48 protein-coding genes and 1 riboswitch (1 of these 49 only partly in view) are annotated in these 57,330 nt (G+C 71.9%); of the genes, 29 read left to right on the top strand and 19 right to left on the bottom strand.

Translation table 11 applies throughout. From position 1 onward, the window contains the following. Positions 1–184 precede the first annotated feature (184 nt). The 5 genes from ACIRPK_RS03865 (at position 185) to ACIRPK_RS03845 (ending at position 8,321) form a co-directional block, all read left to right on the top strand. On the top strand, positions 185–967 hold the full coding sequence (locus ACIRPK_RS03865; protein WP_403032470.1) for an IclR family transcriptional regulator: 783 nt from the start codon (positions 185–187) through the stop codon (positions 965–967). A 618-nt stretch (positions 968–1,585) separates the two neighbouring features. Continuing rightward, positions 1,586–3,721: an MMPL family transporter gene (locus ACIRPK_RS03860; RefSeq protein WP_403032467.1), complete on the top strand. Its 2,136-nt coding sequence runs from the start codon at positions 1,586–1,588 to the stop codon at positions 3,719–3,721. A 275-nt stretch (positions 3,722–3,996) separates the two neighbouring features. Continuing rightward, positions 3,997–5,697 (top strand): aspartate-alanine antiporter, encoded by a 1,701-nt coding sequence (gene aspT / locus ACIRPK_RS03855; protein ID WP_403032464.1) that lies wholly within the window; start codon positions 3,997–3,999, stop codon positions 5,695–5,697. A 21-nt stretch (positions 5,698–5,718) separates the two neighbouring features. Continuing rightward, on the top strand, positions 5,719–7,368 hold the full coding sequence (locus tag ACIRPK_RS03850; protein ID WP_403032461.1) for a bifunctional aspartate transaminase/aspartate 4-decarboxylase: 1,650 nt from the start codon (positions 5,719–5,721) through the stop codon (positions 7,366–7,368). Positions 7,369–7,457: 89 nt separating this feature from the next. Continuing rightward, positions 7,458–8,321 carry a universal stress protein gene (locus ACIRPK_RS03845; RefSeq protein ID WP_403032458.1) on the top strand — a complete coding sequence of 288 codons (864 nt, stop codon included), beginning with the start codon at positions 7,458–7,460 and terminating at the stop codon, positions 8,319–8,321. Positions 8,322–8,339: 18 nt separating this feature from the next. Here the strand turns inward: ACIRPK_RS03845 and ACIRPK_RS03840 are convergent, their stop codons facing one another. Continuing rightward, positions 8,340–8,957: a TetR family transcriptional regulator gene (locus tag ACIRPK_RS03840; RefSeq protein ID WP_403032455.1), complete on the bottom strand. Its 618-nt coding sequence runs from the start codon at positions 8,955–8,957 to the stop codon at positions 8,340–8,342. A gap of 105 nt (positions 8,958–9,062) precedes the next feature. Here ACIRPK_RS03840 and ACIRPK_RS03835 point away from each other — a divergent pair, with 105 nt between their 5' ends. From ACIRPK_RS03835 to ACIRPK_RS03795, 9 genes are all read left to right on the top strand, one after another. Further along, positions 9,063–9,866, top strand: a complete 804-nt coding sequence (locus ACIRPK_RS03835) for an SDR family NAD(P)-dependent oxidoreductase (RefSeq protein WP_403032757.1) — start codon at positions 9,063–9,065, stop codon at positions 9,864–9,866. Positions 9,867–9,958: 92 nt separating this feature from the next. Next, positions 9,959–10,582, top strand: coding sequence for a Pr6Pr family membrane protein (locus ACIRPK_RS03830; RefSeq protein ID WP_403032452.1), 624 nt, complete (start codon positions 9,959–9,961; stop codon positions 10,580–10,582). 58 nt (positions 10,583–10,640) lie between these two features. Then, complete coding sequence (nhaC, locus tag ACIRPK_RS03825; RefSeq protein ID WP_403032449.1) at positions 10,641–12,128, top strand: Na+/H+ antiporter NhaC; 1,488 nt, start codon at positions 10,641–10,643, stop codon at positions 12,126–12,128. A 14-nt stretch (positions 12,129–12,142) separates the two neighbouring features. Beyond that, positions 12,143–13,612: a basic amino acid/polyamine antiporter gene (locus tag ACIRPK_RS03820; RefSeq protein WP_403032446.1), complete on the top strand. Its 1,470-nt coding sequence runs from the start codon at positions 12,143–12,145 to the stop codon at positions 13,610–13,612. 38 nt (positions 13,613–13,650) lie between these two features. Beyond that, positions 13,651–14,913, top strand: a complete 1,263-nt coding sequence (locus ACIRPK_RS03815; RefSeq protein WP_403032444.1) for an arginine deiminase — start codon at positions 13,651–13,653, stop codon at positions 14,911–14,913. Positions 14,914–14,938: 25 nt separating this feature from the next. Then, a complete protein-coding gene (locus ACIRPK_RS03810) occupies positions 14,939–16,564 on the top strand; it encodes an alpha/beta hydrolase (protein WP_403032441.1) in 1,626 nt (541 codons plus the stop codon). 118 nt (positions 16,565–16,682) lie between these two features. After that, a complete protein-coding gene (locus tag ACIRPK_RS03805; protein ID WP_403032439.1) occupies positions 16,683–17,291 on the top strand; it encodes a hypothetical protein in 609 nt (202 codons plus the stop codon). 211 nt (positions 17,292–17,502) lie between these two features. After that, entirely contained in the window at positions 17,503–18,627 is a 1,125-nt protein-coding gene (locus tag ACIRPK_RS03800) for a chemotaxis protein (protein WP_403032437.1), read from the top strand. Positions 18,628–18,759: 132 nt separating this feature from the next. Beyond that, on the top strand, positions 18,760–19,938 hold the full coding sequence (locus tag ACIRPK_RS03795; protein ID WP_403032434.1) for an alpha/beta hydrolase: 1,179 nt from the start codon (positions 18,760–18,762) through the stop codon (positions 19,936–19,938). A gap of 57 nt (positions 19,939–19,995) precedes the next feature. Here ACIRPK_RS03795 and ACIRPK_RS03790 read toward each other — a convergent pair whose 3' ends face one another. From ACIRPK_RS03790 to ACIRPK_RS03775, 4 genes are read right to left on the bottom strand one after another with little or no spacing between them, the layout of a single operon-like run. Continuing rightward, positions 19,996–22,104 (bottom strand): right-handed parallel beta-helix repeat-containing protein, encoded by a 2,109-nt coding sequence (locus tag ACIRPK_RS03790; protein WP_403032431.1) that lies wholly within the window; start codon positions 22,102–22,104, stop codon positions 19,996–19,998. Between the two features lie 48 nt (positions 22,105–22,152). Further along, positions 22,153–22,905: an SDR family NAD(P)-dependent oxidoreductase gene (locus ACIRPK_RS03785; RefSeq protein WP_403032429.1), complete on the bottom strand. Its 753-nt coding sequence runs from the start codon at positions 22,903–22,905 to the stop codon at positions 22,153–22,155. Then, the gene (locus ACIRPK_RS03780; protein WP_403032426.1) at positions 22,902–24,005 is read right to left on the bottom strand and encodes an enolase C-terminal domain-like protein; all 1,104 of its coding nucleotides are present in this window, start codon (positions 24,003–24,005) and stop codon (positions 22,902–22,904) included. The genes ACIRPK_RS03785 and ACIRPK_RS03780 overlap by 4 nt, the downstream gene beginning before the upstream one ends. Beyond that, a complete protein-coding gene (locus ACIRPK_RS03775; RefSeq protein ID WP_403032423.1) occupies positions 24,002–25,204 on the bottom strand; it encodes an ROK family protein in 1,203 nt (400 codons plus the stop codon). Before ACIRPK_RS03775 ends, ACIRPK_RS03780 begins: the two co-directional genes overlap by 4 nt. A gap of 416 nt (positions 25,205–25,620) precedes the next feature. Between ACIRPK_RS03775 and ACIRPK_RS03770 the strand changes: the two genes are divergently transcribed. From ACIRPK_RS03770 to ACIRPK_RS03750, 5 genes are read left to right on the top strand one after another with little or no spacing between them, the layout of a single operon-like run. After that, positions 25,621–27,180, top strand: a complete 1,560-nt coding sequence (locus ACIRPK_RS03770; RefSeq protein WP_403032421.1) for an ABC transporter substrate-binding protein — start codon at positions 25,621–25,623, stop codon at positions 27,178–27,180. A 3-nt stretch (positions 27,181–27,183) separates the two neighbouring features. Beyond that, positions 27,184–28,128 (top strand): ABC transporter permease, encoded by a 945-nt coding sequence (locus ACIRPK_RS03765; RefSeq protein WP_403032418.1) that lies wholly within the window; start codon positions 27,184–27,186, stop codon positions 28,126–28,128. Positions 28,129–28,133: 5 nt separating this feature from the next. Beyond that, positions 28,134–28,973: an ABC transporter permease gene (locus ACIRPK_RS03760; RefSeq protein WP_403032416.1), complete on the top strand. Its 840-nt coding sequence runs from the start codon at positions 28,134–28,136 to the stop codon at positions 28,971–28,973. After that, on the top strand, positions 28,970–30,547 hold the full coding sequence (locus ACIRPK_RS03755; RefSeq protein WP_403032413.1) for a dipeptide ABC transporter ATP-binding protein: 1,578 nt from the start codon (positions 28,970–28,972) through the stop codon (positions 30,545–30,547). Before ACIRPK_RS03760 ends, ACIRPK_RS03755 begins: the two co-directional genes overlap by 4 nt. Continuing rightward, the gene (locus ACIRPK_RS03750; protein ID WP_403032411.1) at positions 30,544–32,865 is read left to right on the top strand and encodes an arylsulfatase; all 2,322 of its coding nucleotides are present in this window, start codon (positions 30,544–30,546) and stop codon (positions 32,863–32,865) included. Before ACIRPK_RS03755 ends, ACIRPK_RS03750 begins: the two co-directional genes overlap by 4 nt. A gap of 25 nt (positions 32,866–32,890) precedes the next feature. Here the strand turns inward: ACIRPK_RS03750 and ACIRPK_RS03745 are convergent, their stop codons facing one another. The 3 genes from ACIRPK_RS03745 to ACIRPK_RS03735 all read right to left on the bottom strand — a co-directional run bounded on the left by ACIRPK_RS03745 (position 32,891) and on the right by ACIRPK_RS03735 (position 34,740). Continuing rightward, positions 32,891–33,220 carry a MoaF-related domain-containing protein gene (locus tag ACIRPK_RS03745; RefSeq protein WP_403032408.1) on the bottom strand — a complete coding sequence of 110 codons (330 nt, stop codon included), beginning with the start codon at positions 33,218–33,220 and terminating at the stop codon, positions 32,891–32,893. Positions 33,221–33,772: 552 nt separating this feature from the next. Then, positions 33,773–33,973, bottom strand: a complete 201-nt coding sequence (locus ACIRPK_RS03740) for a DUF397 domain-containing protein (RefSeq protein WP_403032406.1) — start codon at positions 33,971–33,973, stop codon at positions 33,773–33,775. After that, complete coding sequence (locus ACIRPK_RS03735; RefSeq protein WP_403032403.1) at positions 33,970–34,740, bottom strand: helix-turn-helix domain-containing protein; 771 nt, start codon at positions 34,738–34,740, stop codon at positions 33,970–33,972. The genes ACIRPK_RS03740 and ACIRPK_RS03735 overlap by 4 nt, the downstream gene beginning before the upstream one ends. 358 nt (positions 34,741–35,098) lie before the next feature. On the opposite strand from ACIRPK_RS03735, the gene ACIRPK_RS03730 reads away from it, so the two are divergent. From ACIRPK_RS03730 to ACIRPK_RS03720, 3 genes are all read left to right on the top strand, one after another. Then, positions 35,099–35,254: a hypothetical protein gene (locus ACIRPK_RS03730; RefSeq protein WP_403032400.1), complete on the top strand. Its 156-nt coding sequence runs from the start codon at positions 35,099–35,101 to the stop codon at positions 35,252–35,254. After that, positions 35,251–35,415, top strand: coding sequence for a hypothetical protein (locus ACIRPK_RS03725; RefSeq protein ID WP_403032397.1), 165 nt, complete (start codon positions 35,251–35,253; stop codon positions 35,413–35,415). The genes ACIRPK_RS03730 and ACIRPK_RS03725 overlap by 4 nt, the downstream gene beginning before the upstream one ends. Before the next feature lie 351 nt (positions 35,416–35,766). After that, the gene (locus ACIRPK_RS03720) at positions 35,767–36,960 is read left to right on the top strand and encodes a methyltransferase domain-containing protein (RefSeq protein WP_403032395.1); all 1,194 of its coding nucleotides are present in this window, start codon (positions 35,767–35,769) and stop codon (positions 36,958–36,960) included. A gap of 169 nt (positions 36,961–37,129) precedes the next feature. Here the strand turns inward: ACIRPK_RS03720 and ACIRPK_RS03715 are convergent, their stop codons facing one another. Further along, on the bottom strand, positions 37,130–37,477 hold the full coding sequence (locus tag ACIRPK_RS03715; protein WP_403032754.1) for a ribonuclease domain-containing protein: 348 nt from the start codon (positions 37,475–37,477) through the stop codon (positions 37,130–37,132). A gap of 380 nt (positions 37,478–37,857) precedes the next feature. After that, positions 37,858–38,025: riboswitch (cyclic di-AMP (ydaO/yuaA leader) on the top strand. A gap of 2 nt (positions 38,026–38,027) precedes the next feature. On the opposite strand from ACIRPK_RS03715, the gene ACIRPK_RS03710 reads away from it, so the two are divergent. Further along, the gene (locus tag ACIRPK_RS03710) at positions 38,028–39,215 is read left to right on the top strand and encodes a hypothetical protein (protein WP_403032392.1); all 1,188 of its coding nucleotides are present in this window, start codon (positions 38,028–38,030) and stop codon (positions 39,213–39,215) included. An 18-nt stretch (positions 39,216–39,233) separates the two neighbouring features. On the opposite strand, the gene ACIRPK_RS03705 is transcribed toward ACIRPK_RS03710, so the two are convergent. Beyond that, the gene (locus ACIRPK_RS03705; protein WP_403032390.1) at positions 39,234–39,692 is read right to left on the bottom strand and encodes a hypothetical protein; all 459 of its coding nucleotides are present in this window, start codon (positions 39,690–39,692) and stop codon (positions 39,234–39,236) included. Between the two features lie 138 nt (positions 39,693–39,830). Then, a complete protein-coding gene (locus ACIRPK_RS03700; RefSeq protein WP_403032387.1) occupies positions 39,831–40,625 on the bottom strand; it encodes an IclR family transcriptional regulator in 795 nt (264 codons plus the stop codon). Positions 40,626–40,813: 188 nt separating this feature from the next. On the opposite strand from ACIRPK_RS03700, the gene aceB reads away from it, so the two are divergent. From aceB to ACIRPK_RS03685, 3 genes are all read left to right on the top strand, one after another. Then, positions 40,814–42,466 (top strand): malate synthase A, encoded by a 1,653-nt coding sequence (gene aceB / locus ACIRPK_RS03695; RefSeq protein ID WP_403032385.1) that lies wholly within the window; start codon positions 40,814–40,816, stop codon positions 42,464–42,466. A gap of 124 nt (positions 42,467–42,590) precedes the next feature. After that, positions 42,591–42,977, top strand: a complete 387-nt coding sequence (locus ACIRPK_RS03690) for a gamma-glutamylcyclotransferase (protein ID WP_403032383.1) — start codon at positions 42,591–42,593, stop codon at positions 42,975–42,977. A 246-nt stretch (positions 42,978–43,223) separates the two neighbouring features. Beyond that, complete coding sequence (locus ACIRPK_RS03685) at positions 43,224–47,150, top strand: hypothetical protein (RefSeq protein WP_403032380.1); 3,927 nt, start codon at positions 43,224–43,226, stop codon at positions 47,148–47,150. Here the strand turns inward: ACIRPK_RS03685 and ACIRPK_RS03680 are convergent. From ACIRPK_RS03680 to ACIRPK_RS03645, 8 genes are all read right to left on the bottom strand, one after another. Next, a complete protein-coding gene (locus ACIRPK_RS03680; RefSeq protein WP_403032378.1) occupies positions 47,135–47,674 on the bottom strand; it encodes a PE-PPE domain-containing protein in 540 nt (179 codons plus the stop codon). The genes ACIRPK_RS03685 and ACIRPK_RS03680 overlap by 16 nt on opposite strands. Positions 47,675–48,318: 644 nt before the next feature. Next, a complete protein-coding gene (locus ACIRPK_RS03675) occupies positions 48,319–49,701 on the bottom strand; it encodes an 8-oxoguanine deaminase (protein WP_403032375.1) in 1,383 nt (460 codons plus the stop codon). A 62-nt stretch (positions 49,702–49,763) separates the two neighbouring features. Continuing rightward, complete coding sequence (locus ACIRPK_RS03670; protein ID WP_403032372.1) at positions 49,764–51,227, bottom strand: nucleobase:cation symporter-2 family protein; 1,464 nt, start codon at positions 51,225–51,227, stop codon at positions 49,764–49,766. Positions 51,228–51,478: 251 nt separating this feature from the next. Then, a complete protein-coding gene (gene pucL / locus ACIRPK_RS03665) occupies positions 51,479–52,393 on the bottom strand; it encodes a factor-independent urate hydroxylase (protein WP_403032370.1) in 915 nt (304 codons plus the stop codon). Positions 52,394–52,423: 30 nt separating this feature from the next. Then, entirely contained in the window at positions 52,424–52,759 is a 336-nt protein-coding gene (gene uraH / locus ACIRPK_RS03660) for a hydroxyisourate hydrolase (RefSeq protein WP_403032366.1), read from the bottom strand. Positions 52,760–52,807: 48 nt separating this feature from the next. Further along, positions 52,808–53,311 carry a 2-oxo-4-hydroxy-4-carboxy-5-ureidoimidazoline decarboxylase gene (uraD, locus tag ACIRPK_RS03655; protein ID WP_403032364.1) on the bottom strand — a complete coding sequence of 168 codons (504 nt, stop codon included), beginning with the start codon at positions 53,309–53,311 and terminating at the stop codon, positions 52,808–52,810. Between the two features lie 216 nt (positions 53,312–53,527). Further along, positions 53,528–53,908 (bottom strand): helix-turn-helix domain-containing protein, encoded by a 381-nt coding sequence (locus ACIRPK_RS03650; protein WP_403032361.1) that lies wholly within the window; start codon positions 53,906–53,908, stop codon positions 53,528–53,530. After that, the gene (locus ACIRPK_RS03645) at positions 53,905–54,186 is read right to left on the bottom strand and encodes a thiamine-binding protein (RefSeq protein ID WP_403032358.1); all 282 of its coding nucleotides are present in this window, start codon (positions 54,184–54,186) and stop codon (positions 53,905–53,907) included. Before ACIRPK_RS03645 ends, ACIRPK_RS03650 begins: the two co-directional genes overlap by 4 nt. A gap of 159 nt (positions 54,187–54,345) precedes the next feature. Here ACIRPK_RS03645 and ACIRPK_RS03640 point away from each other — a divergent pair, with 159 nt between their 5' ends. The 3 genes from ACIRPK_RS03640 to ACIRPK_RS03630 all read left to right on the top strand — a co-directional run. Continuing rightward, positions 54,346–55,200 carry a TIM barrel protein gene (locus ACIRPK_RS03640; RefSeq protein ID WP_403032355.1) on the top strand — a complete coding sequence of 285 codons (855 nt, stop codon included), beginning with the start codon at positions 54,346–54,348 and terminating at the stop codon, positions 55,198–55,200. Positions 55,201–55,262: 62 nt separating this feature from the next. Next, positions 55,263–56,156 carry a 2-hydroxy-3-oxopropionate reductase gene (locus tag ACIRPK_RS03635; protein ID WP_403032352.1) on the top strand — a complete coding sequence of 298 codons (894 nt, stop codon included), beginning with the start codon at positions 55,263–55,265 and terminating at the stop codon, positions 56,154–56,156. 593 nt (positions 56,157–56,749) lie between these two features. Next, positions 56,750–57,330: the 5' portion of a glycerate kinase gene (locus ACIRPK_RS03630; protein ID WP_403032349.1), read on the top strand. It continues 544 nt past the right edge of the window; 581 of the gene's 1,125 nt are visible here — the first part of the coding sequence; the start codon lies at positions 56,750–56,752; its stop codon lies beyond the right edge, outside the window.

Below are 57,330 nucleotides of genomic sequence, written 5' to 3'. Positions count from 1 at the left end.
TCATCGTGCTGCTCCCTTCCGGTTCCGGTGGCCTGGTGACTGGAGGTTTCCACGGTCCTGGGCGTCACGGCAAGGCTTTCCACATGGTGGGAGCCATCTGTTGGCCGAGCCGTCAGACGGTGTAACGGAGGTTCACATTCCGGCAATACTTGCCAGATTGTGGCACTGTTCGCATGCTTGGGACATGACGACGACGGACGCCCCCGCCGGGGCCCAGGCAGTCACCCGGGCCCTCGGACTGCTGCACTGTTTCCGCGACAACGCGGGCGAGCTGAGCGCCTCCGACCTGGCCCGTCGGATGGAGCTGTCCGTCTCCACCTCGCACCGGCTGGCCCGCACCCTGGTCGCCGCCGGCTTCCTCGAACAGGACCGTCGCACCGCCCGCTACCGGCTCGGCCCGTCGGTCGCCGAACTCGGCCAACTCTCGCTGCACCAACGCGGGTTGCACCGGGCCGCACCCGAGCTGGCCGCCCTCTCGGCCGCCACCGCCGCCACCGCCGACCTGGCCATCCGCAGCGGCGGCCACGCGGTCATCCTGGTCGGAGGCTCCGTCCAGCCGAGCACCGGCCTGGGCCTGCGCCGCCCCCTGCACTCCACCGCCCTCGGCAAGGTCCTGCTGGCCTGGGCCCGCCCCGGCGAGGACGACCTCACCGCCCTGCCGCCCCTGCACGCCCAGACCGACCGCACCATCGTCGACCCGGTCGCCCTGGCCGCCGAACTCACCCTGGTCCGGGCGGCCGGCTACGCCCTGAACGACGGCGAATCCGCCTACGGCGTACGGACCTTGGGTGTGCCGGTACTGGACGCGGCGGGCCACGCACACTCCGCCCTCGCGGTCCGCTCCACCCCCGACGTCCTCACCGACGCGCGGCTGCCCTGGTTCCTGTCCCGGGCCAGAGCCTGCGCCGAAGCCCTCGAAGTCCTCCTCCTCGCCCCGAACGAACGCCGACCCCGCACCCTGGACTGACCCACCCCGACTGTCAACGCCCGATGAACACCTCGTGGCACACGCTGCGGGAGTCCGGGGGCTCGGGGCTGTGCTGTTGTGCGGCTCCCCCGCGCGGGCGACGCCGACCTTTCAGCAGGCCGCTCAGGGCTACGGCCCAGGGGCTCGGGGAACTGCGACGCCATCCTCCGGAGCGTGATCACCACGTGAAAGGTCAGGCACTTTCGCCCGAACCCACACCTGAAGCAGACCTCAGCCCCGCCCGGGGTCGACCACACCCGCACCTTCAACCCGCCCCGGGCCCGGCGTCGCAGTTCCCCGAGCCCCTGGCTGCCGCAGCATGTGCCATCGGCGTCGCCCACGCGGCGGAGCCGCACAACAGCACAGCCCCGAGCCCCTGACTCCGTAGCGGGCTGACCACCTGCCAAGAAGATCGGCGTCGCCCACGCGGCGGAGCCGCACACCAGCAGAGCCCCGAGCCCCTGACCGTAGATGCCGAGGCACCTGCCCAAAGGTCCGCGTCGCCCACCCGGCGGAGCCGCACAACAGCAGAGCCCCTGGTGCACTTGCAAGTGGGTTCCAAGTGGCGGTGTGCAGGGTGGAGGAGTCTCAACGGATTCCGCCGGAAGGCCTCTGCACATGTCCTCGTTCCTCGGTCGTCTGGGTGGCGCTGCCGCTGCCAGGCCGTGGCGTACCCTGCTCGTCTGGCTCCTGATCCTGGTCGCGGCCTTCGGCCTGGCCGCCGCTGTCGGTGGTGAGCCGCGTGACAACTACCGTGTCCCGGGCACCCGTTCGACCGCCGGGGGTGACCTGCTGGCCGAGCGGTTCCCGGAGATGTCCGGCGCCGGTGCCCGGGTGGTGGTGCACGACCGGGCGGGCGCCCGGCTGCCGGTGGCGGCGCTGGCCGAGCTGCGGCAGCGGCTGACCGAGCTGCCGAAGGTGGCCACCGTGGGGGAGCCGGTGCTCTCCGGGCGGGGTGACACCGCGCTGTACCAGGTCGGCTACCGGGTGCCGGTCACCGAGTTCAAGGGCTCGGAGGGGCTGGACGCGCTCCGGGCGGCCGGGAAGCCGGCCGAGGCGGCCGGGCTGCAGGTGGAGTTCGGCGGTCAGCTGCCGGAGAACTTCTCCGCCCCGGACGGCACCGCCGAGCTGGTCGGTGTGGTGGCCGCGCTGGTGATCCTGGTGCTCGCGCTCGGCACGCTGGTCTCGGCCGGGCTGCCGCTGCTGGTGGCGCTGGCCGGGCTCGGGCTGGGGACGGCGCTGACCACGCTGCTGGCCGCCGTCACCGAGATCAGTGCCACCGCCCCGACCGTGGCCACCATGGTGGGCCTGGGGGTGGGCATCGACTACGCGCTGCTGCTGGTGAGCCGTCATGTCGAGGGGCTGCGCAAGGGGCTGACCAAGCAGCAGGCCGCCGTCGGGGCGACCGCGACGGCCGGGTCCTCGGTGGTGGTCGCGGGGGCCACGGTGCTGGTCTCGCTGCTCGGGCTGCGGCTGGCCGGGCTCTCCACCTACTCCTCGTTCGGCTACGCGACCTTCGCGGTGGTCGGCGCCGTGATGCTGGCCTCGCTGACCCTGGTGCCCGCACTGTGCTCGCTGGCCGGGCCGCGCCTGCTGCGCCGCGCCGAGCGGGCCGAGCGGGCCGATCCGGCCGCACCGGTGGCGGCGGGGCCGACCAGGACCGAGCGGTGGGCCCGGCTGATCGGGCGGCGTCCGGTGGCCGCCGGGCTGGCCTCGCTGGTGGTGCTGCTCGCGCTGGCCGCACCGATGCTTGGGATGCGGACCTGGCCGCAGGACGCGGGCAGCCAGGCGGCGGGCAACACCACCCGCAAGGCGTACGACCTGGTGGCCGAGGCCTACGGCCCGGGGGCGAACGGCCCGCTGCTGATAGCGGTCGACCTGCGCACCCTGCCCGCCGGCGAACTCCCCTCCCTGGAGGCCCGATTGAAGGCCGACCCGGGTGTCGCGGCGGTGACCCCCGCGGTGCAGAACCGGGCCGGTGACGCGGCGGTGGTCTCGGTCACCCCGAGCACCGGACCGCAGGACGAGCTGACCACCGAGCTGCTGGACCGGCTGCGCGGCGGGGTGCTGCCGGCCGGTGCGGAGGCGACCGGGGTGGTCGCGGTGTTCGCCGACATCTCCCAGCGGCTGAGCGAGCGGCTCTGGATCGTGGTCCCGTTCGTGGTGGCGCTCTCGCTGATCCTGCTGACCGTGCTGTTCCGGGCGCCGGTGCTGGCGGTCAAGGCGGCCGCGATGAACCTGCTCTCGGTGGCCGCCGCGTACGGGGTGACCACGGCGGTGTTCCAGTCCGAGGCCGGGGCGAAGCTGCTCGGGCTGCCGCACGCGGTGCCGGTCTCCAGCTGGGTGCCGATCCTGATGTTCACCGTGCTGTTCGGGCTGTCGATGGACTACGAGGTCTTCCTGCTGGCCCGGGTCCGGGAGGACTGGCTGGCCACCGGGGACGCCAGGGGCAGCGTGGTGCGCGGCCTGTCGGCGACCGGACGGGTGATCAGCAGTGCGGCGGCCATCATGGTCGCGGTCTTCGTCGGCTTCGCGCTGGACCCGGACATCACGGTGAAGATGATGGGCGTCGGAATGGCGGCCGCCGTCCTGGTGGACGCCACCGTGGTCCGGCTGCTGCTGGTGCCCGCCACCATGACGCTGCTCGGCCGGGCCAACTGGTGGCTGCCGGCCTGGCTGGACCGGCTGCTGCCCGAGCTGCGGATCGAGCCGGGGGAGCCCACCGCGCCGGCCAGGGAGCTCGTCCCGGCCTGACGGCGGATCAAGGTCCGGAAGCCCAGTCGGGCTTCCGGACCTTTCGCATGGGGTGAGAGATGTGGCCGCCACGGAGTGTCTGAAAAGGACATAAGCCTATATATGCGATGTAATCGCAGGCATGATCAGCCCTCGGCCCGCTGCCGATCACAGCCCTGGAGCCCCGCCGGCCCGGTGGGGCGACGACCGGCTGACCATGTCCGGCTCCCCGCTCCCCTGACCGGCCCTGCGCTGGTCGGCACCACCGGCCTATGACCCCCAGCTGAAGGACCACGATGGACTGGATCACCGATCACGTCTTCAAGCCCTATCCGGAACTACTGATCTTCCTCACCATCGCGATCGGCTTCCTGGTCGGGAAGATCCGCTACAAGGCCATCGGGCTCGGCGCGGTGACGGGCTGCCTGGTCGCCGGGCTGTTCACCGGCTGGGTGACCGACGTGAGCGTCAACGGCACGGTGAAGTCGGTGTTCTTCATCATGTTCCTGTTCGCCCTCGGCTACAAGGTCGGCCCGCAGTTCTTCCGCGGCCTGAAGAAGGACGGCCTGCCGCAGGTCACGGTCGCGGTGGTGGTCTGTGTCACCGGCCTGCTGGTCTGCTGGGGCTTCGCCGAGATGCTCGGCTACGGCCCCGGGCTCGGGGCCGGCCTGCTGGGCGGCGCGCTCACCCAGTCCGCCGTGATCGGTGTCGCGCAGGACGCGATCGGCAACATCCAGGGCCTGAGCCCGGATCAGATCACCGCCCAGCAGAACCTGGTGCCGGTCGCGTACGCGGTCACCTACCCGCTCGGCACCATCCTCTGCGCGGTGCTGCTGGCCAACATCGCGCCCCGGCTGCTGAGGAGCAACCTGGCGGAGGACTCGAAGGTGCTGGCCGTCGAGCTGGACGCGCCGGAGGCCGACCCGGACCTCGCCGAGGGCTACTACGAGGTGGTGCTGCGCGCCTTCACGGTCGCGGGCAACGGCCTGGTCGGCCGGACCATCGAGGACATCGAGGCCCAGCAGTACGAGCAGGGCCGCCGGATCTACCTCACCCGGGTCCGCCGGGACGGCGAGATCCTGGACCACACCCAGCAGACCGTGATCCAGCAGGGCGACGTGGTCGCGGTCAGTGCGCTCCGGCACGACCTGGTGGACTTCGACGCGGTCCGGCAGATCGGCCCCGAGTCGGATGACGCCGGTCTGCTCAGCTACCAGACCGAGCACCTGCACGTGGTGGTCTCCAACAAGGAGCACCTGGGCAAGACGGTGGCCCAGGTCCGCCGGGAGCCGTTCATGGTCGGTGTCTTCATCGACAAGGTCTACCGCTCCGGCGCGGAGTTCCCCTACCGGCTCTCCACCGAGCTGGAGCGCGGCGACACCCTGGTGCTGACCGGCCCCAAGCGGCTGGTCGACCCGGCCACCGCGGCGCTCGGCAAGCCGGTGCCGACCAGCTTCGCCACCGACATGATCTGGGTCGGCCTGGGCATCTTCCTCGGCGGCTGCATCGGCATCCCGGCGCTGACCGCCGGCGGTGTGCCGATCTCGCTCTCCACCTCCGGCGGCGCGCTGATCATGGGTCTGGTCTTCGGCTGGATCCGCGGCAGGTACCCGACCTACGGCAACGTGCCGCCCGGTGCGCAGTGGTTCATGGACACCTTCGGGCTGTGCGCCTTCGTCGGCATCGTCGGCATCAACGCCGGCCCGAGCTTCAGCAGCGGTCTCTCCCAGGCGGGTTGGGGCCTGCTGGTGTGGGGCGCGGTGGCCACCGTGATCCCGCTGATCGTCGGCATCCTGGTCGGCCACTTCGTCTTCAGGATCCGGACACCGATCCTGATGGGCGTGGTGGCCGGTTCGCAGACCACCACCGCCGCGATCGGTGCGATCAACGAAGAGGCCAAGAGCCAGATCCCGACGCTCGGTTACACCATCCCGTACGCGGCAGGCAACGTCCTGCTGACCATCTGGGGCGCCATCATCGTCGCCCTGCTCGGTTAGCCCCCAAGGAGAGACACCGTCATGAGCAAGCCTTCGATCAGCCGCGAAGAGATCCGTCGCCTGGCCCAGCTCAGCCCGTTCGAACTCAAGGGCAGGTTCATCGAGTTGGCCCAGGCGTACCAGGCCGACGAGCCCGGGCAGAAGGGCAAGTCGAACACGCACATGCTGAACGCCGGGCGCGGCAACCCGAACTGGATCGCCACCGGCCCGCGCGAGGCGTTCCTGGCGCTCGGTCACTTCTCGCTCTCCGAGAGCCGCCGGGTGTGGACCGCCGACAACCTGGGCGGCATGCCGGAGCAGCAGGGCATCGCCGAGCGCTACGACAAGTTCACCCGCTCGCACCCCGAGCTGCCCGGCATCGAGCTGCTGACCGCCTCGATCGACCTGGCCGTGGAGCGGTTCGGCTTCGACCGGGACGCCTGGATCCACGAGCTGGCCGACTCCACGGTGGGCGACAACTACCCGGTGCCGGACCGGATGCTGACGCACGCTGAGCAGGTGGTCCGGGGCTACCTGCGGGAGGAGCTGATGGACGCCGAGCCGCCTGCCGACCAGCTCGACCTGTTCGCCACCGAGGGCGGCACCGCCGCGATGTGCTACATCTTCGACTCGCTGATGAAGAACGGCATCCTGCACAAGGGCGACAAGATCGCCCTGATGGTCCCGGTGTTCACTCCCTACATCGAGATCGCCGAGCTGGACACCTTCGACTTCGAGGTGGTCAAGGTCGAGGCGTCCAACTTCGCCGAGACCGGGGTGCGCGGCTGGCGCTACCCGACCGAGGAGGTGGCCAAGCTGGAGGACCCGGCGGTCAAGCTGGTCTGCCTGGTCAACCCCTCCAACCCGCCGTCGCTGGCGCTCTCCCAGCGGGTCGCCGACCAGATCAAGCAGATCGTGGCGACCAGGAACCCCAACCTGATCGTGGTCACCGACGACGTCTACGGCACCTTCGTGAACGGCTTCCGCACCCTCGCCGCCGAGCTGCCGAGGAACAGCCTGCTGGTGTACTCGTACTCCAAGCACTACGGCTGCACCGGTCACCGGCTGGGTGTGATCGGCCTGCACCACGACAACGTGCTGGACGCGATGCTGGCCGAGCTCCCGGCCGAGGAGAAGGCCCGGCTGAACAAGCGCTACGGCACCCTCACCCTGGAGCCGGAGAAGATCCGCTTCATCGACCGGCTGGTCGCCGACTCCCGGCAGGTGGCGCTCAACCACACCGCCGGGCTGAGCCTGCCGCAGCAGGTCCAGATGACGCTGTTCTCGCTGTTCGCGCTGCTCCCGGAGGGCAAGGCGTACAAGGCCAAGGTGCAGGAGATCGTCCACCAGCGGCTGGCGCTGCTGCTCGAGGGCTCCGAGATGAAGATCGCGGAGGACCCGCAACGGGCCGGGTACTACATCGAGTTGGACCTGCTGGCGGAGGCCGAGCGGACTGCGGGGCCGGAGTTCGCGGAGTACCTGCAGAAGACCTACGAGCCGACCGAGCCGCTGTTCCGGCTGGCCGAGCAGACCGGTGTGGTGCTGCTCAACGGCGGTGGCTTCGACGGGCCCGAGTGGTCGGTCCGGGTCTCGCTGGCCAACCTGGACGACCTGGACTACCTGAAGATCGGCCACCACCTGCGGCAGATCTTCCTGGACTACCGCTCCGAGTGGGAGCAGTCCAAGGCCTGATCCCGCACCGGAAGGGGCCCCTGCGGGGGCCCCTTTCCGCTGCCCCGGGGCGCATGCTGGAGAGAGGCATCGACGCTTCGGAGGCGGTCATGGACATCCGATCCCCCGCAGGTGTGGTGGTCGGGGTGGACGGTTCCCCCCATGCCACGGTGGCGGCCGACTGGGCCGCCCAGGAGGCCGAACGGCGCGGCTGCGGGCTGCACCTGGTGTACGCCGTCAACACCGGGACGGTCACCCTCTCGCCACGCTCCGGCGCCGCGGTGACGGACCTGATCCTGAAGAACGCGCAGGCCGTGCTGGACGAGGCGATCGACCTGGTCGGTGCCGCCCACCCGACCCTGCGCCCGACCGGTGACGTGGTGCCCAGGGACGCCGCCGCCGCGGTGCTGGCCGCCGCCGAGCACGCCGAGCTGGCGGTGGTCGGCACCCGTGGCCACGGCGGCTTCGCCGCGCTGCTGCTCGGTTCGGTCAGCCTGCGGGTCTGCGCGCACGCGAGCTGCCCGGTGGTGGTGGTCCGGGTCCCGCCGGAGCGGGGCGACTGCGTGCTGGTGGCGATCCGGGAGGAGCGGGACGCCGAGGCGCTGCGGTTCGGGGCCGGGCAGGCCCTGCGGGCCGGGCTGCCGCTGCGGGCGCTGCACACCTGGTCGCCGGTGGTCGCGGACGTCACCCGCGGCGCGCCGCTGCTGGACGAGTCGGGGGAGGAGGCCAGGCTGCACGAGCAGCTGCTGAGCCGCACCGTCGACCCGGTCCGGCAGGAGTTCCCCGAGCTGGCGATCGAGGCCGAGGACCACAGTGGCCCGACCGCCGCCACCCTGGTCGAGGCCTCCAAGGGGGCGGCCCTGCTGGTGGTGGCACGGCACCGGCCCGCGCCGCACCTCGGCCTGCGGCTGGGCACCGCCGTGCACGCGGTGCTGCACCACGCGCACTGTCCGGTGGCGGTGATCCCGCTCTGAGCCCGTCCTGACGTCCGGTCAGGCCCAGAGCCGCAGACCGGCCGTCAGCTCCCGGATGCAGCGGGCGCCCAGCTCGGCGATCCGCTCCGGCGGGTCCGCGGTCTCCGCCCAGGTCTCCAGCGCCACCCGCATCGCGGTGTTGGCGGCCGCCGCCGCCAGCCGCAGTTCCAGCGGGTCGGCGCCGTGCCCGGCCAGGGTGCCGAGCACGGGGGCGAGGGCGAGCTCGGACTCGTGGTGCACCCGGTGCCAGACCGCGAGCAGGTCCGGCTCGGTGGGGGTGATCCGGAGCAGGCCGCGGACCCACTCGAAGGTGGCGGCCGGGTACGCGGCGGAGGGGCTGAGGGCGATCCGGGCGGAGTGCTCCAGTGCCTCCGGGACGGAGAGCTCGGGCGGGCTGAGCGCCAGCTCGGTGACCCAGTGCCTGACCCCGCCGGAGAGCAGCGGCGCGACCGCGTCCTCCTTGGTGCGGAAGTACCGGTAGAAGGTGCGCAGCGAGACCCCGGCCGCGCGGGCGATCGCCTCCGCGGTGCAGCCGGCCGCGCCGTGCTCGGCGAACAGCCGGGCGGCGGCCAGCGCGATCTCCTGCTGGGTGGTGGCCTTGCGGCGCTCGGTGAGGGAGGGGCGTTGGTCTGACACGGGACGAGTCTAGGGCCGAACGGGCACGGAGTGCGTTTGTGGCACAACGTGCCATCTAGGCGTAACGTGAAGGCGAATCACCGGATCATCCAGCAGGAGAGCACCATGAACCGCTTCGAGGGCCGCCGCGTACTGATCACCGGCGCGGGCTCCGGCATCGGCCAGGCCACCGTCCGCCGCGTCCTGGCCGAGGGCGGCCGGGTCGTCGGCGCCGACGTGGCCGAGACCGGCCTGGCCGCCACCCGCGAGCTGGCCGCCGCCGACGGCACCGCCGACCGGCTCACCACGCTCGTCGTCGACATCGGCGACGAGGGCTCGGTGGTGGCCGGGGTGGCCGCCGCGATCGACACCCTGGGCGGCCTGGACGCCCTGGTGAACGCGGCCGGCATCCTGCGTTCGGAGCACACCGACCGTACCGGCCTGGAGCTGTGGAACACCGTCCTGCGGGTCAACCTGACCGGCACCTTCCTGATGACCCGTGAGGCGCTGCCCGAGCTGCTCGCCACCGGGCGCGGCGTGGTGGTCAACTTCAGCTCCACCTCGGCGAGTTTCGCCCACCCGTACATGGCGGCGTACGCGGCCAGCAAGGGCGGCGTGCAGTCCTTCACCCACACCCTGGCGGCCGAGTACGCCAAGCAGGGCCTGCGCGCGGTCTCGGTCGCGCCCGGCTCGATCAGCAGCGGGATGACCGACGCCTCCGGCACCAGCGGCCAGAACCGCGGCCCCGGCATCCCGGCCGACGCCGACATGTCGCTGTTCGCCAAGCTCAGCCCGGCGCTGCAGTCGGGCAACGGGTACGGCTTCGCCGGGCCCGAGGCGGTGGCGGCCGTGGTCGCGATGCTGGCCTCGGACGACGGCGCGTTCGTCACCGGCACCGAGCTCCGGATCGACGGCGGCACCCACGCCTGACCCGACACGCCGGGCCGGGGTCCAGCCGGGCCGGGCCACCCCTTCGCCGTCATGATGACCGCAACGGTCGGACGAGGTGAAGGCGGTGGCCCGTGCGGGACCGGGTGCTGAACGTGCTGAGGCTCTGCTTCGGCCTGCTGGCGGCCGTCGCGCTCGGGGTGCAGGCGCACCGGAGCGCCACGCTGGACCTGTCGATGGTGAGCTTCTTCAGCTACTTCACCAACCTGAGCAACATGGCCGGGGTGCTGGTGCTGCTGGCGGGCGGCGCGCTCGGGCTGCTCGGCCGGGGCCGGGTGCCGGAGCTGCTGCGCGGCGCGGTGGTGCTCTATCTGACCGTCACCGGCCTGGTCTACCTGGTCGCGCTCTCCGGCTACGACCTCGGGCCGCTGCTGCCCTGGGTGAACACCGTGGTGCACCGGCTGATGCCGCTGGTGCTGCTGGCCGACTGGCTGGCCGACCCGCCGGGCCGCCCGATCGGCCGTCAGCGGGCGCTGTGCTGGCTGCTGTTCCCGCTGCTCTACCTGCCGTACTCGCTGATCCGGGGCGCGGTCACCGACTGGTACCCGTACCCCTTCCTGGATCCCCGGCACCCCGGCGGCTACAGCCGGGTCGCGGTGGCCTGCACGCTGGTCACGCTGGCCTTCGTCGGGGTGGGCGAGCTGATCCGGTGGGCGGGCAACCGGCTGGGCGAGGGTCGGGAGCCACGCCCGAGTTGACGCTCCGTCGGCCCGGCTGAATCGGACATATCGGGCAAATGGTTGATACGCTCCCGGCGTGGCCGACGAACAGGACGACGGGCAGCCGAACTCCGTGCGCGAGCCGTCCGTGGCCGACGCCGTCCTCCCGATGGCCGTCCTGGTGCTGCTGGTCGGCGGCGCCCTCGCGCTGTTCGGGCTGGACGCGCTGGACGGGCCGATCCAGGTCGCGCTGATCCTCTGCGCGATGGTCGCGGCGCTGGTGGCGCTGAAGAACGGTCACCGCTGGGAGGAGATCCAGCGGGCCGGTCAGGGCGCGCTCTCCTCGATCACCAGCGCGATGTTCATCCTGCTGGCGGTGGGCGCGCTGATCGGCGTCTGGAACCTCTCCGGCACCATCCCCACCCTGGTCTACTACGGCATCCAGATCCTCTCGCCGAGCTGGTACTACGCGGCGACCGCGCTGATCTGCGGCCTGATCGCGCTCAGCATCGGCAGCTCCTGGACCACGGCCGGCACCATCGGGGTCGGCCTGGTCGGGGTGGCCGGGATGCTCGGCGTCTCCACCGCCGGCACGGCCGGTGCGGTGATCTGCGGCGCCTACCTCGGCGACAAGCTCTCGCCGCTCTCCGAGACCACCGTGCTCACGGCCCAGCTGGTCGGGGTCGACCTGCACCGGCACATCAGGCGTCAGGCCTGGACCTCGGTCCCGGCGTTCGCGCTGGCCTTCGTGGTGCTGCTGGTGCTCGGCCTGGTGCAGGGGCCGCAGGTGCACAACCCGGTCGGCGAGGCCACCGAGCTGAGCGCGCTGAACGGGATCTACCGGATCACCCCGCTGAACCTGCTCCCGCTGGTGCTGCTGGCGGTGCTCTCGGTCCGCAAGGTCCCGGCCTCGCTGGCGCTGGCCTGCTCCACGCTGTTCGCCGGTCTGCTCGGGGCGCTCCTGCAGCCCTCGGTGGTGGCCGACTTCGTGGCGGGCGGCGGGAACCCGGTGGTCGAGTCGGTCAAGGCGGTCTGGTCGGCGATGGCGAACGGCTTCGCCATCGACACCGGCATCGGCGAGATCGACCGGCTGCTCTCCCGGGGCGGCATGGACGGCATGCTGGGCACCCTCTGGCTGATCATCGGCGCGGTCACCTTCGGCGCGCTGCTGGAGGAGTTCGGCCTGATCAACCGGCTGGTGGACCCGCTGATCCGCTCGGCCGGCAGCACCGGACGGCTCTTCTGCACCGTCTTCGCCTGCGCCTTCGGCCTGAACGTGGTCGCGGGCGACCAGTACATCGCGCTGGTGCTGCCCTCCCGGGTGTTCCGGCTGGAGTTCGAACGACGCGGCCTGGCCCCGACCAACCTGTCCCGGCTGGCGGCGGACAGCGGCACCGTCACCTCGCCGCTGGTGCCGTGGAACTCCTGCGGCGCCTTCATGGGCGCGGTGCTCGGCGTGCCCACCCTGTCCTACCTGCCGTACTGCGTCTTCAACTACGCCAGCCCGGCCCTGAGCGTGCTGTACGGCATCACCGGCTTCAAGGTCGAGCGGACCGGGGCCGTCCCGGATCCCGAGCAGCGGTAGAGAGCGAGGCAGCGATGAGCAGTGCCGAAGTCGGTGGCGCCCCGGAGGCGGCCGCGGGGAGCGGGTCCTCGACGACCGCGAAGCTGACGCTGCTGACCCTGACCATGATGGTGGTCGGGTCGATGGTCGGCGCCGGGGTCTTCTCGCTGCCACGCCGCTTCGCCCAGGAGACCGGTGTCGCGGGGGCGTTGATCGCCTGGGGGATCGCCGGGACGGGCATGCTGATGCTCGCCTTCGTCTTCCAGACGCTGGCGGTCCGCAAGCCCGACCTGGACGCCGGCGTCTACGCCTATGCCAAGGCCGGGTTCGGCGAGTACCCGGGCTTCTTCGCCGCCTTCGGCTACTGGGCCAGCGCCTGCGTCGGCAACGTGACGTACTGGGTGCTGATCATGTCGACGGTCGGCGCGATCGCACCGGCGCTCGGCGACGGCGACACGGTGCTCGCGGTGGTGCTCTCCTCGTTCGGCCTGTGGGGCTTCTTCTTCCTGATCCGACGGGGCGTCAGGGAGGCGGCGGCGATCAACCGGATCGTCACCATCGCCAAGATCGTGCCGATCCTGGTCTTCGTCCTGCTCGCGCTGTTCTGCTTCAAGCCCTCGGTGTTCGCCGACAACTTCGCCGGCGCCGACTACGCGGGCTCACTGTTCCAGCAGGTCAAGGGCACCATGCTGGCCACCGTCTTCGTCTTCCTGGGCGTCGAGGGGGCGAGCGTCTACTCCCGCCACGCCAAGCGGCGGGAGGACGTCGGCCGGGCCACCGTGCTCGGCTTCCTGAGCGTCTTCGCGGTCTTCGCCTCGGTCACCATCGTCTCCTACGGCATCCTGCCGATGGGCGAGATCGCCGGGTTGCGGCAGCCCTCGATGGCCGGGGTGCTGGAGGAGGCGGTCGGCACCTGGGGCAAGGTCTTCGTCAGCATCGGGCTGATCGTGTCGGTGCTCGGCGCCTACCTGGCCTGGTCGCTGATGGCGGCCGAGGTGCTCTTCGTGGCCGCCAAGGACAAGGACATGCCGCGCTTCCTGGGCAGGGTCAGTTCCGCCGACGTCCCGGTGCCCGCGATGGTGATGACCACGGTGCTGTCCCAGGTCGTGCTGGTGGTCACGTACTTCTCCGACGACGCGTTCAACTTCGCGCTCGACCTGACCAGTGCGCTCACCCTGATCCCGTTCCTGCTCGCGGCGGGCTACGCGGTGAAGATCGCCGTCGCCCGCGACCCGCTGACCGGCCGTCGGCAGGGGAGCACCGGCGAGCTGCTGGTGGCCGCGCTGGCCACGCTCTACACCGCGTTCCTGCTCTACGCGGCGGGCCTGAAGTTCGTGCTGGTCTCCTTCATCGTCTACGCCCCGGCCACCGTGCTGTTCGTGATGGCCCGGCGGGAGCAGGGGCGGAAGCGCTTCTCGCCCGCCGAGCTCGTCATCCTCGCCGTCTCGATCGCCGGTGCGGTCGTCGGCGTGATCGCCCTGGCCGTCGGCTGGATCAGCCTCTGACGCTCCGTCGCTCCCGGCCCACCGAAGAAAGGCATCCCATGACCACCGACGACACCGCGGCCAGGCCCGCCAACGGAGTCCACTCCGAGGTCGGCCGACTGCGCAAGGTACTGGTCTGCGCACCGGGCCTCGCGCACCGCAGGCTCACCCCGTCCAACGCCGACGACCTGCTCTTCGACGACGTGATGTGGGTGGAGAACGCCCAGCGCGACCACGCCGACTTCGTCAACAAGCTGACCCAGCGCGGCGTCGAGGTGGTCGAGCTGCACGAGCTGCTGGCCGAGACGATGGCCCGGCCCGGTGCCCGGGACTGGCTGCTCGACCGCAAGATCATCGCGAACGAGGTCGGCATCGGCCTGCTCGACGGCACCCGGGGCTTCCTGGAGACGCTGGCCCCCCGCGAGCTGGCCGGGTTCCTGATCGGCGGCCTGGCCACCTCCGACCTGCCGGAGGACTTCCGCTCCGGCTACCTGGCGCTGGCCCGGGAGTCCACCGGCGTCCGGGAGTACCTGATGCCGCCGCTGCCCAACACCCTCTACACCCGTGACACCACCTGCTGGCTGTACGGCGGTGTCACGCTGAACCCGCTGTACTGGCCGGCCCGGCACGACGAGACGCTGCTGATGAAGGCCGTCTACGAGTTCCACCCCGACTACGCGGGCTCCAAGGTCTGGTGGGGCGACCCCGAGGTGGACTGGCGGCAGGCCACCTTCGAGGGCGGCGACATCATGCCGGTCGGCAACGGCGTGGTGCTGATGGGGATGAGCGAACGGACCTCCCGGCAGGCCATCACCCAGGTCGCGGCCGAGCTGTTCCGGCACGGCGCGGCCGAGCGGGTGGTGGTGGCGGGCATGCCCAAGCTGCGCTCCGCGATGCACCTGGACACCGTCTTCACCTTCGCCGACCGGGACGTCGTCACCCTCTACCCGGCCATCATGGACGCGGTGCACACCTTCTCGCTGCGCCCCTCCGACCGGGCTCCCGGGGTGGAGATCGTCGACGAGGCGCCCCGGAGCTTCGTCGAGGTGGTCGCAGAGGCGCTCGGCCTGCCGGAGCTGCGGGTGATCGAGACCGGCGGCGACGTGTACGCCTCGGAGCGCCAGCAGTGGGACAGCGGCAACAACGCCGTCGCGCTGGAGCCGGGCGTGGTCTTCACCTACGACCGGAACACCCAGACCAACACCCTGCTGCGGAAGGCCGGGGTGGAGGTCATCACCATCGTCGGTGCCGAACTCGGCCGTGGGCGCGGCGGCGGCCACTGCATGACCTGCCCGATCATCCGTGACGCCGTCGACTTCTGACGCCGGGTCGGCCCCGGTGCCGCGGGTGGTGCGCCGGCTGCCGTCCTGGGGAGCGCTGGCCGGCGCGGTGGTCTGCTACTGCCTGTCCTTCACGCCCTCGCTGATCCCCCGGGCCTGGTGGCTGCAGGCCGCCGCCGGGGCGATCACCGCCGCGTTCGGGTACGGCATCGGTGCCTTCCTGCAGTGGCTGCTGCGGCGCTGCGGGGTCACGGTCCCGGCGGGGGTGCGCCGTGGGGCCTGGCTCGCGTCGGCGGCGGCCGGCACGGTGGCGGTGGTGTTCGTGACCGCCTGGAGCGTGCGCTGGCAGGGCGACCTGCGGCGCGCGGTCGGGATGGACCCGCGGATCAGCTGGTGGCAGTGGGTGCTGGTACTGCCGGTGGCGCTGCTGCTGGCCGGGCTGCTGGTGCTGATCGCCCGGCTGGTCCGGCTGGGCACCCGGCTGATCGCCCGTCAGCTCGGCCGGGTGATCCCGCCCTGGGCGGCGGCCACCGGCGCGGTGCTGGTGGCCGCGGTGCTGGTGGTCGGGCTGGTGCAGGGCTTCCTGCTGCGCGGGCTGCTGAACGTCGCGGAGCGCGCCGCCGGGCTGACCGACCGGTCCACCTCGCCCGGCATCGTCCGGCCCGAGCTGGCCACCCTGTCCGGCAGCCCGGCCTCCCTGGAGGACTGGGACAGCCTGGGGGCCAAGGGCCGGGACTTCATCGGCCAGGCCACCACCGCCGGGCAGATCACCGAGTTCTCCGGGCGGCCCGCCAAGGACCCGGTCCGGGTCTACGTGGGCCTGCGCTCCGCCGACACCCTGGAGCGGCGCGCCGCGCTGGCCGTCGCCGAGCTCGACCGTACCGGCGGCTTCGCCCGCCAGGTGCTGGTGGTGGTCAGCACCACCGGCAGCGGCTGGGTGAACGAGCAGATCGCCACCCCGCCGGAGTACCTGTACGGCGGCGACAGCGCCCTGGTGGCGATGCAGTACTCCTACCTGCCGAGCTGGATCTCGTTCCTGACGGAGGACCAGGCCTCGGACGCCGGGGCCGCGCTGATCGACGCCGTGTACGCCCACTGGTCCGCGCTGCCCGCCGACCACCGGCCCAAGCTGCTGGTGGCGGGGGAGAGCCTGGGCTCGTACGCCACCGAGCGGGCCTACCCGGACGGGGTGGCCGGGCTGGCGGCCCGCACCGACGGTGCGCTGCTGGTCGGGCCGACCCCGGACAACCCGATCCGACGCGACGTCACCGACGGCCGGGACCGGGGCAGCCCGGTCTGGCGGCCGCAGTACCGGGACGGCCGGACGGTGCGGTTCGCCCAGACGCCGGCCGACCTCGGCCTGCCCGACGGGCCGTGGGACCCGCCGCGCGTGGTCTACCTGCAGAACGGCAGCGACCCGGTCACCTGGTGGGAGCCCTCGCTGATCTGGCGCCGCCCGCCGTGGCTGGACCGGCCCCGGGCCGCCGACGTGTCACCGACCATGCGCTGGTACCCGTTGGTCACCTTCTGGCAGGTCAGCTGCGACCTGGCGGCGGCCAACGACGTCCCGGCCGGGCACGGCCACCGGTTCGGCACGCTCCCGGTGTACGCCTGGGCGGCGATCGCGCCGCCACCGGGCTGGACGGCGGCCGACAGCGCCCGGCTGGACGCCCGGCTGCGGGCCGGATCGTGAGCCAACTCCGTTGACCGCCAACCGGGTTGGCCGTCACCCGGATGGCGCACCTCTGGTCGCCGCAGCGGCCGGGCCTGCGAAGCATGAAGGGCGGAGCACCACCGACCAGGAGGCAGTCGTGACCGGAGCAGCAGGCGGGTACGGAACGGACCGGCGGCGCGGGATCGCCGCCCTGGCGGCGGTGGGCGCGGCGGCCGCCCTGCTGGCGGCCTGCGGCAGCAGCGGCTCGTCCGGCGCCACGCCGTCGGCCGGCAGCAGTCTGTCGGTGGCGCCGAACCCGTCCTCCTTCTCCGGCTCGCCGCCGTCCGCGTTCGCCTCCGCCGCGGCCTCGATCTCGGCGGCGGCGTCCTCCGCCTCGGCCGCCGCTGCCTCCTTCGAGGCCTCGGTGTCGGCCTACGCGGCGCAGCACCAGGAGCGGGCGGTTGCCGCGCTCAAGGGGGTCGAGGGCAGCGGCAACGCGGTCTCCGACGTGACGCTGACCGGGGTGCCGCTGGCCAGTTCCGGCGGCATCCAGGCGGCCGTGGTGAACATCGTCAACCGGACGTCCGCGGCCGCCTCGTACGCCGTCCAGGTGGACTGGCGGGACGCCTCGGGCCAGGTCGCGGTGAGCACGGTGGTCGGCGCGGAGAACGTCGCCGCCGGCCAGCCGGCCAGCCCGGTCTCGTTCAGCCGCCGGCCCGCCGCCGACCAGCTGACGCCGGTGGTGGTCAAGGCGCAGCGGTACTGAGCCGCCGGGTGCCCGGGGCGGCGTCCAGCTGCTCCGGCGGCCGGGCCGACCCGCCCGGGCTGTCGACAGGTGACCGAAACACCCCCTTTTGTCCACGGCGGGCGCGGGTTCTCGTGCGACGGTGTGCACACGTGCCACTGCCTGACGGCGCCCCGGTCCGGCCCGCCCGGATCCGTGCCGCAGCGCTCGGAGGATCGAGGAGAAGAGGACGATGGAAGCCGACGACCTGACACCCGAGGCCCTGCGTGAACTCCGGGCGCCCCGGCCCTATCCGGCGGTCTCGCTCACGCTGCCGACCCACCGCAGGGAGCCGGACAACGCCCAGGACCCGGTCCGGCTGCGCAACGTGCTGGCCGAGGCCGAGCGCCGGATCGACGGCGACCCGGACATCGCCCGGCAGGCCAGGATCGACCTGAAGGCCCGGCTGGCCAAGGCCGCGGCGGAGGTGGACCTGCGGCACACCGAGGAGGGCTTGGTGCTGTTCGCCACCACCGCCGAGCACCGGGTCTGGACGCTGCCCCGCGAGGTGCCGGAGCGGGTCGTGCTCAGCGACACCTTCCTCACCCGCAACCTGGTCGCCGCCAAGGCCCAGTTCCAGCCGTACTGGGTGCTGGCGGTCGCGGCCGACCGCGCCACGCTCTGGAGCGGGGTGGGCGAGTCGCTGACCGAGCACCGGGCGGACGGCTTCCCGGCCGAGCCCGAGGCACTGGAGTGGGACGTCCAGCACGAGGAGCGGGTCGGCGACCGGCCCAGCACCTTCCAGGACGAGGAGACCCGGCGCTTCCTGCGCACGGTCGACACCGCCCTCGGCGACCTGGTCGCCACCGACGCCCGTCCGCTGTTCCTGGTCGGCCTGCCGCAGGCGGTCGGCCTGCTGGAGGAGGTCGGCTCGGCCACCAAGGGGGCGGTCGGCCGGGTGCTCAGCGGCGGGCTGGTGAACGGCCCCGACCGGGTGCTCCGCGAGGAGCTGCGCCCGGCCCGGGCGGCGTACGCCGGGCAGGAGGCCGAGCGGGTGGCCGGGCTGCTGGACGAGGCGCGCGGCCGGAAGACCTTCGCGGCCGGCCTGGACGAGGTCTGGGAGGCGGTCCGGGAGGGCCGGGTCAGCCTGGTCGCGGTCGAGGAGCACTACCAGCAGACCGTCCGGCTGACCGAGGGTCACCTCGCGGCGGTGGGGGCCGAAGCGGTGGCCGAGCCGGGCAGTTGGGACCGGGGGGTGCGCGAGGACATCGTCGACGAACTGGTCGAAGCCGCGCTGGACCAGGGCGCCGAGGTGGTCTTCCTGGCCGACGAGGTGCTGGCCGACCACGACCGGATCGCGGCGGTGCTGCGCTACTGATCACCCGTCCGGCCCCGGTCACCGCTCGGCGTGGCCGGGGCCGTGGCGTGCGCCGGGTGGGCATACTGGGGCACCGGCCCCGGAGCGCCCGCCGGACCGACGAACCCTCGGAACCCACGGGAGTCACCGGACATGGGGCTGACAAGCCACAAGGTGCTGGTCCTGGCGGCGGTCACGGCCCTGCTGCTGACGGCCGGCACGGTCTGGGCCTGGCCCCGGTTCGCCCGGCCGACCTGGCGGGCGGTGCTGGGCCGGATCGGTGCACTGCTCGCCACCCAGCTCGCGGTGCTCTGTGCGCTCGGCCTGCTGGCCAACAACTACTTCTCGTTCTACAGCAGTTGGGACGACCTGCTGGGGACGGGCGAGCGCGGCGAGGTGAGCGTGACCGGGCAGCAGGGCGAACCGGGAGCCGGGCCGAGCCCGAACCCGAGCCCCAGCGGGGCGGCGGTCGCCGAGCCGCCGGCCCAGCCGGTGCAGCGGCTCGGCCGGGCCGAGGTGGACAGCGGCGGCCGGGGCCGGGAGCCGAGCCGGGTCGGCGAGATCCAGGAGATCCGGATCCCCGGACCGGCCAGCGGGCTGAGCACCGACGGTTACGTCTACCTGCCGCCGGAGTACTTCCAGGCCCAGCACGCCGAGCGACGGTTCCCCGCCGTGATCGTGCTGACCGGCTTCCCGGGCGACGCCAAGAACCTGATCACCCGGCTCAACTACCCCGGTGCGGCCCTGGGGTTGATGGCCGGCGGCCGGATGCAGCCGACCGTCCTGGTGCTGATGCGGCCGTCCCCGGCGCTGCCCGCCGACAGCGAGTGCGAGGACGTCCCGGGCGGGGTGCGGTCGGAGACGTACTTCGCCCGGGACGTCCCCCGGGTGCTCGCCGCCTCCTACCGGATCTCCACCGGGCCGAGGGCCTGGGGGATGATGGGCAACTCGACCGGCGGGTACTGCGCGCTCAAGCTGACCATGCGGCACCCCGAGGTGTTCCCGGCCGGGGTGTCCGTCTCGGGCTACTACAAGGCCGCCGAGGACGTCTCCACCGGCGACCTGTTCAAGGGCAGCCAGCAGCGCCGGGACGAGGCCGACCTGATGTGGCGGCTGAGGTCGCTGCCCGGGCCGCCGGTCGCGGTGATGCTGGCGGGCAGCCGGGAGGGGGACGGTGACTACCAGCGGGAGACCGACGCGTTCGTGGCGGCCGTCCGCCCGCCGATGACCGTCGCCACCGCCTCGGTGCCGACCGGCGGTCACAACTTCGAGACCTGGAGCAGGCTGCTGCCGCCCGCGCTGGAGTTCCTGTCCCGGCACCTGGCGCCCTGACGGGGCGTCGGGCGCCCGGTGCCTCCCGCGCGGGGGCGGCGCGGGAGGCGGTACGGGTCAGCCGAGCGGCTGGACCAGCGGGTCGTCCACGGCGAACGTGGCGGTGGCACCGGGTTGGACCCGGAACCGGAGCTGGCTCGGCGCGCCCGCCCCGGCGGTCAGCCGGGCGGTGGCCAGCCGCACGTCGTCCACCAGGACGTCGTAGGTCCCGGCGGCCGGGTGCAGCAGCAGGGCCACCCGTAGCCAACTCCCCGGCGGGTAGCCGAACGGGGCGTCGGCCCAGCCGCCGTTGTCGGTGAAGGCCGCGCTGCCGTTCGCTGCCAGACTGAACTGGGCCGCTGGAGCGCCGGTGGAGTCCAGCAGGTGGATGCCGAGCGGTGCGGTGCTCTGCCCGGCCCGGACCCGCAGGTCCACCCGGGTCTCGCCGCCGGCGGCGGCGAAGGAGCGGGTGGCGTTGACCTCGGCCGAGCTCTGCCGGGTCAGCAGCAGCGCCGAACCGTAGGTGCCGGCCGGGTCGGCGCCGACCACGGCTCCGGCGGCCGGTCCGGTGACGGTCCAACCGGCGGGGGCCGTACCGGTGGTGGCGGTGTTGAAGGTGTCCGCCAGGCTCGGGGCGGTGACCGCGGGGCCCTGGTACGCCCCGATGTTGCCGGGGCCACCGGCCGGGACGGGGTTGCCGAAGAAGTCCGGGCCGCCGTCGCCGGGCACCGCCGTGCCGGTGCCGAGTGCGGAGGACCCGGCCGCGAGGCGGTAGCCCCAGGGGTCGGCCAGCTCCCGACCGGTGAGCAGCGGGGCGCCGGTGACGGTGCCGGTCGCGCCGGCCGGGGTCGGCACGGCGTAGAACACGTTGTGGTCGATCTTGAAGGCCGGGTCGCTGAGCGTCCAGCCGACGGTACCCGAACTGCCGTGCTTGGCCACGATGTTGTCGGTGAACCGGACGTCCAGCGTCGCGGTGGTGCCCTCGGTGACGATCTGCTGGCTGATCCCGTCGGCCAGGTAGACGGTGTTGTGGTGGATCTGGCCGTTCTTCAGCGCGCCGGGGCAGATCTGGAAGCCGCGGGCCCGGTCGTTGACCGAGACGTTGTACCGGATGGTGAAGTTGCTGGTCGGGGTGTTGTACGGGCAGAGCAGGAAGAAGCCGCCCTCGTTGTCGTGCGAGTAGTTGTACTGGAACAGCACGCCGTCGGTGGAGTGGTCCACGTCGTAGGCCATGCCGTCGCTGGTGGTGCGGCCGCCGGAGGTGTCGTTGTACTGGAACGTGACGTCGACCGAATTGGCCGTCCACATCCCGGCGTTGGGCGACCCGGAGCGGACGTTGAAGCCCTGGAGCAGGTTCCGCTCGACCAGGGTGTGCTGTCCGGTCATCGGGGCGATGCCGTCGCCGCCGATGTCCCACAGCCGGTTGCCCCGGATCACCAGGTCGGTGGAGGGGGCCCAGGCCGCCGAGCAGAGGCTGTTCCAGAACGCGGCCAGCCGGGTGTTGCGGCACCAGTTGGACCAGGTGTAGATGCCCTGCCGGTCGACGGCGTGGATCCGGTTGTCCAGCACCCGCAGCCCGGCGAAGGCGGTCGGGGTGGTGGAGCCCTGGGCCTCGATCACGATGCCGCCGGAGGCGTCGGCGTACTTGCCGGTGCCCGCACCGGCCCCGGTGACGGCGGGCAGCTTGCCGCGTACGTCGTGGATGTCCAGCCCCTGGAGCAGGATGCCGGGCAGGGTGCCCGCGTCGGTGGCCCGGACGTACACGCCGCGCCGGGAGGTGGTGTTGTCGCCCGGCGCGCTCAGGTCGAGGTTGCGCAGCTCGACGTACGCCTGCTCGGCGAGCAGTACGGCCTGGGCGGCGCCGTTGGCGTTCACCGCCGGGAGCGCCCCGGTGCCGTACGCGTCGATGGTGATCGGCGCGGTCGCGGTGCCCGAGCCGACCGGGGCCAGGGTGCCCAGGCAGGTGGTGCCGCGCTTCAGGCGGATCGCACTGCCGGGCTCCAGCGCAAGGGAGTTGACGGCGGTGAGGGTGTTGTACGGCGCGGCCTGGCTGCCGGTCCCGTTGGCCGGGGCCGAGCAGTCGAGATAGGCGGTGACGGGTGCCGCGGCCACCGGCGTGGCCAGGGCGAGCGGGATCGCGGCGGCGAGTGCGAGCGTCAGCAGCCGCACGGAGCGGGGCAGGGACATTCGCCCTCCTGGGTACCGGACACGGGTGTTCTCCTTCGGTGGGGACCCTCAGCGCAGCAGCGCTTCGGGGAGCATGGCGGTCATGCCGCCGTCCACGGCCAGGCAGGCGCCGTTGACGAACGACGCCTCGTCACCGGCCAGGAAGGCCACGGCGCGGGCGACTTCGGCGGCGGTGCCGAACCGGCCGAGCGGGGCGGCCCGCAGCATCGCCGCGCTCAGCTCCGGGTCGGTCCAGACCTGCCGGTTGCGTTCGACCGGGACGAAGCCGGGGGCCACCGCGTTGCACCGGACCCCGCGCCGCCCCCACTCGACCGCCGCCGCCCGGGTCAGCGCGAGCAGGCCCGCCTTGGCGGCGGCGTACGCGGCGAAGCCGGGGACCGCGCCGAGGGCGTGCGGGGAGGCGAGATGCACGATCGAGGCGGGGGTGCCGGCCGGCAGGGCGCGGACGAAGGCGGTGTCGAAGCGGCGGGCGGCGGTGAGCACGGTGCCGAGCATGGACTCCCAGGCGTCGTCGGCCAGTTCGTCCAGCGGGGCGGGGGTGCCCGCGAAGGCGCCCTGGACCAGGACGGTGGCCGGGCCGCCGAGGGCGTCGGCGACGGCCAGCGCGGCCCCGACGGTGGCCGGGTCGGCCACGTCGCCGCGGACCGGGGTGATCCCGGCCGCCGCCGCCACCGGCGCCAGGTCGACCGCGACCACCCGGGCGCCCCGGGCCGCGAGTTCGGCGGCGACGGCGGCGCCGATGCCCTGGGCGGCGCCGGTGACGATCGCCACCCGGTCGGCGAGCGGGCGTGGCTGGTTCATCGGCTGCTCCGGTGCAGGTCCCGGCGGGTGGCGGGAGTCGGCGAGGTGACGGTCCAGTGGGCGGGGTCGAGGTCCAGGCCGAGCCCCGGGCCGTCGGGGGGCGTGATCCAGGGGCCGTCCGGGCTCTCGGCGGGGCTGACCGAGTGGCGGCGCCAGGCGGCCTCGCCGAAGGCGAACTCGGTCTCCACCGAAGGGCCCAGGGCGGCGGCCAGGTGCAGTCCTGCGGCGGTCGCCACCGGCCCGGAGGGGCTGTGCAGCGACACCCCGGCACCCGCCGCGAGCGCCTCCTCGGCGAGCCGGCGGGCGGCGGTCGGGCCGCCGGCGTGCTTGACGTCCGGGAGCAGCCAGGCCAGCCGGCCGCTCCGCAGCGCGGGCCCGACCTGCTCGGGTGCGGTGGCGAACTCCCCGCCCGCGAGCGGGGCGATGCCCGCCGCGTGCACGGCCGCCAGCCCGGCCGGGTCGTCCGGCGGTACGGCGTCCTCCAGCCAGCGCAGCCCGAGTCCGGCCAGCTCACCGGCGGCGGACAGCACCTGATCCAGCGTCAGCAGGCCGTGCACGTCCACCATCAGCTCCGCCCCGGGTGCCGCCCGCCGGACCGCCCGGGCCCGGTCCAGGCCGCCGCGCAGTCGCTCGCCCGGCGCCAGGCCGTCGAACGGCGCGCACTTCAGCGCGGTGTACCCGGCGGCCAGGGCGGCCGCCGCGACCTCGCCGAACTCCTCGGGCGTCCGGTGCCGGAGCGCCCGGTTGAGGTTGGCGTACCGCCGCACCGGCCGGGGAGCCCGGCCGCCGAGCCACCGCCAGAGCGGCTGCCCGGCCCGCCGGGCGGCCAGGTCGCTGGCGGCCTGCTCCAGACCACCCCGGACGGTGAGCACGGTGAACCGGTCGGGGCCGGTCGCCAGCTGGTCCAACTCGGCCAGCACAGCGGCGACGTCCGCCCCGTCGGCGAGCCGGGCCGCCAGGCCGGGCCAGAGCCGGGCGGCCCCGTCCCCGGCGTCGGAGTACTCGCCGAGACCGACGGCCCCGTCCCGGTCCCGCAGGCGCAGCACGTCCCACCTGGTCCGCCCGGAGACCCGGGCGGTGGCCAGCTCGACGGCGATCACGGGGTGGCACCGCGATCGGCGTGGGCGAGCGGGTCCGAGAACCAGGCGTCCAGGAAGACGGCGGCGGCGGACAGCACCAGGGCGTGCTCGCCCAGCCCGGACGGGACCAGCCGGTCGGCGGCGGCCGGGCCGAGGGCGCTGTGCCGCACCAACTCGGCCCGCACGTCGGGCAGGTACTCGGGGGTGAGCAGCGGCCCGCCCGCCAGCACCACCAGGTCGGGATTGACCAGATCCAGCAGCGCGGCCGCCGCCCGGCCGATCCAGCGGGCCCGGGTGCGGAGCAGCCGCCCCGCCTCCGCCCCGCCGTCCTGGGCCCGGCGGACCAGTTCCTCGTACGGGTCGGTGGGGCCCACCAAGCCCTCGGCCACGGCGAGTCGGAGCACCGAGCCGTCGGCCATCGCGGCCTGCAGGCAGTCCCGGTGGCCGTTGTCGCAGGGCGCCCCGCGCAGCCCGGGCAGCCGCAGGTGGGCGACGGTGCCGGCGGCGGAGCGCGGGCCGTGGTGGATCTGCCGGTCCACCGTGAAGGCGGCGCCGACCACGTTGCCGACGAACAGCTCCAGCAGGCTGCCGGCCCGCTGCCCGGCCCCGTACCAGCCCTCGGCCAGCGCGAGCGCGCGGACCAGGCCGTCCAGCCGGACGGGCTGGTCCAGCCGGGCGGCCAGCCGGGCGCCCAGCGGTACGTCCCGCCAGCCGAGCGGGCCGTGCTCGGCCACCGTGCCCGCCTCGGTGTCCACCCAGCCGCCGGTGCTGACCCCGACGCCGAGCAACCGGCGGGTGGGCTGTCCGGCCGTCAAGGTGCCCAGCGCGGCGGCGAGTTCGGCCACCACCCGGTCGGGATCGGTCGAGCCGCGCGGGACCACCAGCCGGTCCAGCACCGCGCCGCGCAGGTCGACCAGCCCGAGCGTGGTGCGCAACAGGCCGATGTGCACGCCGGCCACCGCGGTGGCGGCCAGCGGCAGGTCGAGCGGCACCCGGGGGCGGCCGGTGTCGGCCGGTCCGGGGACGGCGGGCAGTTCGACCAGCTGGCCGGCCCGGGCGAGCCGGGCGGTCAGCCGGGAGACGGTGCCGGCCGAGATCCCGGTGAGCTCGGCGATCCGCAGACGGGGGAGCGGGCCGTGCGCGAGGACGGTCCTGAGCACGGCCGCGGCGTTGCGGTGGGCGGCCTCGGCGGGCACCGCGCGGCTGGACGAGGGCGTCATCGGGTGGCGCTCCGATCGGATGGGGCGGGCCCGGCGTCGGCAGCCGGCCCAGTTAATTTCACGGTGAAAGTTAGTGGCTGGACGAGGTCGGGGCAAGCCCCGGGCGGCGCATCGCCATCGGCCGCAACGTGCCGCAACACTCCGGCAACGCCCGCTCCCAGCAGGCGAGATGGTGTTTGACAGACCGGCTCCCGGTCACCACGATGTGCCGAGGACCTACCCGCAGTCGATGATCCGAAGGAGGGGCGATGCCCGCCGTGTGCCGTGCCGTGTCCCTCTCCTGTCGCTGCCGCCGCTCCGCCTGACGCTCCGTCGTCCCCTCCCTGACGTCGTGCCGGTCTCCCGCGCGGCCGCCGTCTCCCCTGGTTACTTTCGCTCCGAAACAAACCGAGCGCCTCCCCCTCGAAGGAAGCACCATGACCTCGCTCTCCCGCCGCTCCCTCCTGCGCGGCTCCGTCGCCGCGGCCGGCCTGATCGGCCTGGCGGCCTGCCGCTCGGCGGCCGGGAGCAGTGCCGGTGCCGCCGCCTCGGCGAGCCCGCGCCGGGGCGGCACGCTCAGCCTGGCCACCACCATCGACTTCACCCCGAGCCTGCTGTTCGCGCAGAGTGCCAACACCCTGGTGCAGCGGCTCGTCTTCAACACCCTGACCAGGTACGACGACAAGCTCCAGCCGCAGCCGGAGCTGGCCACCTCCTGGCAGCTGGCCGCCGACGGCCGCAGCGTCACCTTCAAGCTCCGCGACGACGTGCTGTTCCACGACGGCCGGAAGTTCACCGCGGACGACGTGATCTTCGCCGTGAAGAACCTCCAGAACCCGGTCCGCTCGGCCCAGTTGAGGTCGACCGCGGCCACCGTCACGGAGTTCAGGAAGAACGGCGACCACGAGCTGACGCTGGTGCTGGCGCACCCGGTCAGCAACCTGTTCGACCTCTTCGAGTTCATGATCATCACCGACTCGGCCAGCGTCGAGGACGCCGTCGCGGGCAAGCAGCTGATCGGCACCGGGCCGTTCCGCTGGGGCAAGCGCACCCCGGGCTCCTCGATCACCTTCACCCGGAACGAGAAGTACTGGAACCCCGGGCGCCCCTACCTGGACGGCGTGGAGATCCGGGTCATCCCGCAGGCCGACTCGCTGGTCTCCTCGCTGAAGACCGGTCAGAGCCACCTCTCCTACCACGTGCCCGGCAAGGACCTGGCCGGGCTGAAGGACGGTGGGCAGTTCCAGCTCCGCCCGTACGACACCGGCTCCGGCGCGTACTACATCGGCGTCAACGTCGGCGCCGAGCACGTCCAGGACAAGCGGGTCCGGCAGGCGATCTCCTGGGCCGTCGACCGGGAGCGGCTGGTGCAGCAGGCGCTCGGCGGCTACGGCCTGCCCTCGGCCGCGCCGTGGCCGAAGTCCTCGCCCGCGTACACCGACGCCAACGCCACCCACTACCGCCACGACCCGGACCGGGCCCGGGCGTTGCTCAAGGAGGCGGGCGTCACCGGGATCACCCTGCCGTTCGCGCACTCGAACACCCCGAACGACACCGCGATCGCGCAGATCCTCCAGCACGACCTGAAGCAGGTCGGGATCGAGACGGTGCTCCAGCCGACCGACTCGCCGACCATGCAGAAGCAGCTGATCTCGCAGACCATGCCCGCGCTCTGGACGCTCAGCCACGGCTTCGCCCAGCTGCACCCGGCCACCCTGGCGGTCAGCGCCTACCCCTTCAACGAGGCGAAGAACAGCTCGCACTTCTCCTCGGCCGCCTACACCGACATCGTCCAGCGCGCCTGGCAGCGCCCGGACAGCGACAGCCCCGAGGCCAAGGCGCTCTACCAGCAGGTCACCGACACCCTGCTGGACGAGGAGTTCGTGATCGACCTCGCGATCGGCGGCCAGATCGAGGTGGCCGGGGCCAAGGTGCACGGTGCGACCCTCAACAAGTTCAACTACCTCAACCTCGACGACGCCTACCTCGCGGCCTGACGGATGCGTACCTTCCTCCGCAGGCGGCTGCCCTCCGGGCTGCTGGTGCTGCTGGCCGCCTCCTTCCTGATCTTCCTGATCCTCCGACTGATACCGGGCGACCCGGCCACCAGCCTGGCCGGCCCGGACGCCGGGCCCGAGACGGTCGAGGCGATCCGCGCCCGGCTCGGGCTGGACCAGCCGCTGCCGGCCCAGTACCTGCGCTGGCTCGGCGACCTGGTGACCGGTCAGCTCGGCCCGAGCTACGCGATCGGCGGCGAGGTGTCCGACCTGATCGGCGACGGCCTCGGCGCCACCGTCGAACTCACCGTCGCCGCCCTCCTGCTGGTGATCCTGCTCGGCCTGCCGCTCGGCGTGCTCGGCGCCACCGTCCGGCGCGGCCCGGTGGCCGCCGCCGTCCGCGCCTTCACCACCTCGGTGCTGGCGATCCCGCCGTTCGTCACCGGCGTGGTGCTGGTGCTGGTCTTCGCGGTGACGCTCGGCGTGCTCCCGGCCGGCGGCCACGAGCCCTTCCTCGACCAGCCCGACCTGGCGGTGCAGTACCTGCTGCTGCCCGCCCTCTGCCTGGCGCTGCCCAGCGCCGCGATCGTGGCCCGCTACCTCAAGGACGGTCTGGAACGCGCGCTGGCCGAGGACTACGTCCGCACCGCCACCGCGCTCGGCGTCTCCCGGCGCCGGATCGTCTGGCGGCACGCGCTGCCCAACGCGCTGCCGCCCGCCGTCACCGTGCTCGGCCTCCAGGTCGGCCAACTCCTCGGCGGCGCCGTGCTGGTGGAGGCGATCTTCGCCTGGCCCGGCCTCGGCCAGCTGGCCGAACAGGGCGTGCTGCGCCGGGACTACCCGGTGGTGCAGGACCTGCTCCTGCTGCTCGTCGCCGTCTACGTCGCGGTCCAGCTGGTCACCGACCTGGTGTACACCTGGCTGGACCCCCGGATCAGGTGGGAGTGACCCCGATGACCACCCTCTCCGTCGGCCTGCGCCGACGCCGTCTCCTCCCGGTCGGGCTGCACACCGTGCGCGGCACCGCCGGGGTGCTCCTGGTGGGCGCGGTGGTGCTGGCCGGGCTGCTCGCCCCGCTGCTCACCGACGCCGACCCGCTGGCCCAGAGCGGGCTGGCGCTGGCCGGGCCCGGCGGCGCCCACCCGCTCGGCACCGACGACCTCGGCCGGGACCTGTTCAGCCGGGTCCTGTACGGCATCCGCACCGATCTGCTGATCAGTGCGACGGCCGTGCCGGTGGGCGCGCTGCTCGGCTGCGCGCTGGCCCTGCTGGCCGCCACCTCGCGCGGGGCCGACGTGGCCGTGCAGCGGATCTTCGACCTGCTGCTGGCCTTCCCCGGCCTGATCCTGGCGCTGGCCGTCACGGCGGTGCTCGGCCCCGGCCGCTGGCCGGTGGTGATCGTCATCGCGCTGGCCGAGATCCCCGGCTTCGGACGGCAGTTGCGGGCCGGCATCCTGGTCCAGCGCGAGCGCGAGTACGCCCTGGCGGCCCGGGTCGGCGGCGCCTCCCGGGCCCGGGTGCTGCTGCGCCACGTGCTGCCCAACGCCGTCGACCCGCTGATCGTGCAGGGCGCGATCGCCTTCTCGCTGGCGGTCTTCATCGAGGGCGCGATGAGCTTCCTCGGGGTCGGCGTCCGCCCGCCGGAGCCCTCGCTCGGCGGCATCCTCAGCCAGTCGATGGCCTACCTCTCCAGCCACCCGGGCTTCGCCGCCGCCCCGCTGGTGGTGGTGACCGCCCTGGTGCTCGGCCTGACGCTGATCGCCGAGGCGCTGAACGAAGGGATCCGCCGATGAACGCGGTGCTCCGAGTCCGGGATCTGCGGGTCGAGTTCGACGGGACCGAGGCGGTGTCCGGGGTCGGCTTCGAGCTGGCCGCCGGGGAGACGCTGGGGATCGTCGGCGAGTCCGGCTCCGGCAAGTCCACCACCGCGCTCGCCCTGCTGCGGATGCTGCCGGCCGGCGGCCGGATCTCCGGCGGCTCGGTCGAGCTGGACGGCCGGGACCTGGCCGCACTGCCGGAGCCGGCCCTGCGCGAGGTGCGCGGCCGGCGGATCGCGATGATCTTCCAGGACCCGATGTCCTCGCTCAACCCGGTGCTCACCGTCGGGCGCCAGCTGGACGAGGCGCTGCGCGCCCACGGCTCGGCGACCAAGGCCGAACGGGCAGCCAAGGCCGCCGAGTTGCTCGACCTGGTGGGCATCCCCGACGCCGCCGGGCGGCTGCGCGACCATCCGCACCAGTTCTCCGGCGGCCAGCGTCAGCGCATCATGATCGCGCTGGCGCTGGCCGGGGACCCGGAGGTGCTGGTCGCCGACGAACCCACCACCGCGCTCGACCCGACCGTCCAGCAGCAGATCCTCCGGCTGCTGGAGCGGATCAACCGCGAGCGCGGCACCGCCCTGGTGCTGATCAGCCACGACCTGGGCGTGATCGCCCAAGCCTGCCGCCGGGTGCTGGTGATGCACCAGGGCAAGGTGGTCGAGCACGGGCGCACCGAGGACGTCCTCGACCGGCCCGAAGCGCCTTACACCAAGCGGCTGTTGGCCGCCGTACCGAGGCTCTCCGCGCCCTCGGCCGCCGCCGCCAACTCCACCCCGGGGCCGGAGCCGCTGCTCACCGTCACCGGCCTGGCCAAGACCTACGGCCCGCGCCGCCGCCCGGTCACCGCGCTGGCCGGCGTCGACCTGGTGCTGCACCCGGGGGAGACCCTCGGGCTGGTCGGCGAGTCGGGATCCGGCAAGTCCACGCTGGCCCGGGCGCTGGTCCAGGCGCACGCCCCCTCGGCGGGCGAGATCCGCTACCGGGGCGAGCCCGTGACCGGGTCCAAGGCCGCCCGACGGGAGATCCAGCTGGTCTTCCAGGACCCGTACTCCTCGCTTAACCCGCGCATGACGGTGGGACAGATCCTGGCCGAACCGCTGATCGCGCACCGTCTCGGCGACGCCGCCGAGCGGGCCGAGCGGGTGGGCGCACTGCTCGCCCAGGTCGGCCTGGAGCCGGAGGCCGCCGCCCGGCACCCGCGCGCCTTCTCCGGCGGGCAGCGCCAACGGATCGGCATCGCCCGGGCCCTGGCGCCCGAGCCGAGCGTGCTGATCTGCGACGAACCGGTCTCGGCACTCGACGTCTCGGTCCAGGCCCAGGTGCTCGACCTACTCTCCGGCCTGCAGCGGGAGCTCGGGCTGGCCGTCCTGTTCATCGCCCACGACCTGGCCGTGGTGCGCCAGGTCAGCCACCGGATCGCCGTCATGCACCGGGGCCGGATCGTCGAGACCGGCTCCGCCGACCAGGTGGTCACCGACCCGCAGGACCCCTACACGGCCGAACTGCTGGCCGCCGTACCGCAACTGACCCACCGGAGCCCCGTATGACCAGCACCCGCCGCGACCCCTACGCCGGTTTCCCCGGCACCGTCGGCCGGACCTTCGCCGACTCGGCCGCCGCCTGGCCCGCCCGTCGGCGGGCCAGGACCGGCGCGCCCAACGTCGTGGTGGTGCTGATCGACGACATGGGCTACAGCGACATCGGCCCGTTCGGCTCGGAGATCCCCACCCCGACCCTGGACCGGCTGGCCGACAACGGCGTCCGGCTGGCCAACTACCACACCATGCCGCTCTGCTCGCCCGCCCGGGCCGCGCTGCTCACCGGGCTCAACCCGCACCGGGTGGGCTACTCCTTCGTCGCCAACGCCGACCCGGGCTTCCCCGGCTACGGCATGGAGGTGGCCGGGGACATCCCGACGCTGGCCGAGCTGCTGCACGACAGCGGCTACGCCACCTACGCCGTCGGCAAGTGGCACCTGACCCGGGACTCCGCCTCGAACGCCGCCGACAACCGGGCCAACTGGCCGCTGCAGAAGGGCTTCGACCAGTACTACGGCGTGCTGGAGGGGCTGACCAGCCTGTTCCACCCGCACCAACTGGTCCGGGACAACAGCCCGTTGGACATCGACGAGCTGCCCGACGACTACTACTACACCGACGACATCACCGACCAGGCGATCGCCATGGTCAAGTCGCTCCGCGCGCACGACGCGGAGAAGCCGTTCTTCCTCTACCTGGCCCACAACGCCGTGCACGGCCCGCTCCAGGCCAAGCCCGCGGACCTGGCCCGGCACCGGGGCCGCTACGACCGGGGCTGGGACGAGCTGCGCGCCGAGCGCTTCGCCCGCCAGCTTGCCGCCGGGCACTTCCCGGCCGGCACCCGGCTGCCCGAGCGGAACGGCGAGGCCGGGTACGACGTCCGCCCCTGGGACGAACTGACCGAGGTGGAGCGGAAGTTGTACGCCCGCTACATGGAGGTCTACGCGGCGATGGTCGACAACGTCGACCAGAACCTCGGGCGGCTCACCGACACCCTGGAGGCGCTCGGCGAGCTCGACAACACCATCATCCTGTTCACCTCCGACAACGGCGGCACCGGTGAGGGTGGCGCGGAGGGCACCCGCAGCTACTTCAGCCGGTTCGTCCACCACCCCGGACTCCCGGCCGACTGGAATCCGGACGTCGAGCGCGAGATCGAGCTGATCGGCGGTCCGCAGAGCCTGGTGCACTACCCGCGCGGCTGGGGCATGGCCTCCAACACCCCGTTCCGGCTCTACAAGGGCCAGACCCACGCGGGCGGCGTCCGGGTCCCGTTCGTGCTCTCCTGGCCGGCCGGACTGCCGCGCGCCGAGGGCGACCCCGGGGTGCGCGAGCAGTACCAGTACGTCACCGACATCCTGCCCACCCTGCTCGAACTGGCGGGCCTGGAACGGCCAGTGGAGCGCGCCCGGCAGCCGGTCCAGGAGCTGGACGGGATCAGCTTCGCCCCGGTGCTGCGCGCGCCGGATGCCGAGTCCACGCACGCCGAGCAGTACTGCGAGATGACCGGCAACCGCAGCTACTACCGCAACGGCTGGAAGCTGGTCACCCTGCACCGCCCCGGCGCCCCGTACGACGACGGGGAGTGGGCGCTGTACGACCTGCGCACCGACCCGACCGAGATCGACGACGTCTCGGCCGAATTCCCGGAGGTGGTCAAGGAGTTGGCCGATGCCTGGGAGGACGCGGCCTGGCGGAACGGGGTCTTCCCGCTGGCCGACCGGTCCGGCGCGCTGGCGCTGCGGCACCCCGAGGACGCCCGGTTGCGCGAGCCGCTCACCCTGCTCGCCGGGACGCCGGAGCTGGAGCGCTACCGCTCGTCCCGGCTGATCTCGTTCCGCTCCTTCGACGTCCTGGTGGACCTCGCCCGGCACGGTGCGGCCGACCAGGGCGTGCTGGTCTCGCACGGTGACCAGGGCGGCGGTTACAGCCTCTACGTCGAGGACGGCCGGCTCCGGTTCGCCTACAACCAGTACGGCGAGCTGTTCGAGGCGGACGGCGGCCCGCTGGCGCCCGGCGCCCGGGAGGTCGGCCTGCGGGCCACCGCGGTGGCCGACCTGAAGTGGGAGTTCGAGCTGCTGGTCGACGGCGTGTCCACCGGGCGGCTCGGCCCGGTGCACCAACTCATCGGCATGGCACCGTTCCAGGGCATCAGCGTCGGGGTGGACCGCAAGTCCCCGGTCTCCTGGCCGGTCCACCGGCGGCACCGCAGCTTCCGGTACACCGGTGACCTGCGCGCGGTGACCTACCTGCCGGGCGAGCCCGCCCCGTACGACCCGGAGACGGTGGCGACGGCGCTGCGGGAGGCGGCGGCCGCGTTCGAGTGAGCGGACCGGCGGGGCGGAGGCCGGGTCAGCCCTCGGCCTGCAGCGTGCCGGTGTGCAGCTCGCCGACCCGGCCGCCCTCGCCCTCGTACGTCCAGAAGGCGCGGACGGTCATCGCGGCCAGGTCCATCACGTGGCTGACGGTGATTCCGCTCTTCTCCGTCCAGCTGACGAAGTAGATGTGCGGGGCGACCTGGGCCACGTGCAGCGGGACGTCCTCCCACTGCCCGGCCGACTCGCCGAGGCCGTCCCAGCGCAGCCGGAGGCCGTCCGCCGAGTAGGTGTTGCGGAAGGCCGCGCCGTTGTCGACCTGGAACAGGTAGGTGTGGCCGGCGAAGGCTGGCAGGGGCGCGGTCATCTCGGGCAGTCCTCGTCTGGGCGGAGCGACAGGTGGGTGCGGTCGCGTGACCGCACCCACCAACCTATCGGACCGCCTGTCCGTTCACCGGCTTACGCCAGGTCTGTGCCGTCCGTGCCGACCACCGAGAAGCCACCGGCCTCAGGGTGCCGTTGCCAACCGCTGAGAAGCCACCGACCGTCACCTGCCCGGCCTGGAACTCGATCTCCGAGCCGTAGTAAAGCGTCGGGATGCCGCGCAAGATTCCAGTTGCCGATCCAGCACCAGAAACATGCCGGTGGTGGCACCGGGAGTTGGGTGTGCGCCGAAGCGCGGGCAAGTGCTCTTCCGCCATGATCTCTATGCGCGGGGCCTCGTCGTGGCCCGTATGGCCTTCGGCCCTGTTCTTCCTTGGCTTCGCATTCGGCCAGCAGTACGGAGGCCGCCCGTGGCCGCTTCAGGTCAGAACGGCCTTAGCCTCTGAGCGGCGTGCACTTTGGGCAGTTGGCAGCGTGCAACGGCAAGGGCCCCGCTCGCCTTCGGGTGAGTAGGGCCCAGGCGGCCGGGGTTGACTCAGACCTCAAAGGTCGTCGCGACCCAGGTGCAGAACATCGACCATGCCTCAGGGGTGAACTCCAGGGCCGGACCGCTCGGGTCCTTGCTGTCACGGACGGTTCCCTTGAGCTTCCGGTGGGCCTGGACGCATGCGCCGTTTCCTGTGCTGTGGCTGCTGGTCTGCCAGTCGTCCGGCAGCTCGCTCGCGTTGGTGATCATCTACCTCTCACGTCCCTAAGCAGTCCCGCGATCAACTCGCGTGAGTTGTCTTCCGACAGGGCGAGAGCCCTGACGTGATCGTAGATGTCAACGTAGCGGGCCACGTCGGCCGGCTTAGTGGTGAAGGACCCTTCGAGGGCATTTTCTGAATACACCACGTCTGGCTCACCAGGGCTGGATAGAATGGTGAAACTTCCGCCCAGGCCCGGATGGATCCCAGCCGTCTCCGGAATGACCTGGAGAGCGCTACCGAGCCCGGATGGTGCATGCAACAGGCGTTCGAGCTGATCGGCCATGATGGCCGTGCTCACCACGGGCCTTCGGAGCACGGACTCATCAACCACGAACCAGGTGGCCGGCGGGCTCTCTCCCGTCAGGATCTCCTGCCGCTCCATTCGGGTGAGCAGCTTTTCGGCGAGGTTTCGTACCTTCCAGCGCCGCATTACTTCCTCGGAGTACTCCTTCGTCTGAAGAAGTCCGTTGATCAGGGTGGTATCAAGGTTCAGGATGCGCGTTGCCTTGAGCTCCAGTGCAACGTAATCCAGCAGATACGGCTCATGAATCCCATCGGCTAGCAGGGCCCACAGCCGTGACAGGTTCCCGCCTGCGGAGAGTGCTTCATCCAGCTTGTCCAGCATCTCTTTCGCAATGGGCCGCCGGGCCTTCTCGAACAGGCTCACCATGTCGTGTCCATAGCCGATCAACGCGCCCAGCTCGGCCTGGCTCAACTTGGCCGCACCGCGTAGGCGTTTGATTTCATCCCCCACGAACGACAAGGGCGCACGACTCGGCACTACCTGGCCCCCTTCGACAACTCGTCGCCTGCTTCGACAACTCTCACCCCAGATTCGACAACCTGACTGTCGAGCTGACGGGTCTAGCGATCGTAGCTCCGTGTGCCGATGCTGATACGCAGAACGAACAACCAGGTTCGCCCTCTGCCCGGCCAGCCATCCCCTCACGGAGGCCCCAATGTCCAGTGCGACTCTGCCCCGGCCCACAGCTGCGGTTCCGATCGTCTTCCGGGAGCCCATCCCCGGGGCCGGTCAGCCGCCGTGGAGGCCGGCCTTGGGGGGCCTGGTGACGGACCTGCGGGGTCCCATGCCCTACCGGACGCCTCTTCAGGTGCTCGAAGTCGGCCACTTCATGTGCACGTTGGTGATGTGGTCCGGGGGCAAGAGCCGGTGGATCACTCGGTGGGACGACGAGGTCGAGCCGTACGGATACGGCGACCGGGAGCTGTTCGGCCACCCGGCCGAGGATGCTGGGGAGTTGACGTGAGCAAGGCTGTCCTGTCGATCCGGGTGTACAAGGTCTCGCCGGACGGCAGGAAGACCGAGACCAAACCCCGCGAGACGTACAGGACCGGCGTCAGCTGGGGCAGTCTCGCCGACTACGAGCCGTGCCGATGCCCGATCCATCGGGCCGCAGAAGCCTCCTGATGGACAGCTGCGCCAGGTCGGCCTACGGCCTGCGTGGATTCCTCGATGGCGCCCATGCCGCCCGCAGCAGTCCGTCTCATGTCCCCACTGGGTTCCGCCGGTGACGCCGCCGGAGCAACCCCCACAGTCTCCGTCCTCCGCCGGCAGGGACGCCAAGTCCGGTCGGCCGAGTGCGGGTTCCACTCCTTCAGGTAGACGCCTGTAGGCCCGAGCCGCATGGAGAGGATTCCCCATGATCTTGGAGAACGACGGAGGACACGGGGGCAACCCCGCGCCGATCCAGCCGCCTGCCCCGCCGCCGCCCCCGTCCCCCGACAGCGGGCCCCCGCCCGGTGATGGAGGTCACCGCAAGTGAAAGTGACAGCGCCCCGCGCTGAGGGAACGGACTGCCCCGGCTTCGAGCTGGGGCGGTTCCTCCTCGACAACGGCTCCATGTCTCCCGATTGGGAGACGTCGTTCGACTCGGTGCCTCGCTCCCTGTTCATCCCCGATCTGATGTGGGCCTGGACCGAGGCTTCCCGGTCCACCGTGGCCATCGACCGGCGCACCGACCCGGACGCCTGGCACCGCGCCGTGGGCTCCAACATCCCGATCGTCACGCAATGGGATGACGGAGCGCACGAAGGCACCGCCGCCGGGCAGCTCTCCACCAGCAGCAACAGCCAGCCCAACGTGGTCATGTCGATGCTGCGGGACCTGGACGTAGCGCCTGGGATGAAGGTGCTGGAGGCGGGTACCGGAACGGGCTGGACCTCCGGTCTGCTCGCTCACCGGCTCGGCTCCGGACAGGTCGTCAGTGTCGAGATTGACGCTGCCGTCGCGGAGAGTGCCCGTACCGCGCATCGGCGTGCCGGACTCACTCCCGAGGTGGTCACCGGGGACGGGCAGCTCGGCTGGCCGGCGGGCGCCCCCTACGACCGGCTCATTGCCACGTACGGCGTGCAGGAGATCCCTCCCGCGTGGCTCCGGCAGGTGAAGCCCGGGGGCCTGATCCTGGCTCCGTGGGGCACGCGGTACTCCTTCCGCGATGCTGTGGTGAAGCTGTCCGTCGGAGACGACCTGACCGCTTCGGGCCACTTCACCGAGCAGGTCGGCTTCATGAAGGACCGGGGTTCGCGCGCGGAGTTCCCGTCCCACTCGGAATACGTCCCGGACTTCCCCGGAGACGCGGACACCGGGTACCGGACGACACTCACGGCGGATGATCTCGGCGGAGTGTGGGGCGTGCAGACGTTCGTCATCGGCCTGGTGGTGCCGGACGTGACACACGTGATCCACGAACAGGACGACGCCACGACAACCGCCTGGTTCTACGGGCTTGGTGACGACAGGTCGTGGGCAGCGGTTGTCCGGCGTAAGGACCAGCCGGAGACCACCGTGTACCAGGCGGGCCCCCGTCGGTTGTGGCAGGCCTTCGAACGTGCCGTTCGGTGGTGGCAGGCCGAAGGCCGGCCGGGAGTCGAACGCTTCGGCCTGACCGTGGCGGCCGGCCACCAGGTCCCCTGGCTCGACCAGCCGGACAACCAGGTCCCGCAGCACAGGTGAGGCAGACTCCCGGTTCCCGTTCGCCTCAACGTGAGGGTGCAGGGTTCAACAACCAGTGGCGGGCCCCGCGCTCCGGCCGTACGTCGCGCGGAAGGACCTGACGTCAGGTCAGCGGAACGACGAGGCCGCCGCCCCCGGGGAGTGGGGGCGGGCGGCCGTGGGGGAGTGGTCAGCAGCCGAAGTTGACCTTGTAGAAGGTCGCGTAGTGGTCGGAGGTGTAGTAGTCCTCTTGGAAGACCTTGCCGGTGACGATCCGTCGGGCGCCCCGGGTCGACGACCCCGGCGTCTTGACGGTGTACTCGTGGTAGTAACCGGTGGACTGGCTCGGCAGCACGCCCTCCCGGTTCTGGAAGACGATGCCGTCCTGGCTGTACGGGAACGGGCCGCCCGCGTCGATCAGCCGGATGGTGTCCCGGCCCTGGCTCGGCAGCGCCGTCAGGCAGATGCTCCCGCTGACCGTGGCGGAGGCGTCGGTGGCGAACACGGCGGTGGGGGCCAGGGCGACCAGGCCGACCATCGCGACGGAAGCGGCACGGGTCTGCAACGCGCGTAGAGTGATTCGCATGGCTGTCATTGTGAGGGCATGTCAGAACGCTGCGGAAGGGCTGCGGAAACACTTCATCCGCGCGTAACTACCGTGGAACTCATACGACTTGTCGTGTACCGCGAGCGGTCGAAGTGTCGAACAGGGGCGCCGGGGTGAGAGCGGGGCCGAGCCGGGGCCCGGCGGTCGCGGTCGGGCGGGTGCGTCGGTCCGCACCGGCCGGGGGCTCGCCAAACCTGGTGTGAGGCAGCTCTCGTTGTCGATGGACAGGCGATCTGCCTAGCCTGCATGGAGTCGTCCGCACCTACGCGGACCTCGTCGCCGGGACGCCGAGTCCTGTCCACCCGGTGCCGGGTACCCGATCACCGAAACATGGGCAGGAGCGGGGGAACCAGGTCAGTCTGCGCTCTCCCCTGCTCCGGTACGGGGGTCGCTCGGGGTGAAGCCGCACCCACTGCGGCCGGGCGATTCCTCTCGCCCGAACCCGACAGCTCACCTCGCAGGCGTCGCAGAGGACCTGCCCATGCGCATCGCCCTTACCCCCGCACGCCTCGGTGCGGCCGCCCTGGTGGCGGTACCCCTGGTCGCCACCGGCCTGGCCGGTCAGGCACAGGCGGCCACCACCGTCACGCAGGACCGGCTCACCCTCAGCTCGACGGCCGCGAACACCGCGACCAAGGCGGGTCTGACCGTGCACTCCAGCGCCTGCTTCACCGCGAAGACGCTCGGCGTCGGCGTCCGGGACGCGGCCGGCCGGAACCTCGACTTCCCCGGCAACGCGAGCAACGTGCAGATCTGCCCGGGCGGCGTGAACTTCACCAGCGCGGCCCGGACGCTGCCCGCCGGGACGTACACCCAGTTCGGCTTCTGGCAGGACCAGGGCGGGAGTTGGCACAACCTGCCGTCGCAGAAGCTGACCGTCGGCGGCACGGTCGCCCCCACGCCCACGCCGACGCCGATCCCCACGCCCACCCCGACGCCGACCCCCACCCCGACGCCCACCCCGCCGGTGGGCGGCTCGCCGATCCCCGGCAAGGCGCTGACCTGGTCGGAGGAGTTCGACAGCTCGATCGCCTGGGGCTCCAAGTGGGTCGGCGACCGCAGCAGCGCGTACCGCTACGGCAACCACAACCCGGACGACAACAAGCTCGACTGGTTGAACCCCGGCGGCGTCTCGGTCTCCGGCGGTGTGGCCACCTTCACCGCGAAGCCGTCCGCGCACACCCTGGAGAGCGGCAAGCAGGCCTGGGACACCGGGCTGCTCACCACCGAGTACTCCGCACAGGGCTTCCAGGTGAAGACCGGCGACTACGCCGAGGCCCGGGTCGAGCTGCCGGCCGGCTCCGGGGCCTGGCCCGCGCTGTGGACCTGGAAGGACGGCAACGGCGAGATCGACAGCTTCGAGTACCACCCCGACAACGCGGCGCTGCTGGAGCTGACCAACCACGTCAAGTCCGGCCTGAAGTACCACACCGACGCGAACGCGGTCGGCCCCGACAAGTGGGTCACCATCGGGACCTACTACGGCGCCAACTCCGTCGACTGGTACGTGAACGGGGCCAAGGTCTTCTCCGACGGCACCGGTGTCGGGGCGAACTGGTCGGCCTACCTGATCCTCAACCTCTCGGTGGGTGCCGGGCAGTACCACCCGGGGCCCAGCGGCTCCGCACCGATCAGCTTCGCCTCGGACTACGTCCGGGTCTACCGCTGACCGTGAGCTGAGCTCGGGTCAGCCGACGGTCAGCGTGAACGGCGTGCTGTTGTTCGCGGGGTTGTGATCGTCCATGCTGACCACCCTGACGTGCCCCTCGGCCACCGTGCCGGGGGGCACGTCGGCGTCCGCCCGGACCGGCACCAGCGCGGTCGCGGTCTCCAGCGGGGGCAGCCCGGCGCCGAACGTGCACTGCACGACCTGGTCGGACAGGGCCCGGCAGCCGGCCGGGAAGTACGGCCCCTCGGCGGTGAACCCGGCCGGCAGGTCGACCAGCACGGTGAACGGCGAGGCCGTCCGCTGCGGGCCGAGGTTGGCGACGAAGCCGTGCACGGTGGTGGTCCCGCCCGGCGCGACCGGGTCAGGGTCCAGCCGGACCACCATGAGGTCGGAGCTCGAGGGCGCCGCCCCCGCCGTCGTGGCGCCGATCATCAGCGCAGCCGAGGCGGCCAGGCCCGCCATCACCCATCTGGTCACTGTCATCACCTGTCTGCCGAACGCGGTCGTCCCGCTACGCACTGTAGCCGCGCGACGCGGATTCGCCCGGAGGCGGGGACAGTGCGCCGGGCGGGTGTCGGGCGACCGCCCCGGCGTCCTAGGGCCACCGCCCCGGTGTCAGGGGGCCAGTACCTGGCCGAGCCGGCCGGCGATCTGCCGCATCACCGGGACCAGTGAGGTGTTGCCCGCCTGGGCCTCCAGTGCCCGGATCCGGGCCTCGGGGCCGGAGACCGAGAGGGCGGTGGGGGTCGGCGCGCCGGGGACGGCGACCGCGATGCAGCGGACCCCGATCTCCTGCTCCTGGTCGTCCACCACGTAGCCGCGCTCCCGGGCCTGGGCCAGCTGGGCGAACAGCTCGGCCGGATCGGTGACGGTGTACGGGGTGTGCGACTGGAGCGGCTGGGTGCCGAGTACGCCGCGCGCTTCGGCCTCCTCCAGCTGGGCCAGCAGGGCCTTGCCGACGCCGGTGCAGTGCGGCTGCACCCGGCGGCCCACCTCGGTGAACATCCGCATCGAGCGGCGCGACTGGACCTGGCCGACGTAGACCACCTCGCCGCCCTCCAGGACGGCCAGGTTGGCGGTCTCGCCGGTGGCCTCCATCAGCTCGGCCAGGTACGGGCGGGCCCAGCTGCCGAGCAGCCGACCCGCGGTCTCGCCGAGCCGGATCAGCCGGGGGCCCAGGGTGTAGCGACGGGCGGTGTCCTGGCGGACATAGCCCTGCTGCACGAGGGTACGAACCAGGCGGTGGATGGTCGGCATCGGCAGGCCCGAAGTGGCGGAGAGCTCGCTCAGGGTGGCCACCCCGCCGGAGTCGGCCAGGGCTTCGAGGAGTTGGAAGGCGCGCTCGACGGACTGCACGCCGCCGGTGGCACGGTCGGCCCCTGTGGGTGCTGCGGCGGAGGTGCTGGCCACCGGCGTTCCCTTCACTGTCGGAGGAGGAGTAGAGTCCCAGCGATCTATCTCAACAAAGCGTTGAAATTCTGTATCGCGGAAACTAGTCTCCACCTTACAGAACCGAACCCGCCAGTAGACGGGTCGGTATCGAGGAAGTTCCCACCGGAATTTCCCTGTTGGCTCAACTGTCCAAGGAGTGTTCTGCCATGGCTGCAGATCAGGGACCCGTCGGCGCTTCCCCCGCCGCTCCGGTCGTCACTGTCGCCGGACCGCGCGTCCCCCGCAGCGAGGAGGTGCTCACTCCCGAGGCGGTCGCCTTCGTGGTCGGTCTGCACCGTGCGTTCGAAGGCCGCCGGCAGGAGCTCCTGGCCCGACGGAAAACCCGCCGGGACGAGATCGCGGCGGCCGGCACCCTCGACTTCCTCCCCGAGACCGCCGCGATCCGCGCCGGGGACTGGAAGGTCGCCCCGGCGCCGCGTGCACTGCAGGACCGCCGGGTGGAGATCACCGGCCCGACCGACCGCAAGATGGTGATCAACGCCCTCAACTCCGGCGCGAAGGTCTGGCTCGCGGACTTCGAGGACGCCACCGCCCCCACCTGGGAGAACGTGGTCAGCGGCCAGGTCAACCTGATCGACGCCTTCGAGGGCCGGATCGACTTCGCCACCGACGCGGGCAAGTCCTACACCCTCAAGCCCGCCGCCGAGCTGGCCACCGTGGTGGTCCGCCCCCGGGGCTGGCACCTGGACGAGAGCCACCTGATGGTCGACGGCACCCCGGTCTCCGGCGGGCTGTTCGACTTCGGCCTCTACTTCTTCCACAACGCCGCCCGGCTGCTCGCGCGCGGCGCCGAGGACCCGAACTCCGGCCCGTACTTCTACCTCCCGAAGACCGAGAGCCACCTGGAAGCCCGGCTCTGGAACGACGTCTTCACCCACGCGCAGGCCGCGCTCGGCATCGAGCACGGCACGATCCGCGCCACCGTGCTGATCGAGACCATCACCGCCGCGTTCGAGATGGACGAGATCCTCTACGAACTCCGGGACCACGCCGCCGGGTTGAACGCCGGCCGGTGGGACTACCTGTTCTCGATCGTGAAGAACTTCCGGGACGCCGGCGCGCACTACATCCTCCCGGACCGCAACACGGTCGGGATGACCTCGCCGTTCATGGCCGCCTACGCCCGGCTGCTGGTGCAGACCTGCCACCGGCGCGGCGCCCACGCGATCGGCGGGATGGCCGCCTTCATCCCGTCCCGCCGCGACCCCGCGGTCAACGCCGCCGCGCTGGAGAAGGTCAAGGCCGACAAGGAGCGCGAGGCCGGCAACGGCTTCGACGGCTCCTGGGTCGCCCACCCCGACCTCGTTCCGGTCGCCCGCGCCTGCTTCGACGCGGTGCTCGGCGACCGGCCGAACCAGAAGGACAACCCCGGCTCCGCCGAGCCGGTGACGCCCGCTCAGCTGCTCGACATCGCGGGCGCGGGCGGCACCTGCACCGAGGCCGGTCTGCACAACGCCGTCCAGGTCGGCGTCCGCTACATCGAGGCGTGGCTGCGCGGTCTGGGTGCCGTCGGCATCTTCAACATGATGGAGGACGCGGCCACCGCCGAGATCTCCCGCTCGCAGATCTGGCAGTGGATCCACAACGACGTGGTGCTCGCCGACACCGGCGAGAAGGCCACCGCCGAGCTGGTCCGTCGGCTCGTGACCGAGGAACTCGCCTCCCTGCGCACCGAGTTGGGTGACGCCGCCTACGCCGGTGGGCGCTGGAACGAGGCCGCCAAGCTCTTCGAGCAGGTCGCGCTGGCCGAGGAGTTCGTCGACTTCCTCACCCTGCCCGCGCTCTCGCTGCTCGACTGACACCAACCTATCCAGCCGCAACCGGTCTGCCGCCCGCCGCGCTGTAGAACTGGCGGCGCCGATTTCTACGATCCGTACGGCCACCCCGAGCTGGGTGGCCGTACGGCTTCCCGAGGAGCACCCGATGGCACGCATCTTCTTCAACGGCCAGGCCATGGTCGGCGGTCCGTTCCACGCCTCGGTCGCCGACGCGCTGATCGGCCCGGTCACCACCGCCCCCGGCTACCGTTTCTTCTCCCTCGGTGACGTCTGCCCGGGCCTGCACCCCGACCCCGCGGTGGACACCGCCATCGAGGGCGAACTCTACGACGTCGACCTGGACCACCTGCGGGACGTCGTCCTGCCCGGCGAGCCGCGCGAGCTGGAGCTCGGCGTCATCAAGCTGGCCGACGGCTCGGCCTGCCTGTCGATGCTGCTCGCCCGGGGCGAGGCCGAGCGTGAAGTCCACCGCGAGATCACCGAGTTCGGCGGCTGGCGAGCCTACCTCGCCACCCTGGGCCGGACCGCCTGAGCGGCCGTCCGCACGCGGAAATCCCATCGCCCTCCATGGGCCCCCCATGACACCCTCACCTCGGTCGGACTGGGTGATCGTTCTGTGAGTGCAGCTCGCTAGACTTCGCCCGCCCGCGAACTTTTGTGACGGTCACACAAGTTGGGTGTTCCCAAACATGGGGGGAGAAGTATGAGGAGTCTGCTGTCCGGTAGACGCGTGCGACACAGGCGGAGGAGAGCCGGACTCGCCGCTCCCGGTGTCCTGTTGCTCGCCGTACTGGCAACGCTGGTGGGCCAGGTCGACCCCGCCGCCGCGGCGGCGGTACCGACCGCGGCGGTCGGAACACCGCAGCCGGGCCTCGACGCGGGCGCCCCGTCCGCCGGCCCGTCCGCGTCTCCGGGCGCCGGTCCGACGGTCGCGCCCAAGGTGGACCCGAAGGCCGAGCAGGAGGCCGCCGCTCGCCAGCTCCAGCAGGCCGACCCGTCCGGTGCCTGTCCGGTGGCTCTGACGCCGGGCGCGTTGGCCACCTGCACGATCGCTCCGTACCAGACCGCCCCGTTCTCGATCACGCTGACGCAGCCCAAGGACGTGGTTCTCGTCCAGGTCGTCGCGACGAGCTGGGGGGTCTACCCGACCCTGGTCGCGCCGGACGGCACCGCGGTGACCTGTGACAACCCGATGGACATGGGCGGGGCGAGCGTGCTGCTGCGCTGCGCCACCGGCCAGGCGGGGGACTTCACCCTCCGGGTGCGGGACGGCAGCGGCCAGCAGAACGGTGTCTCGGTCTCGTACCTGCCGCTGCTGTCGACCACTGCCTGCAAGACGGTGAGTGCCGCCGACCTCGCGCTCGGCGGTCCGACCGTGTTCAACGGTTCGCTGCCGCTCGGCTCGGCCGGTGACTGCTACGCGCCGACCGGTCTGGCCGCGGGCGACGTGCTGCGGACCCACGTGTCCAGCTATCAGGTCATCCAGATCGTCTACGACGCCGCGGGCAAGCAGATCTGCAACACCAGGTCGAACCAGACCACCGAGCTCGACTGCAAGCTGGTGGGCGAGGCACCGTTCCGGGTGACGATGCAACATATCTCGGGCGCGGCCCAGACCTACGACCTCACCCTGGCGCGGCTCAACCGGCCGGATGGCTGCGCGGTGGTGGAGGCGCAGGCCTTCGGGGTCGCACCGGACCTGAGCCCGGTCGCTCGCTGCCGCTCGCTGCGGGTCTCCAAGCAGGCGTCCTACTCCTTCGCACCGGTCATCGCCGAGGGGTCCGCCCCCTACGGCAGCCTGTTCGGTCGCGACGGCACCCAGCTGTTCGGTGGCTGCGCGCAAGGCACGGAGTGCGACCTGACACCTGGTGACTACACCTGGGCGGTCGAGGCGCGGAACCTCACCGTCGGTGCGTTCGGTATGGCCTTCCACTCCGCGAAGGAGACACGGGGCTGCACCGCGACCAACGACAACGGCTTGGTGGCCGGTCCGGCCGCCGGCACCTTCGGCGGGGCGGGCCAACAGCTCTGCCGCACGCTGCCCACGGCCACCGGCACCGGTGTCTACCTGCTCAACCGTCCGCCCGCCGACGGCATCAGCGCCGGTGTCACGGTCTACGACGCGGCCGGCGCCAAGCAGTGCGAGAACGCCGGATACCCGGCAACCGTCTGCAAGCTGACCGGCACCGCACCGTTCCGCGCCGTACTGAGCGGCACGCCGAACAAGGCATACCGGCTGGTGGTCCACCGCACCGGTGAGACGGCCGGCTGCACCGCCTGGAAGCGGAGCGGGTTCGACGGCACCTGGGGCGCCGAGGTCACGCTGACCGCAGAGACGACCCAGGCCTGCCTCGCCCTGCCGGCCGGTCAGCACAGCACCGCCGAGATGGCCGACTACACCAACACGCAGAACAAGCTCAACGCCTCGCTGCAGGTGGTCGACCCCCAGGGCAACGTGGCGTGCTCGACCTCCGCCAGTTCGGCCATCACCTGTCCCCTCACCTCCGGCGTGCCGTACACCGCACTGCTCGTCAACAGGACCTGGGGCGACAGCTACAAGCTGGTCCGGCGGGACATCTCGCCCACCGCGAACTGCCTCACCCCGAACGCGACCACGGTCGGCGGCCAGTCCGTCCCGATCGACCTGACCTCCGTACTGGACGCCCGGTGCGTCCGGGTCAACGCCGCCGCCACGGACAAGTTCTGGCTCAGCGGGCGGGCGACCAGCGGCTCGGTGCAGGTACAGGTCACCGATGTGACCGGTCAGAACGTCTGCCTGCAGTGGGGCCTTTCCTGCCGGGTCACGGGCTCGACCTCGTACACCGTGCTCGTGCTCGCGGACGGGTACCAGGGGACGAACATCCACGCCAATGTGGACACCTGGAAGGTCGGTACGGCGAGCGGCTGGGCGCCGGAGTGCACCTCCCACCCGATCGCGGTGGAGGGCTTCGCGCTCCGGAGCGGGGTGCTCACCGAGTCCTCGTCCGCCTACTGCGCGGTGCTCGGGATGAAGCCGTCGCAGTCCTTCAAGGTCGTCGGTACCACCAGCGGTTCCTTTGCCAAGCAGCCGGCCGTGAACCTGTTCAGCCCGGCCAAGTGGGACAACAACGACCTCAGCTACCAGTGCGCCAGCAACTACGGCCAGTTCGGTTCCCGGTGCCAGAGCCTCAACGGATCCGATGCCGGACAGGCCGTGCTGATCCTCAGCGCGGCTGGGGCAGCGACGCCGGTCGAGTACAGCGTGCAGGGGGAGTGCGACTTCTACGGATGCACCGGCGGGCCGCGGCCGATGACGCTGAGCTCGATCGCCCCCGCCACCGGCGTGGCCGGTACGCAGACCCAGGCCGTCGTCCGCGGCACCGGCCTCACCCTGGGCACCACGCTGAAGCTGGTCCGCAACGGCACCTGGAGCAGCACCCAGCCGCTCATGGCACCGCTCTCGGTCAGCCCCGACGGGACCACGCTGCACGTCCTGGTCGACACCAACGGTCTGGAGCCCGGAAGCTACGACGTGGTGCCCGACGGTGCCGGGAGCGGGGTCGGCCTCCTCAACACGTACACGGTGAAGCCCGCGGTGACCGCGACGAAGGGCCGGTTCGTCCCGGTGCCCCCGTCGCGCATCCTGAACACCGTCTCGGGCGTCGGTGCGCCCGCCGGGCGGGTCGGCCAGGGCGGCGTCGTGAAGCTGCAGGTCGCCGGTGTGGGCGGGGTTCCGGCCACCGGTGTGACGGCGGTCGTGATGAACGTGACGGCCGTCAACCCCACGCGGAACAGCGCCATTTCGGTGTACCCGAGCGGTCAGGCGGTGCCCGACCTGCCGACCGTGAGCTTCGCGGCCGGACACAACGTTCCGAACCTGGTGACGGTCCCGCTGTCGAACGGAAAGGTGGACCTGCGCAACGCGTGGGGCGAGGTCGACCTCGGCGTCGACGTCGCCGGTTACTACACCGACAGCGGTGCCGGCTCCCTGCTGCGCCCGGTCAACCCCTCGCGCATCCTGAACACCGTCTCCGGCGTCGGTGCGCCTGCGCGGCGGGTCGGTTGGGGCGGCGTGGTGCCGCTGCAGGTGACGGGGGCGGGCGGCGTCCCGACCACCGGTGTGAAGGCGGTCGTGATGAGCGTGACGGCCGTCAACCCCTCCCGGACCGGCTACGTGACGGCGTATCCGAACGGCCAGTCCGTGCCCGACGCGTCGAACGTCAACTTCACCGCCGGGCAGAACGCGTCGAACCTGGTCACCGTCCCGGTGGGGGCGAACGGGAAGGTGGATCTGTACAACGCGTGGGGTGAGGTCGACCTCGGCGTCGACGTCGTCGGGTACTACACCGACTCGGGCGCCAGCTACTCGGCGGCCGGGCTCGTCCGGCTGATGGACACCCGCTACGGCGAGGGTGCCCGCGCCGGGACCCTGGGCGGGGCGGGCGACGTGGTCAGCCTGAAGGTGGCCGGGGTCGAGGGCGTGCCCGCGACCGGTGTCACCTCGGCGCTGCTGAACGTCACCGTCGTCTGGCCCACCAACACCAGCTTCCTGACGGTCTTTCCGCACGGGACCGACCGTCCGGACGCGTCGAACATCAACTACCGGCCGGGAGAGGTGGTGTCCGCCCTGGTGATGGTTCCGGTGGTGGACGGCCGGGTGTCGTTCGCCAACCAGTGGGGCAGCACCGATGTGGTCGCCGACCTGATCGGCTACTTCGCGGCCTGATCCCCGCGTTCCGCCTGCCGCGCCGTCCGGTCACCCGGGCGGCGCGGCACTGTCGGTTCTCGGGACGACTGGCCGGACAGCCGGCGGATCTCCGTCGCCAGGTGCGTCGCCAGCTCGGACTGGTGGACGTAGCCGCGGTGGTGGTGGCCCCGGATCACCGGTCGCTCACTGCCGGGCTGGCGCAGCGCGGTGGGCGGGTCGGCGAGCCAGTGGTCGGTGCTACCCGGCTCGTCCAGCCGCTGGCCGCCGAACGAGTCGGTGGAGCGGTGGAAGTTGGCCCAGGCGAGGGCGGGGCGGCCGTCGGGCAGCGGGGCGTGCAGACAGGTCGGGGACCAGCGGCCGTACAGCCGGGGGACCGGGTGGCCGTACGTGACCACCGACAGGCTTGCGGCCGACTCCGGTGCGGTGGCGGCCAGTTGGGTCACCGTGGCGGTGACGATCACCGCGCCCTGGCTGTGCCCGAGCAGGATCACCGCGCCGCCCCGCTCGGTCAGGTGCCGGACCCGCTCGGTGAGCTGGGGCACCGCATGCTCGCCGTAGCTGGGCGTTGCGTTGCGTGGGGGGCGATGTCCCAGACGATCGCGGTCAGTTTGCGGGTGTGCGGATCGGCCAGCGCGTGCCGAAGATCCGGACGTACTCCTCGCGGTGGATCTCGCCGTCGCCGTCCCGGTCCAGCGCCTCGGCCAGTGCGTCCACCACGCGCAGGGTGGAGGCCCGGACGTGCGGGTCGCCGTCGAAGGTGCCGCGTGCGGCGGCGGCGATGAACTCCTGCTCGCTGATCCGCCCGCCGCGGCCGTGTCGGAGACGGCGGCCAGCCGGGCGGCGTAGCTGATCAGGTCGTCCCGGCTCAGCTGCCCGTCGTTGTCGATGTCGTACAGGCGGATGACGGAGGTGATGCGCGGGGTCCAGCTCTCGGACATGACTGCCTCCCGGCGAACTCGGGGGGTGAGTTCGATCTTTGGGCAGCAGGTCGGGAACGAGCCGTTTCGTGCGGATGATGACCCGAGGGGGAGTTCCGGCGGGTGAAGTGGACGCGCCGGGCTGACGGGGAAGGACACGGGTGACAGCCCCGGACTCTCGCCGTGAGTCCGGGGCTGCTCTCCGGCCCCCGAGGGGGTGGAGTCCGGTGACCGCACCGTCCCGGGTGCGGACCGGAGTTGAGGGGTGGTCAGAGGCGGGCGGCCAGTTCCTTGGCGGCGCGGGCGCAGTCCTGGGCGATCTTGTCCTCGTTGACGGTGGTCAGGTTGCCCTTCTCCACCACGGGGTTGCCGTTGACCAGCAGCAGGGCCAGCGGCGGGAGCGCACCGAGGGTCAGCGCGGCGATCGGGTCGGCGATCGAGGAGTGCATGATGCCGTCGATCTTCCAGAGCGCCAGGTCGGCCAGCTTGCCGACCTCGATCGAGCCGATCTCGTTCTGCCGGCCGAGCACCCGGGCGCCGCCCATGGTGCCCAGGCGGAGCGAGCTGCGGGCGGTGAGCGCCTTCGGGCTGCCGTGCAGCCGGTTGATCAGCAGTGCGTTGCGCAGCTCGGTGCCCAGCTCGCCGGACTCGTTGGAGGCGGTGCCGTCCACGCCGAGGCCGACCGGCACACCGGCGGCGAGCATGTCCGGGACCCGGGCGATGCCGGCGGCGAGCCGGGCGTTGGAGGACGGGCAGTGCGCGACACCGGTGCCGGTCTCGGCGAACTTGGCGATGTCCGAGTCGTTCATGTGGACGCAGTGCGCCATCCAGACGTCCTCGCCCAGCCAGCCGGTGGACTCGAAGTAGTCGGTCGGCCCCATCCCGAACAGCTCCTTGCAGAACTGCTCCTCCTCGGCCGTCTCCGAGCCGTGGGTGTGCAGCCGGACGCCCTTGCGGCGGGCCAGCACGGCCGCCTCGCGCATGAGTTCGGTGGAGACCGAGAACGGCGAGCAGGGCGCGATGGCGATCTGCAGCATCGAGTCGAAGGAGGCGTCGTGGTACTTGTCGACGGCCGCCTCGGAGGCGATCAGGATGTCCTCGGTCTTCTCCACCGCGTGGTCCGGCGGCAGGCCGCCGTCCTTCTTGCTGCGGTCCATCGAGCCGCGCAGCGCGGTGAAGCGCATGCCGAGCTCCTGGACGGCCTCGATCTCGGCGCCGAGGATGTCGCCGCCGTCCTTCGGGAACACGTAGTGGTGGTCCGAGGCGGTGGTACAGCCGGACTTGAGCAGCGCGGCGGCCGAGCCCTGGGCGGCGGCGTGCACCAGGCGGTCGTCGATCCGGGCCCAGGTCGGGTAGAGCGCGACCAGCCAGTCGAACAGGATGTTGTCCTGGGCCAGGCCCCGGGTGATCCACTGGTAGAAGTGGTGGTGGGTGTTGACCAGGCCCGGGGTGATCAGGTGGCCCTCGCCGTTGATCCGGCGCACCACGTTGTCCAGCCACTGCGGGGCGGGTCCGTTGCCGACCGACTCGATCGTGTTGCCGAGGACGACGACGTGGCCGCGGGCGTACTCGGTGTCGTTGGCGTCGACCGTGGCGATGGCGACGTTCTCGATCACGATCCGCTGGTCGGGGCGCGGGGGCTGGACTGCCATGGTGGTTCTCCTATGGGGGGAGGGGAAAGGGCGCGCGGTGAGCGGAGCGCGCCCCTTCCCGGTCAGGACGGTGTCGCCGTTGGCACCGTCGCACCGGTGGCACCGCCGGATGGGGCTTGGCGGTTGGCACCGACGTGGTGGAAGAGCAGGTTGAGCAGGACGGCCAGCACGCAGCCGGCCGAGATGCCGGAGTGCATCAGCGTGCGGACGGCCTCCGGGAAGGCGTCGTAGAAGGTCGGGGCCGCGATCGGGATGATGCCGACCCCGAGCGAGACCGAGACCAGGATGGTGTTGGCGCTGGAGTTCATCCCCGCCTCGGCCAGGGTCCGGATGCCGCTCGCCGCGACCGTGCCGAAGAGCACGATCCCGGCGCCGCCCAGGACGGGCGAGGGCACCAGCGAGACCAGCGAGCCGAGCACCGGGAAGAGCCCGAGCAGGATCAGGATGCCGCCGCCGGCCGCGACCACGAACCGGCTGCGGATGTTGGTCAGTGCCACCAGCCCGATGTTCTGGGCGAAGGCGCTGGCCGCGAAGCCGTTGAAGACCGGGCTGATCGCGGTGGCCAGACCGTCCGCCCGCAGGCCGGCGGCGAGGGTCTGCTCGTCGGCCTCGCGGTCGACGATCCGGCCCAGGGCCAGCATGTCGGCGGTGGACTCGGTCATCGACACGATCATCACGATGCAGATCGAGACGATCGCGGTGAGCTCGAAGACCGGGGCCCCGAAGTGGAACGGGGAGGGCAGTGCGAAGACCTCGGCCTGGGAGACCGGCCCGAAGTCGGCCAGCCCGAGCGGGAAGGCCAGCGCGGTGCCGACGGCCAGCCCGACGAGCAGGGAGAGCTGCTGCCAGAAGCCCCGGAGCAGTTTGTTGCAGAGCACCACCGCGGTGAGGGTGAACGCGGCGAGGCCGATGGCCTTCATGGAGCCGTACCCGGGGGCGGCGGGTGAACCGCCGCGCGCCCAGTTGACCGCGACCGGCAGCAGGGACACCCCGATGAGGGTGATCACGGTGCCCTGGATGACCGGCGGGAAGAATCGGATCAGCTTGCAGAAGTACGGTGCCGCGAGGAAGCACAGGAGCCCCGCGACGATCACCGCGCCGAAGATCACCGGCAGGGCCTGGTCGGGCCCGTGCTCCTTGGCGATCGCCAGCATCGGTGCGACCCCGGCGAACGAGACGCCGTTCACGAACGGCAGCCGGGCACCGATTTTCCAGATCCCCAGGGTCTGGAGCAGGGTGGCCAGTCCTGCGGTGAACAGGCTGGCCGAGATGAGCAGGGCGAGCTCGGTGGGGGACAGGCCCACACCGGCACCGACGATGAGCGGGGGCGCGACCACGCCCGCGTACATCGCGGCGACGTGCTGGAGTCCGGTGGTGAAGAGTTTCACCGGCGGCAGCAGCTCGTCGACCGGGTGGACCGAGCGGCCTTCCGGTGTGTCGGGGAGGATGGTTGACACACCATCAGGCCGTCTCGGCCCGTCCGGGGTTGAACCGCCGTCTGTGGTTCGGTTAGAGCTGGTTGCCATGTCGAGCTCCTCTAGCGCTCGTGGCTCCCGGCGCGCCCGCGGCGCTGGAGCTGCCCCGGAGGCGGGACGGCGGTGCAAGGGTCCTCCGGGCGATTTCTCCAGCTCCCCGGGCCGGCCGCCGTGAGGCGAGCACGATCTCCGGTAGGTGGGGGTGGAGAAACGGGTGGTGCGGGTGGTGCAGACCGTCCGGCACGGTCCGGTTTGGCGAGACCGGTGGGTGCAGCGGTGCTGGACGGGGTCCATGGGGTGGGTCAGGCGACCGGGATGACCGGGACGACGCCCTCGCGGTGCACGGTGCCCTCGATCAGGCCGTACATCCGGTCGGCGGCGTAGTAGACCTCGTTCTCGTTCTTGAGACCGAAGGGCGACAGGTCGACCAGGAAGTGGTGCTTGTTGGGGAGTTCGAGCCGGACCTCGTCCACCTCGGCCCGGTTGTTCAGCACCCGGGTCCCCATCGAGTGCAGGGTCTGCTGCAGCGAGTACGAGTAGGTCTCGGCGAACGCCTCCAGCAGGTGCCGGCGGATGTGCTGGTAGGAGCGGTTCCAGTTCGGCTGGGCCTCGCCCTCGGCACCGCTGAAGCCGTACTTCCAACGGGCCGTCACCTGGGTGGCCAGGATGCGGTCGTACGCCTCCTGGAGGGTGGTGTACTTGTCCTTGATGTAGCCCCAGAACTCCGAGTTGGTGGAGTTCAGCACGGTCAGGTCCTTGAGACCGGAGACGACCTGGACGGTGGTGCCGTCGTAGGTGATCTCGCTGGTCCGTACCTCGCCGCCGTTGCGGACGAAGGAGTGGCCGACCTCCTCGGAACCGATGAAGCGCGCCGAGCTGTCCGGCGTCCTGATCCGGTCCCAGGTGTACTCCTCGATCCGGATCCGGGCCCGGTGGATCGGCTCGTTGTTGTCGACGAAGTGCTTCGCCAGCGTGATGCCGAAGGCCTCCGCCGACTCGATGCCGTACTCCTTGGCGAAGGCGTACACCGTGTTCTTGGTGGTGTCGGTGGGCAGGCAGTTGGCGTTCGAGCCGGTGAGGTGGACGTCGTCGAGGTCACCGGAGAGGGCGACCGAGACGTTCAGGTCCTTGATCTCGTGGCGGGTCGAGTCACGGTAGACCCGGACGATGCGGTTCTCCGCCTTGCCGTACTGGTTCTGGCCGAGCACGTGGGCCATGACATGGCTCCTAAGGGTTCCAGCGGCCTACTAGCTTCCGCGGTAGACCGAGTATCCGAACGGGTTGAGCAGCAACGGCACGTGGTAGTGGTGCTGCGCGGGCGCGACCGTGAAGACGATCGAGACCTCGGGGAAGAACGGCGGCTCGGCGGACTTCTTCGCGTAGTACGAAGCGGTGTCGAAGAGCAGCCGGACGACCGAGCCCGCCTCCGCGGCCGGCAGGTCCTTGGCCCGGCCGTCGGAGTCCGTGGCGGAGGTGCCGAGCACCTGCCAGCCACCCTCGGTGTGCAGTGCGAGCTCGACCGGGATGCCCTCGGCCGGGCGGCCGAGGCTGGTGTCGAGCACGTGCGTGGAGATGCCAGTCATGGGTTGAATGACCTTACTGATGGCAGGAATTGACCGGTCGACAGCGGCTCAGGCCGGGTCGAACAGCCGGTTGACCCGGATTTCGTTGATCTTGCGCAGCTCGCCCCGGACGATCTCCGCCTCGGTGGCGGCGTCGTGCGGGAAGCGCTCGCGCAGCGCGGCGAGCATGGTGCCGGCGGTGCGGCCGGTGGCGCAGATCAGGAACACGTGGCCGAACTTCGCCTCGTAGGCGGCGTTCGCCTCGTGCAGCTCGTCCAGGAGTGCGGAGTCGACTCCCTGGATGCCGGCCTGCTCGCGCTCGGAGGTGGCGTCGCCCGTCTTGGGCTTGCCGATCCGGGCGTGGCCGGCCATCGCGTCGGTGAGGTCCTGGACCGTCAGCTTCGCCATCGCCGCCTCGTTGGCGGCCAACAGCTCGGCCCGGTCGGACCAGGGCCGGGTCTCCGCGACGGCGGCGGCCCAGCTGGGGCTGGAGCAGATCTCCAGCAGTGTCTCCGTCAGCTCGGCGGCGGGGATCGCCGAGAGAGCGTCAGGAGTGGTGGGAAGGTTGGTCACGGGTGGACCTCCTGAAGAGTGGTGCCACCCGCAAAAGCTAGATCCGCCACCACCGGTCGTCAACACTTTGTTGAACTGTTGGTGGTTACGTTTTGAGACCAGGCCCCTGACCGGCCGTTTTGGTGTGCGATTCGCCAATCGTGCCCGACGGTGCGGGTCGGACAGACTGGGGCACATCGCTCGGCCGCACCGGTGAACGGTGCGGGCCCGACCGGGTCAGCCGGTCTTCGTGCCGTCCTGCCGGTTGAGGTAGTTGTACACCGTGAACCGGCTGACGCCGAGCGCCGAGGCCACCGTCTCCACCCCGTGGCGGACGGTGAACGCGCCGCGCTCCTCCAGGAGGGCGACCACGCGCTGCTTCTCCCAGCGGTCCAGCTCGGCCAGCGGACGGCCGTCGAACTGACGGGCCATCTCGGCCAGCAGCCGGTCCAGGGCACTGCTCAGGTGCGGGAGCCGGACGGCGACCGCCGCCTGGCCGTCCCACTCCAGCAGCACGTCGTCGGCCCGGGCCTCGTCGATCGAGACCTGGGTCGCGCCGACGGCCTCCAGCAGCGGCTTTATCGCCGCGGCGAGCGGGTGTTCCAGGGCGTCGCTCACGGGTTACCCACTCCTTCCGGGGTGTTGTCGTCCGTCTTGTCCTGGTCGAGCAGGGTCACCTGCAGGGAGATCTGGGTCGCGCCCGCGTCCAGGCTCTCCCGCAGCAGCCTGGTCACCGCGGCGAGCACCAGCTCGCCCCGGCCCTCGGCCTCGGTCCCGAACGGCCCGACCGCGACGGTCAGGCCGGCCTCGTCGACCGCCTGCCGGGCGGCCACCGCGTGGTCCGGGAACGTGTCCAGCTCGAACGGCTCTGTCGTGAACTCCACCTTCAATCGCACCTGCTCACTGTAGCGATCAGGGGTGGAGGGGGAAGGGGTCGGTCTTCAACAAATTGTTGCGGCGGTCTTGACGGTCCCTCGGATCGCGAGGCATGCTTCCACCAAGCAGAATCCCTCTTCCGGATTGTGGAAGTTGGATGGTTCGGAAGAGAGTGAAAGGTGATTGACGTGACTGCCGCTTCCCAGCACGCGTTCCTGAACGGACGCGTCACGGTCAACCTGTCGATCCTGTTCGGCGAGCTCCCGCTCCTGGAGCGCCCCGCCGCCGCCGCGGCCGCCGGCTTCACCGCCGCCGAGCTGTGGTGGCCGTTCGGCGAGGACCACACCCCGTCGGACGCCGAGCAGGACGCGCTCCGCAAGGCCTTCACCGACGCGGGCGTCCGGCTCACCGGCCTCAACTTCCTGGACGACCTGACCAAGGGCGCCCGGGGCACCCTCTCCGTACCGGCCGAGAGCGAGCGGTTCCGGGAGAACATCCCGGTGGCCGTCGCGCTCGCCGAGTCGCTCGGCACCGGGGCGCTCAACGCGCTCTACGGCAACCGGGTGGAGGGCGTCCCCGCCGCCGAGCAGGACGAGCTCGCGCTGGAGAACCTCGTCCTCGCCGCGCAGGCCGCCCACGCGATCGGCGCCGTGCTGCTGATCGAGACCCTCAACAAGGCCGAGTCCCCGGACTACGCGCTGGTCACCGCCGAGGCCGCGATCGCCGTCGTCGACCGGGTGAACGCGGCCACCGGCCTGGGCAACGCGAAGTTCCTCTGCGACCTCTACCACCTGGCCCGTAACGGCGAGGACCTGGCGGCCGTGATCGCCACCCACGCCGACAAGATCGGCCACGTGCAGATCGCCGACACCCCGGCCCGCAACGAGCCGGGCACCGGCGAGCTGGACTTCGAGGACCTCTTCGCCCGCCTCGCCGCCGCCGGCTACACCGGCCGGGTCGGCCTCGAGTACCGCCCGGCGAACGGCGTCAGCGCCGACAGCTTCGAGTGGCTCCCGCGCGAGTACCGCGCCTAGTTCCTCCCCTGGTGAGGCACTTGAGCCACCCCCACCCCTCCAAGTACGAAGGAACGCGACGCATGAGCGCCTCCCGCAAGATCGCCTTCATCGGCCTCGGCATCATGGGCAGCCCGATGGCCGCCAACCTGGTGAAGGCCGGCCACACCGTCACCGGCTTCAACCTCCAGCAGCCCGCGATCGACGCCCTGGTGGCGGCCGGTGGCAAGGGCGCGACCTCGATCGCCGACGCGGTGAAGGACGCCGAGATCGTGATCACCATGGTCCCGGCCGACCCGCAGGTCGAGCAGGTCGTCCTCGGCGAGGACGGCGTGCTGGCGAACGTGGCCGAGGGCACCCTGGTCATCGACATGTCCAGCATCACCCCGCAGACCTCGATCAAGGTCGAGGCCGCCGCCAGGCCCAAGGGCATCCGCACCCTGGACGCCCCGGTCTCCGGTGGCGAGGCCGGCGCGATCGAGGCCGTGCTCTCCATCATGGTCGGTGGCGACGCGGCCGACTTCGCCGAGGCGAAGCCGATCCTGGACGCACTCGGCACCACGGTCATCCACGTCGGCCCGGCCGGCGCCGGCCAGACCGTGAAGGCCGCCAACCAGCTGATCGTGGCCGTCAACATCCAGGTGCTGGCCGAGGCCGTGGTCTTCCTGGAGAACGCGGGCGTCGACCTCCCCGCCGCGCTCGACGTGCTCGGCGGCGGTCTGGCCGGTTCGACCGTGCTGAACCGCAAGAAGGCCAACATGATCGACCGTCAGTTCGCGCCGGGCTTCCGGATCGACCTGCACCACAAGGACATGGGCATCGTCACCGACGCCGCCCGTGCCGTCGGTGCGGCCCTCCCGGTCGGCGCGGTGGTGGCCCAGCTGGTCGCCTCCGCCCGCGCCAACGGCGACGGTTCGCTGGACCACTCGGCCCTGCTCCGGGGCGTCGAGCGCCTCTCGGGCCGCGAGGTCAAGTAACAGGCTCCTCCTGGTGGCGTGTACCTGTCCGGTCGTGCCCGCGCCACCAGGAGGTCAAGTCCGGTCGGCAGGAGGGCCGGGGCTCATACCGCCCCCTGTCGGCCGTCCCAAACCGGTGACCCACGCACCTACCCTCCCGGGTGCACTTCGGTCGTGCTCGCGCGGGTCACCCGGCCCCCTCCCTCGCCGAGGGGAGCCTCTCGTACGTCGGAAGCGGGACGAGAGGAACGGCGGGGAGGGGGCGCACCCCGTTACTTTTTCGCACCTGCTCGACCGCCTACGGTCCAGGGGCTCGGGGCTGTGCTTTCGGCAGGTGCTCAGCCCGCTACGGAGTCAGTGGCTCGGGGAACTGCGACGCCGGCCTCGGGAAAGGTGATCGTCGCGTAGCTGGTCAGGCACTTTCGCCGTGACCCGAACGCCAGATCTCCTCGCAGTTCCCCGAGCCCCTGGGTGGTAGACCGCTGAGCGCCTGCAAACACCGCAGCCCCGAGCCCCTGGACAGTGCAACCTCGGGACCTGCAAAAGGCTGAGCCCTCCTGCCGAGAGCAGAGTCCTGCGAAAAGCTGAAGCACCACACGGAAAGAGGCCACCTCATGGGTCACGTCGTTGTCGCCCCCGACAAGTTCAAGGGGACGCTGGAGGGTGCCGAGGTCGCCGCCCGGATCGCGGCCGGCATCCGCCGGGTCGCCCCGGGCGTCGAGATCCGTGAGCTCCCGGTCGCCGACGGCGGCGAGGGCACCTTGGCCGCCGCGCTGGCCGCAGGCTTCAGGCGGGTCGCCGTGAAGGTGGCCGGTCCGACCGGTCTGCCGGTGGACGCCGCGATCGCGCTGCGCGGCGACACCGCCGTGGTCGAGCTGGCGCAGTCCTCCGGGCTGGCCAGGCTCCCCGGCGGCCGGACGGCCCCGCTCGCGGCGGGCTCCTACGGCGTCGGCCAGCTGATCGCACGCGCCGTCGGCCTCGGTGCCAAGCGGATCGTGCTCGGTCTGGGCGGTAGCGCCTGCACCGACGGCGGTGCGGGCATGGTGCAGGCGCTCGGTGTCGGCCTGTACGACGGCGACGGCAGCGAGCTGGCGCCCGGCGGTGCCGCGCTGCGCAAGCTGGCCAGGATCGACCTCGGGTCGCTCGCCGACAGCCTGACCGGGGTCGAGGTGGTGGTGGCCTGCGACGTGGACAA

The sequence above is a fragment of the Kitasatospora sp. NPDC101801 genome (assembly GCF_044766665.1).
Classification (GTDB): Bacteria; Actinomycetota; Actinomycetes; order Streptomycetales; family Streptomycetaceae; genus Kitasatospora.
This window is presented reverse-complemented; position numbering and strand designations above follow the sequence as displayed.

Bases quoted from the DNA above. Each gene is read 5' to 3' on its own strand.
- ACIRPK_RS03775 (WP_403032423.1), bottom strand. From the start codon at position 25,204: ATGACGCCCTCGTCCAGCCGCGCGGTGCCCGCCGAGGCCGCCCACCGC.
- ACIRPK_RS03715 (WP_403032754.1), bottom strand. From the start codon at position 37,477: ATGGTCGGCCTGGTCGCCCTGGCCCCCACCGCCGTGTTCGCCACCGAC.
- ACIRPK_RS03815 (WP_403032444.1), top strand. From the start codon at position 13,651: ATGACCACCGACGACACCGCGGCCAGGCCCGCCAACGGAGTCCACTCC.
- ACIRPK_RS03800 (WP_403032437.1), top strand. From the start codon at position 17,503: ATGGAAGCCGACGACCTGACACCCGAGGCCCTGCGTGAACTCCGGGCG.
- ACIRPK_RS03820 (WP_403032446.1), top strand. From the start codon at position 12,143: ATGAGCAGTGCCGAAGTCGGTGGCGCCCCGGAGGCGGCCGCGGGGAGC.
- ACIRPK_RS03765 (WP_403032418.1), top strand. From the start codon at position 27,184: ATGCGTACCTTCCTCCGCAGGCGGCTGCCCTCCGGGCTGCTGGTGCTG.
- ACIRPK_RS03675 (WP_403032375.1), bottom strand. From the start codon at position 49,701: ATGGCAGTCCAGCCCCCGCGCCCCGACCAGCGGATCGTGATCGAGAAC.
- ACIRPK_RS03755 (WP_403032413.1), top strand. From the start codon at position 28,970: ATGAACGCGGTGCTCCGAGTCCGGGATCTGCGGGTCGAGTTCGACGGG.
- ACIRPK_RS03845 (WP_403032458.1), top strand. From the start codon at position 7,458: ATGGACATCCGATCCCCCGCAGGTGTGGTGGTCGGGGTGGACGGTTCC.
- ACIRPK_RS03690 (WP_403032383.1), top strand. From the start codon at position 42,591: ATGGCACGCATCTTCTTCAACGGCCAGGCCATGGTCGGCGGTCCGTTC.
- uraH (WP_403032366.1), bottom strand. From the start codon at position 52,759: ATGACTGGCATCTCCACGCACGTGCTCGACACCAGCCTCGGCCGCCCG.
- ACIRPK_RS03850 (WP_403032461.1), top strand. From the start codon at position 5,719: ATGAGCAAGCCTTCGATCAGCCGCGAAGAGATCCGTCGCCTGGCCCAG.
- pucL (WP_403032370.1), bottom strand. From the start codon at position 52,393: ATGGCCCACGTGCTCGGCCAGAACCAGTACGGCAAGGCGGAGAACCGC.
- ACIRPK_RS03635 (WP_403032352.1), top strand. From the start codon at position 55,263: ATGAGCGCCTCCCGCAAGATCGCCTTCATCGGCCTCGGCATCATGGGC.
- ACIRPK_RS03835 (WP_403032757.1), top strand. From the start codon at position 9,063: ATGAACCGCTTCGAGGGCCGCCGCGTACTGATCACCGGCGCGGGCTCC.
- ACIRPK_RS03785 (WP_403032429.1), bottom strand. From the start codon at position 22,905: ATGAACCAGCCACGCCCGCTCGCCGACCGGGTGGCGATCGTCACCGGC.
- ACIRPK_RS03750 (WP_403032411.1), top strand. From the start codon at position 30,544: ATGACCAGCACCCGCCGCGACCCCTACGCCGGTTTCCCCGGCACCGTC.
- ACIRPK_RS03795 (WP_403032434.1), top strand. From the start codon at position 18,760: ATGGGGCTGACAAGCCACAAGGTGCTGGTCCTGGCGGCGGTCACGGCC.
- ACIRPK_RS03860 (WP_403032467.1), top strand. From the start codon at position 1,586: ATGTCCTCGTTCCTCGGTCGTCTGGGTGGCGCTGCCGCTGCCAGGCCG.
- aceB (WP_403032385.1), top strand. From the start codon at position 40,814: ATGGCTGCAGATCAGGGACCCGTCGGCGCTTCCCCCGCCGCTCCGGTC.
- aspT (WP_403032464.1), top strand. From the start codon at position 3,997: ATGGACTGGATCACCGATCACGTCTTCAAGCCCTATCCGGAACTACTG.
- ACIRPK_RS03710 (WP_403032392.1), top strand. From the start codon at position 38,028: ATGCGCATCGCCCTTACCCCCGCACGCCTCGGTGCGGCCGCCCTGGTG.
- ACIRPK_RS03770 (WP_403032421.1), top strand. From the start codon at position 25,621: ATGACCTCGCTCTCCCGCCGCTCCCTCCTGCGCGGCTCCGTCGCCGCG.
- ACIRPK_RS03790 (WP_403032431.1), bottom strand. From the start codon at position 22,104: ATGTCCCTGCCCCGCTCCGTGCGGCTGCTGACGCTCGCACTCGCCGCC.
- ACIRPK_RS03865 (WP_403032470.1), top strand. From the start codon at position 185: ATGACGACGACGGACGCCCCCGCCGGGGCCCAGGCAGTCACCCGGGCC.
- ACIRPK_RS03670 (WP_403032372.1), bottom strand. From the start codon at position 51,227: ATGGCAACCAGCTCTAACCGAACCACAGACGGCGGTTCAACCCCGGAC.
- ACIRPK_RS03745 (WP_403032408.1), bottom strand. From the start codon at position 33,220: ATGACCGCGCCCCTGCCAGCCTTCGCCGGCCACACCTACCTGTTCCAG.
- ACIRPK_RS03760 (WP_403032416.1), top strand. From the start codon at position 28,134: ATGACCACCCTCTCCGTCGGCCTGCGCCGACGCCGTCTCCTCCCGGTC.
- ACIRPK_RS03740 (WP_403032406.1), bottom strand. From the start codon at position 33,973: ATGATCACCAACGCGAGCGAGCTGCCGGACGACTGGCAGACCAGCAGC.